Annotated in this window: 51 protein-coding genes (1 of these 51 cut by a window edge); 25 read left to right on the plus strand and 26 right to left on the minus strand. The window is 66.4% G+C overall.

What is annotated here, in order from left to right; translation table 11 throughout:
• The 4 genes from gyrB to dnaA all read right to left on the minus strand — a co-directional run.
• Positions 1–2,243, minus strand: partial view of a DNA topoisomerase (ATP-hydrolyzing) subunit B gene (gene gyrB, locus ACYVD7_RS11665; protein ID WP_460763276.1) — the 5' portion only. 214 nt of this gene lie to the left of the window's left edge; the window shows 2,243 of its 2,457 coding nt (coding positions 1–2,243); it begins with the start codon at positions 2,241–2,243; the stop codon falls past the left edge of the window.
• Positions 2,244–2,509: 266 nt separating this feature from the next.
• On the minus strand, positions 2,510–3,640 hold the full coding sequence (gene recF, locus ACYVD7_RS11670; protein ID WP_460763279.1) for a DNA replication/repair protein RecF: 1,131 nt from the start codon (positions 3,638–3,640) through the stop codon (positions 2,510–2,512).
• Positions 3,641–3,820: 180 nt separating this feature from the next.
• Entirely contained in the window at positions 3,821–4,921 is a 1,101-nt protein-coding gene (gene dnaN / locus ACYVD7_RS11675; RefSeq protein ID WP_460763282.1) for a DNA polymerase III subunit beta, read from the minus strand.
• A gap of 784 nt (positions 4,922–5,705) precedes the next feature.
• Positions 5,706–7,046 (minus strand): chromosomal replication initiator protein DnaA, encoded by a 1,341-nt coding sequence (gene dnaA, locus ACYVD7_RS11680; protein ID WP_460763285.1) that lies wholly within the window; start codon positions 7,044–7,046, stop codon positions 5,706–5,708.
• Between the two features lie 343 nt (positions 7,047–7,389).
• Between dnaA and rpmH the strand changes: the two genes are divergently transcribed.
• The 6 genes from rpmH to ACYVD7_RS11710 all read left to right on the plus strand — a co-directional run bounded on the left by rpmH (position 7,390) and on the right by ACYVD7_RS11710 (position 13,524).
• Complete coding sequence (rpmH, locus tag ACYVD7_RS11685) at positions 7,390–7,530, plus strand: 50S ribosomal protein L34 (RefSeq protein WP_031374044.1); 141 nt, start codon at positions 7,390–7,392, stop codon at positions 7,528–7,530.
• 110 nt (positions 7,531–7,640) lie between these two features.
• Positions 7,641–8,081: a ribonuclease P protein component gene (gene rnpA, locus ACYVD7_RS11690; RefSeq protein ID WP_460763288.1), complete on the plus strand. Its 441-nt coding sequence runs from the start codon at positions 7,641–7,643 to the stop codon at positions 8,079–8,081.
• 41 nt (positions 8,082–8,122) lie between these two features.
• Positions 8,123–9,835, plus strand: a complete 1,713-nt coding sequence (gene yidC, locus ACYVD7_RS11695; RefSeq protein ID WP_460763290.1) for a membrane protein insertase YidC — start codon at positions 8,123–8,125, stop codon at positions 9,833–9,835.
• Between the two features lie 160 nt (positions 9,836–9,995).
• Positions 9,996–11,336 carry a tRNA uridine-5-carboxymethylaminomethyl(34) synthesis GTPase MnmE gene (gene mnmE / locus ACYVD7_RS11700; RefSeq protein WP_460763293.1) on the plus strand — a complete coding sequence of 447 codons (1,341 nt, stop codon included), beginning with the start codon at positions 9,996–9,998 and terminating at the stop codon, positions 11,334–11,336.
• 252 nt (positions 11,337–11,588) lie between these two features.
• Positions 11,589–12,635, plus strand: a complete 1,047-nt coding sequence (locus ACYVD7_RS11705) for an energy transducer TonB (RefSeq protein ID WP_460763295.1) — start codon at positions 11,589–11,591, stop codon at positions 12,633–12,635.
• Positions 12,636–12,738: 103 nt separating this feature from the next.
• Positions 12,739–13,524, plus strand: coding sequence for an NYN domain-containing protein (locus ACYVD7_RS11710; RefSeq protein WP_460763298.1), 786 nt, complete (start codon positions 12,739–12,741; stop codon positions 13,522–13,524).
• A 52-nt stretch (positions 13,525–13,576) separates the two neighbouring features.
• Here the strand turns inward: ACYVD7_RS11710 and ACYVD7_RS11715 are convergent, their stop codons facing one another.
• The 4 genes from ACYVD7_RS11715 to ACYVD7_RS11730 all read right to left on the minus strand — a co-directional run bounded on the left by ACYVD7_RS11715 (position 13,577) and on the right by ACYVD7_RS11730 (position 18,440).
• Positions 13,577–14,806 (minus strand): ABC transporter permease, encoded by a 1,230-nt coding sequence (locus ACYVD7_RS11715; protein ID WP_460763300.1) that lies wholly within the window; start codon positions 14,804–14,806, stop codon positions 13,577–13,579.
• Entirely contained in the window at positions 14,803–15,549 is a 747-nt protein-coding gene (locus ACYVD7_RS11720; protein WP_460763303.1) for an ABC transporter ATP-binding protein, read from the minus strand. The genes ACYVD7_RS11715 and ACYVD7_RS11720 overlap by 4 nt, the downstream gene beginning before the upstream one ends.
• Positions 15,550–15,657: 108 nt before the next feature.
• Entirely contained in the window at positions 15,658–17,184 is a 1,527-nt protein-coding gene (locus ACYVD7_RS11725; protein ID WP_460763305.1) for an alpha/beta hydrolase, read from the minus strand.
• 491 nt (positions 17,185–17,675) lie between these two features.
• Positions 17,676–18,440, minus strand: coding sequence for a ferredoxin--NADP reductase (locus tag ACYVD7_RS11730; RefSeq protein WP_460763308.1), 765 nt, complete (start codon positions 18,438–18,440; stop codon positions 17,676–17,678).
• A 196-nt stretch (positions 18,441–18,636) separates the two neighbouring features.
• Between ACYVD7_RS11730 and ACYVD7_RS11735 the strand changes: the two genes are divergently transcribed.
• The 5 genes from ACYVD7_RS11735 to ACYVD7_RS11755 all read left to right on the plus strand — a co-directional run bounded on the left by ACYVD7_RS11735 (position 18,637) and on the right by ACYVD7_RS11755 (position 22,305).
• Positions 18,637–19,608 carry an ABC transporter ATP-binding protein gene (locus ACYVD7_RS11735; RefSeq protein WP_460763310.1) on the plus strand — a complete coding sequence of 324 codons (972 nt, stop codon included), beginning with the start codon at positions 18,637–18,639 and terminating at the stop codon, positions 19,606–19,608.
• Positions 19,605–20,417 (plus strand): ABC transporter permease, encoded by an 813-nt coding sequence (locus tag ACYVD7_RS11740; RefSeq protein WP_460763313.1) that lies wholly within the window; start codon positions 19,605–19,607, stop codon positions 20,415–20,417. Before ACYVD7_RS11735 ends, ACYVD7_RS11740 begins: the two co-directional genes overlap by 4 nt.
• 152 nt (positions 20,418–20,569) lie before the next feature.
• Positions 20,570–21,469 (plus strand): DUF2167 domain-containing protein, encoded by a 900-nt coding sequence (locus tag ACYVD7_RS11745; protein WP_460763315.1) that lies wholly within the window; start codon positions 20,570–20,572, stop codon positions 21,467–21,469.
• Positions 21,470–21,733: 264 nt separating this feature from the next.
• The gene (locus ACYVD7_RS11750) at positions 21,734–22,048 is read left to right on the plus strand and encodes a hypothetical protein (RefSeq protein WP_460763318.1); all 315 of its coding nucleotides are present in this window, start codon (positions 21,734–21,736) and stop codon (positions 22,046–22,048) included.
• 128 nt (positions 22,049–22,176) lie between these two features.
• A complete protein-coding gene (locus ACYVD7_RS11755; RefSeq protein WP_460763320.1) occupies positions 22,177–22,305 on the plus strand; it encodes a hypothetical protein in 129 nt (42 codons plus the stop codon).
• Between the two features lie 202 nt (positions 22,306–22,507).
• Here ACYVD7_RS11755 and ACYVD7_RS11760 read toward each other — a convergent pair whose 3' ends face one another.
• Positions 22,508–23,305, minus strand: coding sequence for a TatD family hydrolase (locus ACYVD7_RS11760; protein WP_460763322.1), 798 nt, complete (start codon positions 23,303–23,305; stop codon positions 22,508–22,510).
• A gap of 258 nt (positions 23,306–23,563) precedes the next feature.
• On the opposite strand from ACYVD7_RS11760, the gene hrpB reads away from it, so the two are divergent.
• Both hrpB and ACYVD7_RS11770 read left to right on the plus strand, forming a co-directional pair.
• Positions 23,564–26,110, plus strand: a complete 2,547-nt coding sequence (gene hrpB / locus ACYVD7_RS11765; protein ID WP_460763324.1) for an ATP-dependent helicase HrpB — start codon at positions 23,564–23,566, stop codon at positions 26,108–26,110.
• A gap of 302 nt (positions 26,111–26,412) precedes the next feature.
• Complete coding sequence (locus tag ACYVD7_RS11770) at positions 26,413–26,796, plus strand: hypothetical protein (protein WP_460763327.1); 384 nt, start codon at positions 26,413–26,415, stop codon at positions 26,794–26,796.
• Positions 26,797–27,056: 260 nt separating this feature from the next.
• On the opposite strand, the gene ACYVD7_RS11775 is transcribed toward ACYVD7_RS11770, so the two are convergent.
• The 4 genes from ACYVD7_RS11775 to ACYVD7_RS11790 all read right to left on the minus strand — a co-directional run bounded on the left by ACYVD7_RS11775 (position 27,057) and on the right by ACYVD7_RS11790 (position 31,057).
• Entirely contained in the window at positions 27,057–28,160 is a 1,104-nt protein-coding gene (locus tag ACYVD7_RS11775) for a hybrid sensor histidine kinase/response regulator (RefSeq protein WP_460763331.1), read from the minus strand.
• Positions 28,161–28,344: 184 nt separating this feature from the next.
• Entirely contained in the window at positions 28,345–28,884 is a 540-nt protein-coding gene (locus ACYVD7_RS11780) for a pseudouridine synthase (protein WP_460763334.1), read from the minus strand.
• Between the two features lie 190 nt (positions 28,885–29,074).
• On the minus strand, positions 29,075–29,941 hold the full coding sequence (locus tag ACYVD7_RS11785; protein ID WP_460763336.1) for a class I SAM-dependent methyltransferase: 867 nt from the start codon (positions 29,939–29,941) through the stop codon (positions 29,075–29,077).
• A gap of 177 nt (positions 29,942–30,118) precedes the next feature.
• Positions 30,119–31,057, minus strand: a complete 939-nt coding sequence (locus tag ACYVD7_RS11790) for a LysR substrate-binding domain-containing protein (protein ID WP_460763339.1) — start codon at positions 31,055–31,057, stop codon at positions 30,119–30,121.
• 109 nt (positions 31,058–31,166) lie between these two features.
• On the opposite strand from ACYVD7_RS11790, the gene ACYVD7_RS11795 reads away from it, so the two are divergent.
• From ACYVD7_RS11795 to ACYVD7_RS11830, 8 genes are all read left to right on the plus strand, one after another.
• Complete coding sequence (locus tag ACYVD7_RS11795; RefSeq protein ID WP_460763343.1) at positions 31,167–31,505, plus strand: hypothetical protein; 339 nt, start codon at positions 31,167–31,169, stop codon at positions 31,503–31,505.
• A 191-nt stretch (positions 31,506–31,696) separates the two neighbouring features.
• Positions 31,697–31,915, plus strand: a complete 219-nt coding sequence (locus ACYVD7_RS11800) for a hypothetical protein (RefSeq protein WP_460763345.1) — start codon at positions 31,697–31,699, stop codon at positions 31,913–31,915.
• Between the two features lie 189 nt (positions 31,916–32,104).
• On the plus strand, positions 32,105–32,968 hold the full coding sequence (locus tag ACYVD7_RS11805; RefSeq protein ID WP_460763348.1) for a DUF6662 family protein: 864 nt from the start codon (positions 32,105–32,107) through the stop codon (positions 32,966–32,968).
• Between the two features lie 117 nt (positions 32,969–33,085).
• Entirely contained in the window at positions 33,086–33,979 is an 894-nt protein-coding gene (locus ACYVD7_RS11810) for a DUF6662 family protein (protein WP_460763350.1), read from the plus strand.
• Between the two features lie 28 nt (positions 33,980–34,007).
• Entirely contained in the window at positions 34,008–34,547 is a 540-nt protein-coding gene (locus ACYVD7_RS11815; RefSeq protein ID WP_460763353.1) for an FMN-binding protein, read from the plus strand.
• A 99-nt stretch (positions 34,548–34,646) separates the two neighbouring features.
• Positions 34,647–35,501 (plus strand): FAD:protein FMN transferase, encoded by an 855-nt coding sequence (locus tag ACYVD7_RS11820; RefSeq protein ID WP_460763355.1) that lies wholly within the window; start codon positions 34,647–34,649, stop codon positions 35,499–35,501.
• A complete protein-coding gene (locus ACYVD7_RS11825; protein ID WP_460763358.1) occupies positions 35,498–35,956 on the plus strand; it encodes a hypothetical protein in 459 nt (152 codons plus the stop codon). The genes ACYVD7_RS11820 and ACYVD7_RS11825 overlap by 4 nt, the downstream gene beginning before the upstream one ends.
• Positions 35,957–36,069: 113 nt before the next feature.
• A complete protein-coding gene (locus tag ACYVD7_RS11830; protein ID WP_460763361.1) occupies positions 36,070–37,104 on the plus strand; it encodes a DUF4344 domain-containing metallopeptidase in 1,035 nt (344 codons plus the stop codon).
• A gap of 269 nt (positions 37,105–37,373) precedes the next feature.
• On the opposite strand, the gene ACYVD7_RS11835 is transcribed toward ACYVD7_RS11830, so the two are convergent.
• Entirely contained in the window at positions 37,374–39,614 is a 2,241-nt protein-coding gene (locus ACYVD7_RS11835) for an NADP-dependent isocitrate dehydrogenase (RefSeq protein WP_460763363.1), read from the minus strand.
• Between the two features lie 368 nt (positions 39,615–39,982).
• Here ACYVD7_RS11835 and ACYVD7_RS11840 point away from each other — a divergent pair, with 368 nt between their 5' ends.
• Entirely contained in the window at positions 39,983–41,104 is a 1,122-nt protein-coding gene (locus ACYVD7_RS11840; RefSeq protein ID WP_460763429.1) for a COG3904 family protein, read from the plus strand.
• Positions 41,105–41,276: 172 nt separating this feature from the next.
• Here ACYVD7_RS11840 and ACYVD7_RS11845 read toward each other — a convergent pair whose 3' ends face one another.
• Entirely contained in the window at positions 41,277–41,984 is a 708-nt protein-coding gene (locus ACYVD7_RS11845; RefSeq protein WP_460763366.1) for a UPF0149 family protein, read from the minus strand.
• A gap of 112 nt (positions 41,985–42,096) precedes the next feature.
• Here ACYVD7_RS11845 and ACYVD7_RS11850 point away from each other — a divergent pair, with 112 nt between their 5' ends.
• A complete protein-coding gene (locus tag ACYVD7_RS11850) occupies positions 42,097–42,516 on the plus strand; it encodes a YchJ family protein (protein ID WP_460763368.1) in 420 nt (139 codons plus the stop codon).
• Positions 42,517–42,610: 94 nt separating this feature from the next.
• Here the strand turns inward: ACYVD7_RS11850 and ACYVD7_RS11855 are convergent, their stop codons facing one another.
• The 4 genes from ACYVD7_RS11855 to queF all read right to left on the minus strand — a co-directional run bounded on the left by ACYVD7_RS11855 (position 42,611) and on the right by queF (position 47,725).
• Positions 42,611–45,649 carry a DUF7948 domain-containing protein gene (locus tag ACYVD7_RS11855; protein WP_460763371.1) on the minus strand — a complete coding sequence of 1,013 codons (3,039 nt, stop codon included), beginning with the start codon at positions 45,647–45,649 and terminating at the stop codon, positions 42,611–42,613.
• A gap of 227 nt (positions 45,650–45,876) precedes the next feature.
• The gene (locus ACYVD7_RS11860) at positions 45,877–46,374 is read right to left on the minus strand and encodes a hypothetical protein (RefSeq protein WP_460763374.1); all 498 of its coding nucleotides are present in this window, start codon (positions 46,372–46,374) and stop codon (positions 45,877–45,879) included.
• 75 nt (positions 46,375–46,449) lie between these two features.
• On the minus strand, positions 46,450–46,773 hold the full coding sequence (locus ACYVD7_RS11865; protein ID WP_460763377.1) for a LysM peptidoglycan-binding domain-containing protein: 324 nt from the start codon (positions 46,771–46,773) through the stop codon (positions 46,450–46,452).
• 133 nt (positions 46,774–46,906) lie between these two features.
• Entirely contained in the window at positions 46,907–47,725 is an 819-nt protein-coding gene (gene queF, locus ACYVD7_RS11870; protein ID WP_460763379.1) for an NADPH-dependent 7-cyano-7-deazaguanine reductase QueF, read from the minus strand.
• A gap of 160 nt (positions 47,726–47,885) precedes the next feature.
• On the opposite strand from queF, the gene ACYVD7_RS11875 reads away from it, so the two are divergent.
• Positions 47,886–48,524, plus strand: a complete 639-nt coding sequence (locus ACYVD7_RS11875; RefSeq protein WP_460763382.1) for a glutathione S-transferase family protein — start codon at positions 47,886–47,888, stop codon at positions 48,522–48,524.
• A 137-nt stretch (positions 48,525–48,661) separates the two neighbouring features.
• On the opposite strand, the gene ACYVD7_RS11880 is transcribed toward ACYVD7_RS11875, so the two are convergent.
• Entirely contained in the window at positions 48,662–49,966 is a 1,305-nt protein-coding gene (locus ACYVD7_RS11880; protein WP_460763384.1) for an amidohydrolase, read from the minus strand.
• Positions 49,967–50,263: 297 nt separating this feature from the next.
• On the opposite strand from ACYVD7_RS11880, the gene ACYVD7_RS11885 reads away from it, so the two are divergent.
• Entirely contained in the window at positions 50,264–51,619 is a 1,356-nt protein-coding gene (locus ACYVD7_RS11885) for an APC family permease (protein WP_460763387.1), read from the plus strand.
• 76 nt (positions 51,620–51,695) lie between these two features.
• On the opposite strand, the gene ACYVD7_RS11890 is transcribed toward ACYVD7_RS11885, so the two are convergent.
• The 6 genes from ACYVD7_RS11890 to ACYVD7_RS11915 form a co-directional block, all read right to left on the minus strand.
• Positions 51,696–52,688, minus strand: a complete 993-nt coding sequence (locus ACYVD7_RS11890) for an integron integrase (RefSeq protein ID WP_460763389.1) — start codon at positions 52,686–52,688, stop codon at positions 51,696–51,698.
• A 142-nt stretch (positions 52,689–52,830) separates the two neighbouring features.
• Positions 52,831–53,202 carry a VOC family protein gene (locus ACYVD7_RS11895; RefSeq protein WP_460763392.1) on the minus strand — a complete coding sequence of 124 codons (372 nt, stop codon included), beginning with the start codon at positions 53,200–53,202 and terminating at the stop codon, positions 52,831–52,833.
• A 94-nt stretch (positions 53,203–53,296) separates the two neighbouring features.
• A complete protein-coding gene (locus ACYVD7_RS11900) occupies positions 53,297–53,719 on the minus strand; it encodes an SseB family protein (protein ID WP_460763395.1) in 423 nt (140 codons plus the stop codon).
• A gap of 175 nt (positions 53,720–53,894) precedes the next feature.
• Positions 53,895–54,227 carry a hypothetical protein gene (locus tag ACYVD7_RS11905; protein ID WP_460763397.1) on the minus strand — a complete coding sequence of 111 codons (333 nt, stop codon included), beginning with the start codon at positions 54,225–54,227 and terminating at the stop codon, positions 53,895–53,897.
• 60 nt (positions 54,228–54,287) lie between these two features.
• Positions 54,288–55,109: a trypsin-like serine protease gene (locus tag ACYVD7_RS11910; protein ID WP_460763400.1), complete on the minus strand. Its 822-nt coding sequence runs from the start codon at positions 55,107–55,109 to the stop codon at positions 54,288–54,290.
• Between the two features lie 598 nt (positions 55,110–55,707).
• Positions 55,708–56,070, minus strand: coding sequence for a hypothetical protein (locus ACYVD7_RS11915; protein ID WP_460763402.1), 363 nt, complete (start codon positions 56,068–56,070; stop codon positions 55,708–55,710).
• Between the last annotated feature and the right edge of the window lie 100 nt (positions 56,071–56,170).

Consider the following 56,170-nt stretch of genomic DNA (forward strand, 5'->3'; position numbering starts at 1 on the left):
CGACCCTTCTTGGCTTCGTCGAGCAGCCATGCCTGCGCATCGGCGAAGCTGAGCACCGCCTGTTCGCGGTTGCCGCGCACGATCTTCGCGCCTTCGCGGATCAGGCCATGCAGCAGGGCCGCGGCTTCGCGCAGGGCACGCAGTTCGCCGCCTTCGAACGCGGCCAGTGGCAACACCTGGGTGTGGTCGACGCCCATGTGGGTGCGGTGCACGAGCAGCGCCGCCTGGCGCGCTTCGTTCGCGGGATGCAGTTCGATGCGGTAACGCGGCTTGCCCAATCCAGTGCGGTTGAGACGCGACTGCAACGCGTCGAGTTCGTGGCGTTCGTCGATGTTGCTGCTGAGCGTGGCGGCGTCGAGCGGCGTGAAGTCGATCAGCGCTTCCAGCACGCTGGGATCGTAGCGATGCGCGTTGCGTGCGATCGCTTCGCGTGCGCCGGCGTAGGCGAGCAGCAGCTTCTCCAGCGCGACGCCGGCAATCGGCGGTTCGCCGCTGGCGGGAACCAGCGCGGCACCTTCGACGGCATTGCCGGCGAGGTACGCATCGAGCGCGGCATCGTCCTTCAGGTACAGCTCGGTCTTGCCCTGCTTGATCTTGTAGAGCGGCGGCAGGCCGATGTAGATGTGGCCGCGTTCGATCAGCTCCGGCATCTGCCGGTAGAAGAACGTCAGCAGCAGCGTGCGGATGTGCGAGCCGTCGACGTCGGCGTCGGTCATCAGGATGATGCGGTGATAGCGCAGCTTGTCGGGGTTGTATTCATCCTTGCCGATGCCGGTGCCCAGCGCGGTGATCAGCGTGCCGACTTCGGCGGAGGCGAGCATGCGGTCGAAGCGGGCGCGTTCGACGTTGAGGATCTTGCCCTTGAGCGGCAGGATCGCCTGGGTCTTGCGGTTGCGGCCCTGCTTGGCGGAGCCGCCGGCCGAGTCACCCTCGACGATGAACAGTTCGGACTTGGCCGGATCCTTTTCCTGGCAGTCGGCGAGCTTGCCGGGCAGGCCGGCGATATCCAGCGCGCCCTTGCGGCGGGTGAGGTCGCGCGCCTTGCGCGCGGCTTCGCGCGCGCGGGCAGCGTCGACGATCTTGCCGGCGATGGCGCGGGCTTCGTTGGGGTGTTCCTGCAGGAACTCCTCCAGGCGCGCGCCGAACGTGTTTTCGACGACCGGCCTGACCTCGGAGCTGACCAGTTTTTCCTTGGTCTGCGAGGAGAAACTCGGGTCCGGCACCTTCACCGACAGCACCGCGATCATGCCTTCGCGCATGTCGTCGCCGGACAGGGTGATCTTGGCCTGCTTGGCGATGCCGTTCTGTTCGATGTAGTTCGACAGCGTGCGCGTGAGCGCGGCACGGAAGCCGATCAGGTGGGTGCCACCATCCTTCTGCGGGATGTTGTTGGTGAAGCAGAACATCGTTTCCTGGTAGGCGTCGGTCCACTGCAGGGCGACGTCCACGGTGATGCCATTCATCTCACCAGACACTGAGATTACATTCGGATGCAGCGGCGTCTTGAGTTGCGCCAGGTGCTCGACGAAGGAACGGATGCCGCCTTCGTACTGGAAGACGTCCTTCTTGCCTTCGCCGCGCTCGTCGATCAGCGTGATCTTCACGCCGGAATTCAGGAACGACAGCTCGCGCAGGCGCTTGGCCAGGATGTCGTAGTGGAATTCGACGTCGGTGAAGATCTCCACCGAGGGCTGGAAGCGGAGCAGGGTGCCGCGCTTACCGGAATCTTCCAGGTGCTTGAGCGGATAGAGCGGCTCGCCCAGCGCGTATTCCTGGCGGTAGTGGCCGCCGTCGCGCCAGATGTCCAGCCACAGGTGCGAGGACAGCGCGTTGACCACCGACACGCCCACACCGTGCAGGCCGCCGGAAACCTTGTAGCTGTTGTCGTCGAACTTGCCGCCCGCGTGCAGCACGGTGAGGATCACCTCGGCTGCGGAGACGCCTTCTTCCTTGTGGATGTCGACCGGGATACCGCGGCCGTTGTCGGACACCGAGCAGGAACCGTCGTCGTGCAGGGTGACGATGACCTCGTTGGCGTGGCCGGCGAGGGCCTCGTCGATCGAGTTGTCCACGACCTCGAAGACCATGTGGTGCAGGCCGGTGCCGTCATGCACGTCGCCGATGTACATGCCCGGACGCTTGCGAACGGCTTCCAGACCCCGCAGGACGGTGATCTTGCTGGAGTCGTAGGTCTGGGTGGGTTCAGCGGGAGAGGGGTCTTGCGAGGGGTCGTGCTGGGACATGCGGAAACGGGCTCCGGGATGCGGTTTTCGCCGCCCGGAGTGGGGGCGCGACGCGCATCGAGACTCTTTAATTGCAAGAGCCGGAGTATAGCCGTTCGGGCTTGGCGACGGGGTTTGGTTCCACGTGGAACACGGGCGGGAGCGAGAGTTGGCTGCGCTTTCAACTGGTTCCAGAACTTGCGGCGGAGGGTGATTTCTCTCCCTGGGTTCGGAAGGGGAACTAACTGGTGTTCCACGTGGAACAATTTATCAAGGCGGCCACACCCTCAGGCGGGAGTGACACTCCCGGCACCCACCTGGAATCGGCTCAGTTCGACGGCGAGCCCTTCCAGCCCAGGTGGGACGTCGGTACCCGTGACGAATACCTGGGCGCCACAGCCCACCAGCTGCTCGAGAACCCGGCGCTGGTGGTGGCGATCGAGTTCGGAGGCCAGATCATCCAGCGCCACCACCGGCCATTCACCACGGTTGTCGGCGTAATGGGCTGCCTGTGCCAGCAAGACCGCCAGCGCGACGAGCTTGGCTTGCCCCCGAGACAGCGCCTCACGGCCAGGGACAGCCCCCAGAGCGGGAGCCCAGTCGGCACGGTGCGGTCCCACTGAGGTATGCCCCGCCATCAGGTCCCGATCCCGGGCCAGAAGCAGGGCATCTGCCAGCGAGAGCTCTTCTCGCCGCCAGCCACTGGTGTAGATCAGCTCCCCGGAGCCCAGCGCTGGCGCCAGCTCAGCGATCAGTCCGGCGAAGCGGGGCTGCAACGCATCGAGGTAGGCCTGCCGATAGCGGGAGAGGGGTTCACCGGCGTCCGCCAGCTCGAAATCCCAGGCGTCGAGCTGGGCGTCACGGGCCCGGGCCTTGAGCAGGGCGTTGCGCTGCTTCAGCGCCCGGGCATAGCGCCGCCAGACGGGCAGGAAATCTGGTTCCACGTGGAACAGGCCCCAATCAAGGTACCGGCGGCGGGGCTCGCCGCCGCCGCTGACCAGTGCGTGGCTGCCCGGATCGAAGCTCACGACAGCCAGCGCCGCGCACAACTCCCCCAGATGTCCGACCGGTCCCCCGTCCAGACGCCCGGTCCAGTCCTGGCCGCTGTGGCGCAGGCCGGCCCGGCGCGGGCGCTGATAGATCGGGGCGACCTCCGCCACACCCGCTGCCGGGGCCGGCGACCGGCTGGACTCCAGCCATTCGACGAACACCTCAAGCGCAGGCGCACCGGTTCGGACCAAGCCGTCGCGGACGCGCCCGCGGAAGCTGCGCCCGTACGCCATCAGGTGCAGCGCCTCCAGGACGCTGGTCTTGCCGGCGCCGTTGTCGCCGGTCAGCAGGTTCAACCCGGGGCCCGGAGATAGGCTGGCATCAGTGAAGCAGCGCAGTTGGCGCAAATCCAGGCGGGTTACGTGCATGGGCTCATTGTGGCGGAGAGACGTAACGGCGCGAAGACCGAGCGGGTAGGGGCGATCGCCGCGGTGAGCGCACCCGGAGTTCCGCTGTCTAGGCGGCCCATTACCAACGCGACCCAAGCCTTCCCGAAAAAGAAAACGCCCGGCGAACCGGGCGTGTTTCACGTGGAACATCAACGACCGTCAGAGCCGCAGCGGCATCACCACATGGCGGCAGCGATCGTTGCTGGCCTCACGGACCAGCGCCGACGAATTGGCGTCGCGCAGGGCGACGACCACGTTCTCTTCCTTCAGCGAGCTGAGCGCGTCCAGCAGGTAGTTCACGTTGAAACCCACCGCGAGGTCGGACACGCGGGTATCGGCTTCGACCTCTTCCTGCGCTTCTTCCTGTTCGGGGTTGTGGGCGCTGATCTTCAGCTGGCCCGGCGAGACCTCGATGCGGACACCGCGGTACTTCTCGTTGGACAGGATCGCAGCGCGCTGCAGCGAGGCCCGCAGGACTTCGCGGTCGATCCGCACTTCCTTGTCGGCACCGATCGGGATCACCGCTTCGTAATCCGGGAAACGGCCGTCGATCAGCTTGCTGGTGAAGGTGACATCGTCGCGCTTCACGCGCAGGTGGCTGCGACCCATCTCCAGCTCGAGCTCGCGTTCCCCGCCTTCGAGCAGGCGCTGCAGTTCGGTCACGCCCTTGCGCGGCACGATGATCTGGCGCTTGGTACTGGCGCCGCCTTCCAGAGGGGCCTCGCACAAAGCAAGGCGGTGACCGTCGGTAGCCACGCAGCGCAGCGAGGACTCGCGCAGGTCGAACAGCAAGCCGTTGAGGTAGTAGCGCACGTCCTGCTGGGCCATCGCGAACGCGGTGCGTTCGATCAGCTCCTTGAGCGCGGCTTCCGGGACGCGAACGCGCTCGGTGGCTTCGACTTCATCGATCGACGGGAAGTCGTTGGCCGGCAGCGACGACAGGGTGAAGCGGGACCGCCCAGCCTGCACCGTGATCTTTTCGGCCGCCTGCGACACGGTCACCTTGCTGCCATCGGGCAGCGCACGAACGATCTCGAACAGCTTGCGCGCCGGAATGGTGGTTTCGCCGTCCTGCGCATCGTCGACGGCAATACGCGAGACCATCTCGACTTCCAGGTCCGTGCCGGTCAACGAGAGCTGTCCGCTCTTCACCTGAACCAGCAGGTTGGCGAGGACCGGCAAGGTCTGTCGACGCTCAACGACGTTGACGACCTGGGCCAGGGGCTTCAGAAAAACTTCGCGTTGCAGGCTGAAACGCATTCGATGGCCGCTCCCGGATACCAAAACAGAATTAGTGAATAAATCAAAAGACTGGTGATGATGGAGCCGCGAAAAACTGCGGAAAACCTATCCAAGTCTTTGATTTAAATAACAAAACGTCCGCTTGAAAGGTCTGTAGAACCCCGGCGGACTCACCGGCACAAGCTGTGGATAACTTTGACACCCTGGTTCGACGTGCGACTTGTCCACAGCTTGTGGGCCAGTGCTCCAGAGGTGGCTGTGGGCAACCTTGCTGTCCACCTGCTATCCACAGATTCCCCACAGGCCGGTTCGCCGAGCGTGTACCGGGCCGCGGGTGTCCGTTCAGATGCGAACGATACCGCGCCCGCGGCTGGCGCGCAGTGGCTTAACCGAAAATATTGCGTCCCGCATCCGTCCGGCCCCTAGGGGTGGCGGTTGGATCCATGCCTGGGCTGTCTCCGGCGCCAGCGAAAAGACGCTTGCCGCGTGCGTTCAGGGGATCTGGAAGGGCATCTCCCGGACAATCCATCCACAGGGTTCAGCCCGACGAGCGCTGGCAATCCGTCGCGAACTGGCTTCAATAGTGATTCGATGCGGAGCGGGGCACCCGGGCCCGGCCTTGGGCGAGCAGCAACACACACCAGGGCCTCAAGGCGCCGTGTGCGACCGGGCCGCTGGCGACCGCAACGCGCACTGGAGTGATGGTGAAGTGGGCACGCATCCGCAACGCGTGCGCGCAGCCCGTGTCCGCCCCAGAAGGCGAAGCCCGCTTTGGGCCGCGACGGCGCGGCCGCCACGCGTCTTACTCGCTGAGTTTGCGGATCAACTTGTCCCAGTCTTCGCGCAGCTTGCCGTCGGTGTCCATCAGGGTGCGGATCTGGCGGCAGGCGTGGAGGACGGTGGTGTGGTCGCGGCCGGCGAAGGCGTCGCCGATTTCCGGCAGGGAATGCTCGGTCAGTTCCTTGGCGAGCGCCATCGCGACCTGGCGCGGACGCGCCAGCGAACGCGTGCGTCGCTTGCTCAACAGGTCCTTGATCTGCAGGCCGTAATAGTCGGCCACGACCTTCTGGATGTTGGGAATGCCGATCGCCTGCTGCTGCGCGCGCAGCAGGTCGCGCAGGGTTTCCTGGGCGAACTCGACCGTGATCGCGCGGCCGGTGAAGTTGGCACGCGCGGCCAGGGTGTTGAGTGCACCTTCGAGGTCGCGCACGTTGCTGCGCATCTTCTTCGCGAGCAGGTAGGCGACGTCTTCGGGGATGTTCGCACCACGCTCGAGCGCCTTCGACAGCACGATCTGCGCGCGGGTTTCGAAATCCGGCGGATCGATCGCGACCGACAGGCCCCATCCCAAGCGCGATTTCAACCGCGGCTCGAGGCCTTCGACTTCGCGGGGGAAGCGGTCGCAGGTCAGGATGATCTGTTGCTTGCCGTCGATCAGCGCGTTGAAGGTGTGGAAGAACTCTTCCTGGGTACGGTCCTTGCCGGCGAAGAACTGGATGTCGTCGATCAGCAGCGCGTCGACCTGCTGGAACTGGCGCTTGAACGCCGCCATGCCGTTGGTCTTGTCCTGCAGCGCCCGCATCAGCTCGGCGAGGAACTGCTCGCTGCGCAGGTACTTCACCCGCATGTTCGGATTGGCGGCGCGCATCGCGTTGCCGGCCGCGAACATCAGGTGGGTCTTGCCCAGGCCGGTGCCGCCGTACAGCAGCAACGGATTGTGCGCGCGATCGCCGGGATGCGCGGCGGCCTGCATCGCCGCGGCGCGGCCGAGCTGGTTGCTGCGCCCTTCGACGAAGTTGTCGAAGGTGTAGTGCGGATCGAGCTTGCCGTCGAAGGGTTCGCTGCGGACGGGTTCGGCGCCGCCGCGGACGGGAATGGATTCGCTCTGCGTGGCCACCGGGGCCAGGCGCGGCAGTGCGCCGATCTCGAGCAGCACTTCGGCACTGCCGGCGAAATAGCTCAGCAGCTCGCGGATGCGGGCCAGGTAGCGCTCGCGCACGTGCTCGACGACGAAGGCATTGGGCGCGTAGAGCACCGTAACGTCGTCGCGACGGGTCGCCTGCAGGGGCTTGAGCCAGGTGTGGACGTCCTCGGCCGGGTATTCGGCTTCAAGGCGTTCCAGGCAGCGGGGCCAGGCTTCCATGCTGTCGGAGGCACGATTCACAGAGGCTGGACTCAGTTCGGACATGACCACGCGGGATCTATTGCGGAGGAGTCGCCCGCCAACGCCGGCGAAAGCCGGTGCGGCCACGATGGCTGGCATCGCGACGCAGGTGGGCAGGGGGTCGGTCAGACTATCACCGCGCCGGGTCGGTCGCACCGCTTGAAATTTACGCACCGGGCCGATCCGTGGTGGCGATCAATGGATGACAGGAGCGCCGCCGGCGCAGCCCGCCCGCTTGGCCGGGTTTGGGTCGGGTTGACCCTACCCCCGGGCTGCCGCTAGAATCGCCGGTCTTTTCCGCCGTACAAAGCCCGAGCCGACCATGGCCACCAAGCGCACCTACCAGCCCAGCAACCTCAAGCGTAAGCGCGACCACGGTTTCCGTGCCCGCATGGCGACCGCCGACGGCCGCAAGATCCTTGCCCGCCGCCGCGCCAAGGGCCGCAAGCGTCTTTGCGCCTAAGCGCGCGTCGCTGCGACTGATTCGCGCGGACTTCGCGCGTAGCGCACTGCGAAGTGCCGCGCCGCGAAGCGCTCCGCCCGGTCGCCTGCTCCCGCTGGCGACCTGATGAAATGCCTACCATGACCGCCCGCTTCCCGCGCAGTGCGCGGGTACGTGCGCGTGTGGACTTCGACCGGATCTTCGAGCACGGTCGCCGCCAGGCCACGCCGCGCCTGGCCCTGCATTGGCAGGCCACCCCGACGCCACCCCGCCTGGGCCTGGCCGTCTCGCGCAAGGTCGATCCCAACGCCGTTGGCCGCAACCGCATCAAGCGCGCCCTGCGTGACGTATTCCGCCACCATCGCGAACAGCTGGCCAGCGGTGACTATGTCGTCGTCGCCCGCGTCGCGGCGCGCGAAGCCACCCGCGAACAGCTGGAACGCCACTTCCTCGACCTGTTGCGCCGCGCCGGTGCGTTGCCGGTGTCACCGGCGCCCGGCACAATGCCGGCCCCTGCCGTGTCGACTGTTCCCGGGCTTGCATCGCCCGGCCACGACCCCACCTCCGCCTGACATTCGCGCCGACCCCTGCGTCGGCTGAGCCTGCCTGCCCCATGAACCAGACCCGCCTTTTCCTCGTCTTCGCCTGGCTGATGGTGGCCACCCTGCTGTGGATGGAGTGGGGCAAGCAGCACGCCGCCCCGACCACGCCGACCGCTACTGAATCGGCCACGGCCGCCCCCGCGGCGGGCAACATCCCCGGTGTGGTTGCCGCAGGTGTCCCGACGGCGGCGGTGCCGACCGCCACGATCCCGGGTGCGAGCGTGCCCGCGGCCGCCGGCGCCAGCGTTGCAGCGACTCCGGCGAGCGCTCAGGCAGTGACTGTCACCACCGACGTCCTGCGCGTCGTGCTCACCGGTGGCGAACTGCGCCAGGCCGACCTGCTGAAATATCCGGCGGCTGCCGCGAACGACAGCGCGCCGGTCCGCCTGCTGGCCGACGACAAGGCGAATTTCTTCGTCGCCCGCACCGGCTGGACCAGCGAGGCTGGCGTCGCGCCGGGCATCACCGGCTTCGCGCCCGAGGGCGCGCAGCACGACTTCACCTTGGCCAACGGCGGCAACGACATCGTCGTGCCCTTCACTTGGACCGGCGCGAACGGCGTCACCATCCACCGGACCTACACGTTCCAACGCGGCAGCTATGTCGTGCAGGTGCGTGACCAGGTCCGCAACGCCGGAAGCGCGCCGTGGCAGGGCTATGTCTATCGCGAACTTTCCCGCGTCCCGCGCGCGCTGACCCGCAAGGGTCCGATGAACGCCGAGGGCTACAGCTTCCAGGGCGCAGCGTGGTACGACACCGCGAATTACGAGAAGTGCAAGTACGACAAGTTCGCTGACGACTGCGACCTGAACCAGACCGTCACCGGCGGCTGGATCGGCATGCTGCAGCACCACTTCTTCGGCAGCTGGATTCCGCAGAAGGACCAGGCCGCGCTGTTCACGCTCGGTGTCGACCACGGCACGTACACGATCCTGGCGTCGGGCCCGGCGTTCAACCTGCCCGCCGGTGGCAGCGCCGATACCTCCGCGCGCCTGTGGATCGGCCCCAAGCTGGTCAACCAGATCCAGGCGCAGCACGTGAAGGGACTCGATCGCGCGGTCGACTTCTCGTCCTATGCGTGGGCTGCCACGCTGGCTGGTTGGCTGTTCTGGGTACTGGAAAAGCTGCACGGCCTGCTGCGCAACTGGGGCTGGGCGATCGTCGGCCTGGTGGTGCTGATCAAGGCCGCGATGTACCCGCTGTCGCGTGCGCAGTACCAGTCGATGGCGAAGATGCGCAAGTTCCAGCCGCGCATCAAGCAACTGCAGGAGCGCTACGGCGACGACAAGCAGAAGCTCAACATGGCGATGATGGAGCTGTACAAGAAGGAGAAGATCAACCCGGTCGGCGGTTGCCTTCCCATCCTGCTGCAGATGCCGGTATTCCTGTGCCTGTACTGGATGCTGTCGGAGTCGGTGGAACTGCGCCACGCACCGTGGATCGGCTGGATCACCGACCTCACCTCGCGCGACCCTTACTTCATCCTGCCGGTGATCAACATCGCAGTGATGTGGGCGACGCAGAAGCTGTCGCCGGCCGCGCCGGGCATGGACCCGATGCAGCAGAAGATGATGCAGTACATGCCGCTGGTCTTCGGCGTGCTGTTCGCCTTCATGCCGGCCGGCCTGGTGCTGTACTGGATCACCAACGGCGGCCTTGGCCTGCTGCAGCAATGGTGGATGACGCGGCGCTTTGCCGAAGAACCCGTGAAGACGCCGGCCTGACGCCAGCAGCCATGCTGACACCACGAAGCCCGCCGCATGGCGGGCTTCGTTTTTCTGCAGGTGCCGCGGCGCCAAACGAACCGCATCACGAGCGACGGTGCGGTCATGGCACCGGCTATCCTTGCGCTCACACCCAAGTCCATTCACCGCCCACGCACGCATGGTCCCGAACACCACCATCGTCGCTGTTGCCACCGGACCCGGTGCCGCGGGTATCGGCGTCGTGCGCCTGTCGGGTGGGCGCGCCCGCGCGATCGCGGAAGCCATCAGCGGAAAACGCCTGAAGCCGCGCATGGCCCGGCATGTCCGCTTTGCCGCCGCCGATGGCGACACCATCGACGACGGCATCGTCCTGTATTTCCAGAACCCGGCGAGCTACACCGGCGAAGACGTGGTGGAACTGCAGGCGCACGGCAGCCCGGCGATCCTCGAAGAACTGGTGAAGCGTTGCGTCGAGCTCGGCGCGCAGCGCGCACGCGCGGGCGAATTCAGCGAGCGCGCCTTCCTCAACGGCAAGCTCGACCTCGCGCAGGCCGAAGCCGTGGCGGACCTCATCGCCGCCGCGGATGTCCGCGCCGCCCGCGCGGCACGGCGTGCACTTGACGGCGAATTCTCCCGTCGCGTCGACGCGCTCGCTGCCGAACTGCTGGCCATCCGCGTCCACGTCGAAGCGGCCATCGACTTCGCCGACGAACCCATCGACACGCTCGGCGGTGCACAACTGCGCTCACGCCTGCACGTGGTGTCGCAGGCACTCGATGACCTGCTGCGCGCGGCGCAGCGTGGGCGTCGTCTTCGCGATGGCCTGCATGCGGTGATTGTCGGGCCGCCCAATGCCGGCAAGAGTTCGCTGCTCAATGCCCTCGCCGGCAGCGATCGCGCCATCGTCACCGACATCGCCGGCACCACCCGCGACCTGTTGCATGAAGTCGTGCGAATCGATGGCGTCGAACTGACACTGGTCGACACTGCCGGCCTGCGCAGCGGCGGCGACGTGATCGAACGCGAAGGCATGCGCCGTGCGCGCGACGAACTGGAACGCGCCGACCTGGCGATCATCGTGGTGGACGCGCGCGATCCGGACGGCGGCCGCGCCGCGGTGGCCGACGCCATCGACGGCGTTCCCTACCGCCTGTGGCTGCACAACAAGTCCGACCTGCTTGCCGATGCCGCCGCCGCCCTGGCACCCGACCACCTGGCAGTCTCGGCCCGTACCGGTGCCGGGTTGGAGACCCTGCACGCCCGCCTGCGCGCGCTGGCCCAGGGCGGCGCGGGTGACGCCGGGGAGGGCGCCTTCACAGCCCGTGCCCGCCATGTCGATGCACTGGATCGCGCCCGCGTGGAACTCGACGCCGCCGCGGCCCAACTGGCCCACGACGTTCTGGACCTGGCGGCGGAATCGCTGCGGATGGCGCACGACGCCCTCGGCGAAATCACCGGGCGCGTCCGCGCCGACGACCTGCTCGGCCATATCTTTTCCAGCTTCTGCATCGGCAAGTAGCACGGCGGGCGATAGCCGCGGCCGTCGTGGCTTGGCGGGCGAGGGAAGGGGCCGCGCCCGAATCACCCCCACGCAGGGACCCCCGGCTGCACCCTGGCCCGACGCCGGCAAATAGCGGACATTCGTGGCAGTTTCGCGGCATGGATCCTGAACAAGCACGCGTAAGTATCGATTGCGCTTGACAAACCCCGCACGCTGGCGCGTCACTTAGCGCTGTGCGCGCCGACAAGCGCACTTCAGGGGACCTAAACAATGACTGCTGCAGATACCAAGGCCGCGTCCGTACGCCGGCCGTTCGCTTTCCAGATCGTCGCCGTGCTGGCCGTGGGCCTCGCGCTGACGGCGTGCGGAGGCAAGGGTGACCAGGCCGCTGCGCCTGACGCCACCGCCACCGCACCCGAAGCCGCGCCTGCGCCCACGCCGGCCACCGCCGTCTCGGCCAAGGTCTCGGCGATGACCGAAGACCAGCTGCGCGAGGCCGCGGGCAAGGCTTACGCCGAAAACCGCCTGTATGCACCGGCCGAAAACAACGCAGTCGAGTACTACCTTGCCCTGCGCGACAAGGTGCCCGGCGACGCCGCCGCGTCCAGCGCGCTGACCGACCTGCTGCCGATGACGGTCATCGCCATCGAGCAGAGCGTCAACCGCGACGACTTCACCGAAGCCAATCGCCTGTCCGCCCTGCTTGAGAAGGCCGACCCGCAGCATCCGGCACTGGCCCGCCTCAAGGCGAGCATCACCGCGCAGCAGGCCACCGTGGCCCAACGCGCACAGCAGGAACAGCTGACCGCCGAGGAAGAAGCCAAGCGCCAGAAGGACCTGGAAGAAAAGCGCCTGGCCGACCAGAAGGCCCAGCAGGAAGAGGCCGCCAAGAAGCTCGCCACGCAGCAGGCTTCCGACAAGGTCGCTGCCGACAAGGCCGCTGCCGACAAGGCCGCCGCGGACAAGGTGGCTGCAGACCGTGCAGCGGCCGACAAGGCCGCCGCCGATCGCCGCGCCGCCACCGAGCGGGCCGCGACGGCAGCACCGGCCACCGCCAGCGCCGCCGACCTGCGTCCGGTGTCGATGCCGGCGCCGAAGTACCCGCCGGAAGCCCTGCGTTCGGGCACCTCGGGCACGGTGCTGGTGGAATACACGGTCGGCACCGACGGTACCGTCACGGCCGCCCGCGTCGTCCGCGCGCAGCCGGCACGCATCTTCGACCGCGAAGCCGTGAACGCGGTGCGCAAGTGGCGCTTCCAGCCGGTCGATGCACCGGTAACCACGCGCCGCGAGATCACCTTCAACCCGCGCGGTTGATGCGCGGGGCGGATCGCCGCCAGCTAACGGCACAAAGCCCGGCTTGCCCGGGCTTTGTGCTTTCTGGACGATAGGACACGCCATGCCGGCAAGCGGGGCCCCCATGAACAACAAACTCGCGGTGCTGATCGACGCCGACAATGCGCAGGCGGCCATCGCGCAGGAGTTGCTTGCCGAGATCGCGCGCTATGGAACGGCAACGGTCAAGCGCGCCTACGGCGACTGGACCAAGCAGGACCTGGTGGGATGGAAGGAAACGCTGCTCAGTTTGGCCATCCAGCCCATCCAGCAGTTTGCGTTTACCTCGGGTAAGAACGCGACCGACTCGGCGCTGATCATCGATGCGATGGACCTGCTCCATGCGGGCGGCGTCGATGGCTTCTGCCTAGTCTCGTCGGACAGCGACTTCACCCGGTTGGCGACGCGAATCCGCGAAGCGGGACTGTCGGTCTACGGTTTCGGCGAGCAGAAAACCCCCAAGCCATTCGTCGTCGCCTGCGACAAGTTCATCTTCACCGAAATCCTCCGCGCGCCCGCCGCGCAGGAAGCCCGGCCGGCCAGTCCGCTGGAGTCGACAACGGCGGCATCGCTGGAATCACTGCAGGCCGTGCTCATGCCGGCGATTGCCGCGGCAGCGAAAGAAGACGGCTGGGCGCCGTTGTCCGCGGTCGGGAACCTGGCCGGGAAAAGCAACTCCTCGTTCGACTCGCGCAACTACGGCTACGCGAAGCTCAGCGAACTCGTCAGGAACCAGGACTTCCTGGAAACCAAGACAGTACCCTCCACGGACGACTCGCCCAATGTCCATGTGTACGTGCGGCTGAAGCAAGCCAAGGGCCGCGACAACAGGCGAGCCGCGCCGTCCACCAAAACAAAAAGCCCGACCTGAGCCGGGCTTTTCGCCACCACGCCTGGACCAGGCCGGCGGATCCGATCCTGGATCAACCAGAAATAGCCAGCTGCTCCTGGTGGTAACGCCGCACCGCCGCAAACCACAACACCGCCGCGAGGCCGATTCCCGCGACCAGGTACACGCCCCACACCTGCGGTGAAATCCATTCGCCGCGAATCACCTTCAGCAGCAGCTGGTTCTGCGCCAGGAACGGCACCGTGTACTGCCACAGCTGCGATTTCAGCGGATTCACCAGCAGCGCGATGGTCGGGATCATCGGCAGCAGCATCAACCACATCATGTGGCTCTGCGCTTCCTTCATGCTCTTCGCGGTCGCCGACAGGTAGGTCAGCAGCGACGTGCCGATGAACAGCATCGGCAGCAGGATCAGCAGCATCTTGCCGATCGCCAGGAAGCTCACGTCGATGGTCTGCATCTTGCCGGCGAACTGCGCGCTCACCTTGAACGCCAGCAGGGTCAGCAGCAAGGAAGTGATGCCCATCAGGCACGCCGCCGAGATCTTGCCGCTGACAATCGCGCTGCGTGCCGACGGCGTGGCCAACAGCGGTTCCAGCGACTGGCGTTCACGCTCGCCCGCGGTGGCGTCCATGATCAGGTACGCACCACCGAGGAACGAGGTGAGGATCAGCAGGTACGGCAACAGCGCCGCGGCCATCGCGCCGCGCTTGGCGTCGACCGACGCCAGGTCACGCGAGCCGATGCTGAGCGGGCGCATCACGCCGGGCGAGACGCCGCGGGCGGCCAGCCGCAGTGCACCGACTTCGTCGCGATAGCCTTCCAGCGCGGAACGCAGGCGCAGCAGCGGGATGCGCGCGGCATCACGCGTGCTGTCGGCAATGATCGCGACCTTGGCCGAGTCGCCGTCGTGCCACTGCTTGCCGAATTCAGCGCCGATCTCCAGTGCCACGTCGACATCCTGGCGCGCGATCGCCGCTTCCAGGTCCTTGGGCGCCGCCACCGCCTTGATGCCCTGCGTCGCGAGGAAGGCGACCAGGTTGGGCGCGCGCTCCGCGCCGATCACCGGCACGTCCAGCACTTTGTCCAGCTGCGTCTTGGCCTTGTTCTCGCCGAGCTTGCCCATGCCGAGCATCAGCATCGGATACAGCAGCGGGCCGAGTAGCAGCGCGAGCATCATCGTGCGGCGGTCGCGCGAGATGTCGAGCAGTTCCTTGCGCGTGACCGCGATCAGCGAAGCGAAGAATCCCGTCTTGAGTCGCGCGGCCTTGGGTTGGGCAGCCTGGGGTCGGGAAGTATTCATGCGTGCAGGCCCTCCTCCGAGCCGATGGCCTTGACGAAGGCGTCTTCCAGGTTCGATTCACCGGTCTGCGCGCGCAGTTCGTCGGCGCTGCCGCTGGCCACGACGCGGCCCTTGGCGATGATCACGATGCGGTCACACAGCGCGGCGACCTCCTGCATGATGTGGCTGGAGAAGATCACGCAGCGACCTTCGGCTTTCAGTTGCTGCAGGAAGCCGCGCATGGCGCGCGTGGTCATCACGTCGAGGCCGTTGGTGGGCTCGTCGAGGATCACGTTCTTCGGGTCGTGCACCAGTGCGCGCGCGATCGCGGTCTTGGTGCGTTGGCCCTGCGAGAAACCCTCGGCCTGGCGGTCGAGGATGTCGCCCATGTCCAGGGCCTGCGCCAGCACCTGCGTGCGGCGGGCGACGTCGGCGGCGTCCATGCCGTGCAGCTGGCCGAAGTAGGCGATGTTCTCGCGTGCGGTCAGGCGCTTGTACACGCCGCGTGCGTCGGGCAGCACGCCCAGCGCGCGGCGCACGGTTTCGGGATCGCGCGCGGCATCGGTGCCGTCCACGCTCACGCTGCCGCGTTCGGGGCTCATCAGGGTGTAGAGCATGCGCAGCGTGGTGGTCTTGCCGGCGCCATTGGGTCCGAGCAGGCCGGTGATTTCACCGTCGCGTGCCTGGAAGCTGACGCCGTCGACGGCGTTCACCACGCCGGTGCGCGTCTTGAAGGATTTGTGTAGATCGTTGGCGATGATCATGTATGGGTTTCGCGGTTGTGGATTGGGAAGTCGTAGACGCGTGCAACGCGGGCGCGGCGCGGGAAGCGGTTGCTCGGGCTTCCCGGTCAGCCGATTCGCGATGCGCTGTTACGGTTCCCACCCGTTGAACGAGGTGAACGGCGGCACGTAGCCCAGGCTGTCCAGGCACTTCGTGTCGAGCGCCTTCGCATCGGCGGTTTCCAGGAACTGGCCGACCAGCTTGGGCATGCAACCCACGCCCATCGTCCCGTGGGCCTGGCCACGCAGCACGATGTGGCGGCCGTTGCGCAGGTTCTTCGCGACTTCCGCGCCGTACATGGGCGGCGTCACCGGGTCCAGTTCGCCCGACAACACCAGCGTCGGCAACGTTGATGTAAACGGTGCGGCGAAATCGGCGGGCAGGGTGCCGGAAGGCCACTGCTTGCAGGCGGCGAAGAACTGGCTGCCGGTGTCCGCGCCCAGCACGGTGGTGGCATCGAGCGGATCGGGCTTGTAGCGCGGCGCGTCCTCTGCGCAGATCACCGACCAGTACATGCCGCGGTTGATCGTGTCGCTCATGTTGCCGCGCAGGAGCCGTGCGACCGATGCCAACGCCTGCGGGCGTCCCGCTTCGGCTTCGCTCACCAGTAACGGCAGCAGCGCGCTGGCTTCGGGCTGGTAGGCGGTCGTGTGGGCGAGACCGACCAGTGTGTCGGCGGTGACGGTGTCTTCGACGAGCTGGTTGGTCCGCGGATCCGGGTAGCTAACCTTCACCGGCGCGGCGGCCAGGCGCTCCTTGAGCTGGCGCAGGCGCGTGACCAGGTCGACGCCGTAACGCGCGCGGCACGCGGGCACCTTGCCGCACTGCGTGTCCTGGTTGTGCAGTGCTTCCTCGAAGCGCTGCGCGAACTCGCCGCCGACGACCAGCCGGTTCGGCGCGACGCCATCGATCACCACGCTGCGCGTGTGCTGTGGATACTTCGCGGCGTACTTCTGCGCGACGCGGGTACCGTAGGACACGCCGACGACGTTGATCTTGTCGATGCCCATCGCCGCGCGCACTGCGTCGAAGTCACCGATCGCAATGGTCGTGGTGTACAGGCGCGTATCGGCGCGGTCGTGCAGCGACTTCAGGCATTGCGCGATGTAGGCATCCAGCGCGGCCTGGTCGGCTTCGGCGGCCTCGTCGATCTCGAGCGGCCCACCCTTGTCGTTGCGGCAGTCCAGCGGGTTGGACTGGCCGGTGCCGCGCTGGTCGACCAGCACGATGTCGCGCGACTTGTTCACCTCGCGCAGCTGCATCGACACGATCGGGGCCACCTGCGTCGCCGACTGGCCGGGACCACCGGCGAACAGGAACACCGGATCAGGCGCGCCGCCGGATTTTCCTTCGGCCGGCAGCAGGCCGATGTTGAGCGAGATGTGCCGGCCCTTGGGCTGCGCCGGATCTTCGGCGACATCGAAGCGGGCGCAGAACGCTTCGAGCGTCTGCTGGCCCTGTTCGCCACCGAGCACGCAGGGCTTGAAGTCGATGCGGCCGATGCGGCGCACGCTGGCGTCGGTGTCCTTGCCGGGGGCGGCGGGCGCCTGGCAACCCGCCAGCAGGGTGGCCGCGATGAGACTGGTGGCCAGGGAAATGGAATGGAGGCGTCGCATGGGTTCCTTGTCGGTCGCGGCGGGAAAACACCGTCAGGATGACAGACGAGGCGCGGGGAAAAAATGTGACATCGGCCATGGTGAAGGGCAGCGCGTTGTCAGTCGCGACCCGTCTCCGGGGCAAGCGATGTCTGCAGGGCTGAGCCTGTCCGGCTGACGTTCGGATCAATGGCACGCAATTGCGGAGCCGAACAGATGCAAGGTGCGCGCCCGGTAGTGCCGAGCGAGCTCGGCACCTACAAGCAGCGGTCGAGGACTCGTCGCCTACTTGCTGCTGACGTACTTCTCGTCGCGGGTGAGGGCGAACCTGCTTGCGAAGCACCGCCTCGCGGGCGACCGAGCGCCACGTGCGTGAGCACGTGGCCGGAGATCCGCCGCTTACTTGCTGCTGACGTACTTCTCGCGGCGGGCGAGGGCGCCCTGCTTGCGAGGCAGCGCCTCGCGGGCGACCGAGCGCCACGTGCGTGAGCACGTGGCCGGAGATCCGCCGCTTACTTGCTGCTGACGTACTTCTCGCGGCGGATCTGCGGCACCGCCAGCCCAAACCCCTTCAGCGACTCGAAGCAGGCGTCGACCATGTTCGGGTTGCCGCACAGGTAGGCGATGTCGCTTTCCGCGTTCGGCGCGAACTCTTCGAGGAACTGCTGCACGTAACCATGGCGCACATCCGCATGCGCCTGCGACGAACCTTCCGCCGGCAGCTCGCGCGAGAAGCACGGCACGAAGCGGAAGTTCGGATGCGCGTTGGCGAACGCGCGGAACTCGTCGCCGTACAGCAACTCGACCGGCGTGCGCGCGCCGAACAGCAACACCACTTCCACGCCGCGTTCGTTGATCAGCGTTTCCAGCTGCGGCAGCATCGCGCGATACGGCGTCACGCCGGTGCCGGTGCCGATCAGGATGTAGCGACGATTGGCGTCGGCTGGCATCAGGCAGAAGCGACCGAAGGGCCCACTGGCATCGATGGTGTCGCCTTCGCCCAGGCCTTCGAATAAAGCGGTCGCCGCGCCGCCGACCACGTAGCTCACCGCGATCTCCACCGATTCGCCCGGACCCATCGCATGGTCGTGGATGGTGGCGAGCGAATACGAACGCTTCGTGGCCGTGCCGTCGGCGTAGGTGAAGTGGACCTGGATGAACTGGCCGGGGATGTAGTCGAGCGGCTCGCCATCGCCACGGGTAAACGCGTAGTGGCCGACGGTAGGCGCCAGCATGCGGCGGGAGACGAGCTTGAGCGGGAAGTGCTGGATGGCCACGGTCGGTTCTTCAAGATGGGTTGGAACGCCACACTCGTCCTGAGCGAGGCGGACACCGTTCCGCGGAAGCTGGGAGCCCACGGACGGGCGAAACGGAATGCGACCGCGCCTGCAACACTGCGTTGGCCCGGGCGCGGCCACCGGGCCGCCTATACTACCGGGGTTCGCCGCGCGACTCGCGGCGCTGGCTGCAGAAATGACCCAAACCGCCGTCCCCGCGCTGTCCGTTCGCGACCTGCGCAAGACCTACGACAACAAGGTCGAAGCCCTCAAGGGCGTCTCCCTCGACGTGCAACCCGGCGATTTCTTCGCCCTGCTGGGCCCCAATGGCGCCGGCAAGTCCACGCTGATCGGCATCGTCAGCTCGCTGGTCAACCTGACGTCCGGGTCCGTATCGATCTTCGGCACCGACCTGTTGAAGCACCGCGACCAGGCCATGCAGATGATCGGGCTGGTGCCGCAGGAACTGAACTTCAACATGTTCGAGAAGCCGCTCGACATCCTCACCAACTACGCTGGCTTCTTCGGCGTGCCGCGTGCGGTCGCGTTGCAACGCGCGGAAGAGGAACTGCGACGTGCCCACCTGTGGGAGAAGGCGTCGATGATGAGCCGTACGCTCTCGGGCGGCATGAAGCGTCGGCTGATGATCGCCCGCGCGATGATGACCCGGCCGAGGTTGCTGATCCTCGACGAGCCCACTGCCGGCGTCGACATCGAGATTCGCCGCGGCATGTGGAAGACGCTCAAGGAGATCAACGCGGCCGGCACCACGATCATCCTCACCACGCACTATCTCGAGGAAGCCGAAAGCCTCTGCCGCAACCTCGCGATCATCGACAAGGGCCGCATCGTCGAACAGGGACCGATGAAGGCGTTGCTGGCCAAGCTCGACGTGGAAGGCTTCCTGTTCGACATCGACGGGCAGCTGCCTTCGACCCTGCCGGCCATCACGGGCACCACGATGGTGGCAAGCGATGACCACACGCTCGATGTCGAGATGCCGCGCGCGATGGACCTCAACCGCGTCTTCGCCACGTTGAACGAGGCCGGCATCCGCGTGCGTTCCATGCGCACCAAGAGCAACCGCCTGGAGGAACTGTTCGTGCGCCTGACCAGCGAGAGCGCCCCCGGCAATGGCGTACAGGTGCAACCGGAGCAGTCGGCATGAGCAACAGCAGCACCGACAAGGCCGTCACCGAACTCACCGCCACCCAGCGCAACCTCACCGCCTACGGCACGATCGTGCGGCGCGAAGTCACACGCATCCTGCGCATCTGGGGCCAGACGCTGGTGCCGCCGGCGATCACGATGACGTTGTACTTCATGATCTTCGGCGGACTGATCGGCAACCAGATCCGTGAGATGGACGGCCTGCGCTACATGGACTTCATCGTCCCCGGCCTGGTGATGATGAGCGTGATCCAGAACAGCTACGGCAACATCTCCTCGTCGTTCTTCGGCGCCAAGTTCGGCCGCCACGTCGAGGAACTGCTGGTCAGCCCGATGCCGAACTGGGTGATCCTCGGTGGCTACGTCACCGGCGCCGTGCTGCGCGGGATGATGGTCGGCGCGATCGTGCTGGCGATCTCGCTGCTGTTCACGCGAGTCAGCGTGCCGCACCCGGTCATCACCTTCACCACGGTGCTGCTGGGCGCGACGATCTTCTCGCTGGCCGGCTTCGTCAACGCGGTGTACGCGAAAAAGTTCGACGACATCGCGATCGTCCCGACCTTCATCCTCACCCCGCTCACCTACCTGGGTGGCGTGTTCTATTCGGTGAAGTTGCTGCCCGGCTGGGCCGAGGCCGCCACCCACCTCAACCCCGTGTTCTACATGGTCAACGCGTTCCGCTACGGCCTGCTGGGCGTCAGCGACGTGCCGATCTGGACGGCGTACGCGCTGATGCTGGGCTTCGTCGCCGCACTGGGCGCGGTGGGGCTGTGGCTGCTCAAGCGTGGCATCGGCTTGCGCAGCTGAGGCGGTAATAGCCGGCGTCGCATGACGTAACCGCAGGCGAGGGCGATCGCTGCCCGCGCTCGCCACGCGCAGCCACGCCTGCCTTGCGGCCAAGACCGCCGGTTGCGAGACTGGCGGCGAGGGCGTGGGGACGCCCAATTCCGAGGAAAGCAATGAAGTTCAAGTGGATGCTGGCCAGCCTGCTGGTCGTGGCAATGGGCGCGCGCGCGCAGGACCAGGGCGAAGGGGAAGAGGCCGCGCGGCAGATGGTCGCCGCATTGGCGTGGAAGGACGGCACCGTGACCGTTGACGGCGCGCACGCGACGCTCAAGCTCGACCCGAATTTCCGTTACCTGGGCGCCGCCGACGCGCGCAAGGTGCTGGAGAACCTGTGGGGCAACCCGCCCGATGACAGCGTGCTCGGCATGGTCGTGCCCAAGGGCGCGGGCGTGATGGCCGACAACGGCTGGGCGGTGGTCGTGACCTACTCCGACGACGGCCATATCTCCGACGAAGACGCGGCCAAGATGGACTACGCCGACCTGATGAAGGACATGCAGGCGGAGGACAAGGAGGTCAACGAGGCGCGCAAGGAAGCCGGCTATCCCGGGTTGCACGTGATGGGCTGGGCCGAACCGCCGCATTACGACGCCGCCAACAAGAAGCTGTACTGGGCGAAGGAACTCAAGAGCGATGATTCCGACACCAACACCCTCAACTACGACATCCGCGTGCTCGGTCGCCATGGCTACATGAGCATGAACGCGGTGGCGCGCATGTCCGAGATGGGCGAGGTGAAGACGGGCATGCAACGCCTGTTGCCGATGGTGGAGTTCGATGCAGGCTCGCGCTACGCCGACTTCAACGGCTCCACCGACAAGCTCGCGGCTTACGGCATTGCGGCGCTGATCGGTGGCGGCATCGCTGCCAAGTCGGGCCTGCTGGCCAAGCTCGGTCTGCTGCTGCTGGGCTTGAAGAAGCTGCTGATCCCGCTGTTCGTGGTGGTAGCTGCCTCGTTCAAGAAGGTCGTCGGATTCTTCCGCCGCGACAAAGACAAGGGCGTGGTCAGCTGATCACTCCATTGGGTGAAGGTGCCACGGTCGGCGTTCTGCACCGCTGGCGGCGTAACGCAAGCGATCACGGCGACCTGATCCACGCAGCCTGGCCCGATACGGGGCAGGAACAAAGCAACGGCTCGCCCACCGGCGGGCCGTTGTCGTTTTAAGCCGCCGCCGTGCCGACCGTTCGTCGGCGCGATGCAACCCTCGCACGCATTTCACCAATCCCAAAGGGTAGATGCCGGGAAACGGCCCGGCATCACCATGTGGAGTGAAGCGATGAACATGCAGATCCTGGTCGTGTTGCTGGCGGCAGTGCCGCTGGCGGCATCCGCCGCAGGCACCGTGACAACCTCGCCCATCCAGGTGCAGGCCCACGCGCCGCCGACAGTGAAGGTCAGTTGCGACCGCGCCGATTGGCCGACCCAGCGCCAGGTCGCGCGCTACATCGAGGCCCGCAGCGCGGACGAAACCGAGCAGACGCATCAATTCGTGCTGCGTGAAGGCCGGCGCGCCTGCTGGCAAGGCGCCACCCACGTGCGCGTCGAGTTCCGCGCTGCCAACCGCACGGTGGCGTTGGCCGGGATTCCGTAAGACGCAGGTCGTCGCACCTCGGCGATCGGGCGGGTCGTCGGAGTGCACCTGCCCGGGTGTCGGGCACGTGGGCGCGCCGTGCGGGTTTTACGGAAAAGCCCGGACACCGCCAACAACGAGATCGCGCCATGAATGCGCGCCTTCTCTCCCTGCTGCTCGCCGCCGCATTGCCGCTGGGTGCCGCTGCCGCGCCTGCCGCCAATGTCGTGCTCGAGTGCGAGAAGCTGCCTGCCGAGCCAGTGGACCATCGGCCGTAGCATCGACAGCAACAATTCCGCACAGATCTACGCCGTCCGCACCCACCTTATGATCAATGCCCAGCGCGCCTGCCGCCACGGCGCGAGCAACGTGCAGCTGGTGTTGGACGATCCGCAGCGCATCGAAACGCTGCGCGCGGTTGCGGTCGGCTAATAAGTCCTGCGCGAGTAAGCGCTGCGTCGACCGGCTACGGTTGCGCGGTTACGGCCGCGCCGGAAGGCGGAAGAACGCGCGTGCCGCCGCAGTGCTGTTGGTCGCGGCGAGATCCACGGATTCGCCGCGATCCCTAGCCAGTTCTTCGACGATGTGTGCGAGGTAGAAGGGTTCGTTGCGCCGGTGCGAAGGCGCCGGCTTGACCGTGCGCGGCAGCAGGTAGGGGGCGTCGGTCTCGATCAGCAGCCGGTTGGCGGGGATGTGCTTCACCAACTCGCGCAGGTGCTGGCCGCGACGCTCGTCGCATAGCCAACCGGTGACGCCGATGTACCAGTCCTGGTCGAGGTAATCGAACAGCTCCTCGCGCGTGCCGGTGAAGCAGTGCACGACCGCCGGGCCCAGGCGGCCATCGAAGTTGCGCATCGTTGCCATGAAATCCGCGTGGGCGTCGCGCTGGTGCAGGAACAGCGGCTTTTTCGTGTCGGCCGCGATCTGCAGCTGCATCTCGAACGCGCGCCGTTGCGCCGGACGCGGCGAGAAGTCGCGGAAATAGTCCAGCCCGCATTCGCCCACCGCGACGACTTCGGCATGCGTGTGCAGGGCGCGCATCTCGGCGTCGCACTCGGTGGTGTACTCGCTGGCGTGGTGCGGGTGCACGCCGGCGGTCGCGAACAGCTCGCCCGGATGCTGCTTGGCCAGCTTCAGCGCCAGCGGCGAATGCTCGCGGCTGGCGCCGGTGATGATCATCTGCACCACGCCGGCTTCGCGCGCGCGTTGCAGCACGGCGTCGCGGTCGTGGTCGAAGGAGTCATGGGTGAGGTTGGCGCCGATGTCGATCAGTTGCATGCGACAAGTCTAGCAATCGGCCTTCGATTTCGAACCCGCCCTTCGACTCCGGTGCGGGACTACGCGCCCGGGTCCTTCGACTTCGCTGCGCTACGCTCAGGATGCGCGGTTCAGCGTGCGCATCCAGATCGAGTCGGATCGCTCATGCCGCCAAACCACTTCCGCATCGCCAGCGTCACCACGCGACCGCCGCTCATCCTGAGCGTAGGCGCAGCGCCGAAGTCGAAGGACCCGCATGCCACCGCGTATCCTTGCCGCGTGAATCGCCCCGACCCCCCGCAATTTCCCATCGACGAACTCCTGCCGCGCATCCGCGAATCGCTGGCGGTGCATCCGCGTCTGGTGCTGGAAGCGCCACCGGGCGCCGGCAAGACCACGCAGGTGCCGCCGGCGCTGCTCGATGCACCGTGGCTGCAGGGCAGGAAGATCGTGGTGCTGGAGCCGCGCCGTGTCGCCGCGCGCGCGGCCGCTACCTTCATGGCGAAGCAGCGCGGCGAGGACGTCGGCGCCACCGTCGGTTACCGCATCCGCTTCGAGAACAGGGTGTCCGCGGCGACGCGGATCGAGGTTGTCACCGAAGGCATCCTGACCCGGATGATCCAGGACGATCCCGAACTGGGAGGCAGCGGCCCCGACGCGATCGGCGCGCTGCTGTTCGACGAATTCCACGAACGCCACCTGTCCGCCGATCTCGGATTGGCGCTCGCGCTCGACGTGCAGGCGTCGTTGCGCGAGGACCTGCGCATCGTAGTGATGTCGGCGACGCTGGACGGCGAGCGCCTGGCGACCTTTCTGGACGCGCCGCGCCTGAGCAGCGCCGGACGCAGCTTCCCGGTGGCGGTGTCGCACTTCCCCGCCAATCGCGACGAGAAACTCGAACACCACACCCGACGCGCGATCGACCACGCACTGGCGCAGCATCCCGGCGACGTGCTGGTGTTCCTGCCCGGCCAGCGCGAGATCGCCCGTGTCGATGCCACGCTCGCCGGCAGCGACACGAAGCGCGGCGTCGACGTACTGCAACTGCACGGAGAACTTCCGGTCGAGCAGCAATCGCGCGTGCTGCAGCCCGATCCCGATGGCCACCGCCGCGTCGTGCTCGCCACGAATGTCGCCGAATCCAGCGTCACCCTGCCGGGCGTGCGCGTGGTGGTCGATGCGGGCCTCGCGCGCGAGCCGCGCTACGACCCGAACAGCGGCTTCGCGCGACTGGACGTGGTCAACATCGCGCAGGCGTCCGCCGACCAGCGCGCTGGTCGCGCCGGTCGCGTCGCCGAAGGATTCGCCTACCGCCTGTGGCCGCAATCGCAGCGGCTGGAACCGCAGCGCCGCGCGGAAATCGCGCAGGTCGAGCTTGCCGGCCTCGCGCTGGAGCTTGCGGCGTGGGGCGATGCCAACCTGCGTTTCGTCGATGCGCCGCCGCCCGGCGCGCTCGCGGCGGCGCGCGAACTGCTGCAGCGCCTCGGCGCGCTCGACGGCCGCGCGCTTACGCCACTGGGCCGCCGCATGCTCGCGCTGGGCACGCACCCGCGGCTGGCGGCGATGCTGCTGGCACCGGACGCTCCCGGCGAACGCGCGCTGGCGTGCGACCTGGCGGCATTGATCGAAGCGCGCGATCCCATTCGCTCGCGTTCCGACGCGCTGGTTGAACGCTGGCAGGCACTGGTCGCCTTCCGCAATGGTCGCGTCGGCGCGGATGCGTCGCGTTCGTCGCTGGTCGCGCTCGACCAGGCGGCGAAGCAATGGCGCCGCCGCCTGCGCCTGGACGCGCCGCCGTCGTCCAATCTGCCCGCACACGCGATCGGCGACGTGCTGCTGCACGCCTATCCCGATCGCATCGCCCGCCAGCATCCGACCGATCCGTACCGCTACCAGCTCGCCAACGGCCGCAGCGCCAAACTGTTCGATGACAGCGCGCTGTACGGCGAGCCGTGGCTCGTCATCAGCGAACTGCGCGACGAGGCCCGCGACGCCCGCATCATGCGTGCCGCGCCGCTGGATGAGGCGCGGCTGCAACGCGATTTCCCGCAGCGTTTCACCCGCGAAGACCGCGTGGTGTGGGATACGAACACGCGCGGCATCGCGGCCGTGCGCGAGACCCGCTTCGACCGCATCGTGCTCGAAAGCAAGCCGCTGGCAAAGCCCGATCCGTCGCGTTACGCCGAGGCACTGATCGATGCGGTGCGGCAGCTGGGACTGGATGCATTGCCGTGGACGCAGTCGCTGCAGCAATGGCGCGCGCGCGTGCGCTGCCTGCGCACGTGGATGCCGGAGCTGGTCGACGTGTTGCCTGACCTGTCCGATGCCGCGTTACTGGCGTCGCTCGACGCGTGGCTCAAGCCCGCGCTCAGCGGCAAGACGCGCCTGGACGCGCTCGACGAGCAGGCGCTGGGCGAGGCGCTGAAATCCCGCGTCGACTGGCCGACGCGGCAGAAGGTCGATGCGTGGGCGCCGACGCGGATCGTCGTACCTTCCGGGATGGAACGACGCATCGAGTACGGCTTCGATGCCACCGCAGGCGATGGCGAAGGCGCGCCCGAAGCGCCGGTGCTGGCGGTGAAGCTGCAGGAGCTGTTCGGTTTGGCGGATACGCCGCGCATTGCCGACGGACGCGTGGCGCTGACCTTGCATCTGCTCTCGCCGGGCGGAAAACCGCTGCAGATCACCCGCGACCTGAAGGGCTTCTGGGATCGCACCTATCCGGAAGTGAAGAAGGAGATGAAGGGTCGGTATCCGCGGCATCCGTGGCCGGACGATCCGTGGAGTGCGACGGCGACGCATCGAGCGAAGCCGCGGGGGACGTGAGGGGCTGGGCTGCCTGTTCGCAAAGGCCGCTGCGGCGGCTCGCGAGGTAGTCGGGACGGAGATCCCGCGGTGGCTCTGGGCCTGTCGTTACTGACAGCTCATCGTGGCGCGGCTGTCATGCGGCACGGGCCGCTGCGGCGGCCTTGATGGATTCGAAACGGACGATTCACGGTGGCGCGGCGCGGCGCGCTTTTACAAACTCCAAACGCACCATCGCCTACGGTGTGATCCGCTGCGACGCGAATCACGCTCCGCGCACGCGCACGGGCGAAGACTGTGGCCACTTCCGCGAGGACGTTGCAATGAACCGATTCGAAGCTCTCTCTGAACGCGCGTTGGAACTGGCCCAGGACCTGCGCGGCAACGTGCAGCAGCACCTGCCCCGGGCCGGGAAGCTGCTCGAAGCCGGCGCGAAGCTCGGCGTGGTGAAATCCGGTGCACGCGTGGCGGGCAAGTTCGCCCGGCGCAATCCGGTGCTGGTCGCAGCCACGATCGCCGGAGCCGGATTGCTCTGGTACGCCGCGCATCGGCGCGCCAAGCGGCTGCGGGAAATGCAGGCAGCCGAACCGATCGAAAGCACCGCACACCGGCTGCCACCGAAGCGGGTTGATGCGCGTCGTGCCGGCACACGCAAGGCCAAGACTAATGGCCACCACGCGCAGGGCGCCCACGCCGGCAGCGAGTAGACTCGGTCCTTGGGACCTCTGGATCACCTTTGTCCTGTCATCCCGAGCGTAGCGAGGGAGCTGTTTTTGCGCGGCAAAACAGCAGATCCCTCGCTACGCTCGGGATGACATGTGAGCTGTTCAGAGGTTCCCCAGGGTGGTCGTTGTCGATGATGCTTCTGGCGTTTGGTGGTCTGGGTGCAAAGGCCGCTGCGGCGGCCTGAAGCAGCCGTTGCGGAGAACTCATGGTGGCGCGCCCTGAAGCCCTCGCCACGGAGAATTCATGACGGCGCGAGACGCGCTTCTGGCAGCTCGATCACGAAGCGCGCACCGCCGCCTTGGCGATCCTCGTACCACAGCTGGCCGCCGGCCTTGGTGACGATCTGCCGCGCGAGCGACAGGCCCAGTCCGCTGGAGAGGCCATCGTCGCCGTCGTGCAGGCGCGCGAACGGACGGAACAGCTCGCGCTGGCGCGCAGCGGGAATGCCCGGGCCACGATCAGCGACGATCAGTTGCCAGTAGCCGGGTGCACCGCTGCGGGCGGCCAGCAGCAGTTCGCCGCCGGGTGCGTACTTGATCGCGTTGGTGACCAGGTTTTCGGCCACCTGCCGCAGCACGCGCTCGTCGATTGCCACGCGGACGTCATCCGGCGGCGGCGACAGCGTCACCTGGATTCTGCTGGCTTCCAGCTGCATCTCGTAACGACGCAGCAGCCAGCCCAGCGTGTCGGCCAGCGGCGCCGACACCAGCGGCTGCGCATCGGATTCGGCTTCGGCCTCGCGTGCTTCCAGGTAGTGGCGGATGTAACCCAGTGCGTCGAACGCGCTTTCGTGGATCACGTCGAGGTAGTGCGGCACGCGCTCGGGCCGGCAGCCGTTGCTGCGCAGGATGTCGCTGGCGAACAGAACGCTGCTCAGCGGATTCTTCAGGTCGTGCGCGACCAGGTTCACCAGCTCCTCGCGCTCGCGGGCCATGCGTTCGAGGCGGTCGCGGGTGAGCTTCAGGCCGAGGTGCGCATTGACGCGCGCCAGCAGTTCTTCGGGCAGGAAGGGCTTGGTCACGTAGTCGACCACGCCGGCGTCGAACGCGCGCAGCAGCAGGTCGCGGTCCTGCGCGGCGGTGACGAACACGACGGGCACGATGGGCGTGGGCAGCGCCTTGATCGCATCGAGCAGCTCGAAGCCGTCCATGCCCGGCATGATCATGTCCAGCAGGACCAGGTCGGGCGTCGCCTGGATGTAGTGCTGCAGCGCTTCCTCGCCGCAGTTGGCCAGGATCACGTCATAGCCCTGTCGCGACAGCAGGCTGCTGACGACGCGCAGGTTCACGGTCTGGTCGTCGACGACCAGGATCCGGCCCGGCGTACTGGCGGCACTGCGAGTCATCGTGGTTTGCGTTCGCCGCCCCTGAATCCGCCGGAAAAAATAGCAGAAAGCCCGCGGCGCCAGCCGTTCACGGCAGGCGTCCGGGTGTCTTGTTGCTCGCGAGTGTGCGCCACATCGCATTCAGCGGCACGACTGCATCCAACAACTCGGCCGCATCCGGCCAAGCCGCCGCGAGCCCGCGCCATCAGCCGGACAAGTCGCGCCATTGCCCCGGCGCGAGCCCGTCCAGCGCATGCGGCCCGATCGCCACGCGCACCAGGCGCAGGGTGGGCAGGCCGACCGCGGCGGTCATGCGCCGCACCTGGCGGTTGCGGCCTTCGCCGATGGTCAGTTCAAGCCATGCATCCGGCACGGTCTTGCGGAAGCGCACCGGCGGATCGCGGGGCCACAGCGCCGGGGTGTCGATGCGGCGCGCGCGCGCGGGAAGGGTCCTGCCGTCGTTGAGGTCCACGCCGTCGCGCAGCCGCGCGAGCTGGGTGGCATCGGGGTCGCCTTCGACCTGCACCCAGTAGGTCTTGGACTGCTTGTGCCGGGGATCGGTCAGGCGATGCGCCAGCGCGCCGTCGTCGGTGAGCAGCAGCAGGCCTTCGCTGTCGTGGTCCAGCCGTCCCGCCGCGTACACGTTCGGTGGCAGCGCGAAGCCGGCCAGCGTCGGCCGCGGCGGCACGCTGCGATCGGTGAACTGGCAGAGCACGCCATAGGGTTTGTTGAAGGCGATGAGCATCGAGTGCGGGATGAGGGCCGGGCGGGCGACAGGAGCGGGGACAGCTTAAGGGCTGGCAATCCGGGCGAATGCTGTGCGATCCCAACGCGACGCCACGGGCAGCTGCAAAGACATGCCGGTCACCACCGGCACGGTCCCCAGAAACAACGAAGCCGGGCAGGCCCGGCTTCGCGATGTGCCAACGGCCGTGTCAGCCCTTCTTGCGGAAACGCAACGTCATCCGGTCGCTTTCGCCGATCGACTGGTACTTCCCATCGTCGGCCGCGTCATGGCGGTTGGTGGGTGGCAGCGTCCACACGCCGTTGGGATGGTCGGTGGTGTCCTTGGGATTGGCGTTGACCTCGCTCCTGGCATCGAGCACGAAGCCGGCCCGCGTCGCGTACTCGATCACCAGCGCCTCGGTGAGGTAGCCGGACTTCTTCATCGTTTCCAGGTCGGTGCCGGGCTTGGCGCGGTGGTCGACGACGCCGAGCGTGCCGCCCGGCTTGAGCACGTCGAAGAACGCCTTGAAGTACGCGTCCTGCGTGCCGTCGCTCACCCAGTTGTGGGCGTTGCGGAAGGTCAGCACGAGGTCGGCCGAGCCCGCTGCGCCGAAGTTGGGCAGCATCGGATCGAACACGCGCACGTCCGGCGCGCCGTACACGGCGGCGTTGCCAGCGAACTTCTCGCGCAGCTGGGTGTTGAGGCGGTAGCGGTAGCCCGGCTGGCCGGGGATCGCGTCGTCCCACACCGCGGCGACGTAATGGCCGTCGGCGCGCAGGAACGGGGCGAGGATCTCCGCGTACCAGCCGCCGCCAGGGGTGATCTCGATGACGGTCTGCTGGTGCGCGAGGCCGAAGAATTCCAGCGTCTGCTGCGGGTGGCGGTAGACGTCGCGGACGACGTTCTTCGGATCGCGCCATTCGCCCTTGAGCGTGTTGGCGAGCAGCGAGCCCTGCACGGCGCTCCCGACGCTTGCGTTGTCGCTGTCAGGGGCTTCGGCGCTGGCCGAGGGTTGCGGTGCATGCGCGCAGGCGACCAGGGCGGTGAGCAGGGCGAAGGGCAGCAGGCGTTTCATGGAGGCTCCAGGCATCGGGTCGTGGCGAAGACTAGCGCCAATGCGATGCCGGCGAGTGTGTCGAAAGCGGGATGCTGCGATGCCAGGCGTGCAATCCGGATGCGTGCGGAGAGCGTTGGCTGTTGTCGCCGAGTCGCCCGCGCGCCGTGTTGCTTTGTGCGTACCGCCCGTGACGCCTCAGCGTTTGCGCTTGGGTGGCGACGGCATCGCCGCCACGGTGTGCAACGAATAACTGTTGGCATATTCCTGCGACTGCAGCAGCAGCCAGTCGCGGAACGCCATCAGCCCGGCGTGGTCGCGCGAGCGTTCCGGGTAGACCAGGTAGTGGCCGTAGTCGGTCTGCAGCTGCTGCTCGGTGAGGCGGACCAGTTGCCCGGATTCCAGCAGCAGGCGGATGCGCGTCAGCTTGCCCAGCGCCACGCCGACACCGGCGGCGGCGCCGCGATGCGCGGCTTCGGAATCGTCGAAGTACGCCGCGTAGCGCGTGGGCGGCGTGCCACCGAAGCGTTCGAACCACTCGTGCCACAGCGTGTCGCGGTCGGGATCGCCCAGCAATGGCCAGCGGCCCAGTTCCTCCAGCTTGAACGGACCGTGCTGCGCGACCAGCGCCGGGTTGGCGACGGGCGTGATCCATTCGTCGAAGAGGTGTTCGCTGGCGACGCCTGGCCACTTGCCCTGGCCGATGCGCAGCGCCGCGTCGACGTGGGAGTCGCGCTCGAAGTCCACCAGCGACGAGTTCGACTGCAGGTTGAACTCGATCTGCGGATGCGCGGACAGGAATCCCGGCAGGCGCGGTACCAGCCACGCCGAAGCCATCGACGGCGTCAGCGACAGGGTCAGCACGTCGTGCCGGCGCGGGCAGTACGGGCGCAGCGCCTGCTCGAGGGCGTCGAAATGCGGCGCGGCACGTTCGAACAGCTGGCGGCCGTCGGAGGTGAGTTCCACCCCGCGCGCGGTGCGCACGAACAGGCGATGGCCCAGTCGCTCTTCCAGACCGCGGATCTGGTGGCTCAACGCACTGACGGTCAGGTGCAGCGTGTCGGCCGCGCGCGACAGGTTGCCGCTGCGCGCGGCGGCGACGAAGCCCTGCAGGGCATGCAATGGTGGACGGCTCATGTTGAATCCTGTTCAAGCCTGCCTTGCAGAATCGTCGCTTTTTGCGCGAACTGCAAGGGAATAGATTTGACCCCACTTCAAGAGATGGCCGCAAGGCCGGGAGTAGGACATGAACATCTGGACCGGGCTGTTGTTCCTCGAAGGCGCCATCGCCGACCCCGCGCTCGCGCAGGAGCTGGCCGGCGATGACGCCACGGCCACGGACCCCGCGCCGCGCCGCACCTACCCATCCACGCGCAATCCGGAGAAGACCATGAACCTGTTCAAGGGCCTGCTGTACCTGCTCGACAACGATCCGCCCGCCTCCCCGGTGCTGGTCGACAACCGTCGCTTCGGCGCCGCCACGGCCGCGGCCGAGTTCGCCGCGGAGCTGGGCAATCGCGTCGCGTCGGAGCGCTGGTTCGGCAAGGCGCGCGCCAGCGACGAGCAGCCCGCCGGCTGCACCTGATCGCAACGCCGTCTGCTGCACTGCAACAAAACTGCAAGCCGGGTGGCGCGGGGATGTCATCCGCGCCACCCAAGATGCCCGCGCCCAGCAACGGGCCCTGCGCCAGGACGGCCTGCGCCAGGAAAGTCCGCACCCAGTAAGTGTGTCCCCTGCGAAGCCGCCAGGACGGCGGACCCCCACGGAGTCGAGCCATGTACCTGTTCAAGAGTGAAATGCTGCATGAAGTCCCCGCCCAGGCGCCACGCAGCTACGGTGCGCCGGCGTTCGGCCGACGCTATGGCCGCCGCGGCGTCACCACCGCGCTGCCGGAGACGAAGCTGGAGCGCGTGCTGGCCTTCCGCGCGGCGCCCGCCTGCAACGTGGTGCGGGATGGAATTGCCGGCACGATCGATTTCGATCGCGCGGCCTGAGCGCAACGCGCACGGAAGCCGGAGCGGGAGTCCGCCGCCGCAGCGCGCGGCGGCTTCCCCAGATGGAATGAAGGCCTGGCCAAGCGTCGGGCCTTCATCGTTTTCGCGGCAAGGAGGGGTGCCCGAGTTGACAGGGTCCACACAAATGCGAATCATTCGCATCCCAAAAGTCAGCCGATCATCCCCTTCATGTCCTCCCGCCTGCTTACCGTCGCGCTGCTGTGCGGCCTCGCGACCTGCCCGCTGCTCGCCCACGCCGACGAAAACTATTTCGGCTACACCTACGGCTCCGAAACCCTGCCCGTCGGCGCCAACGAGGGCTACCTCTGGCTGACCCAGCGCAACGGCAAGGGCGAAGGCCACTACCGCGCCACCGACGTCCAGCTGGAATACGAACGCGGCATCACCGACCGCTTCCAGATGTCGTTCTATCTGACCGGCCGCGCCTACAACTACGGCGGCGGCGCGATCGAGGACGAGGAAACCGGCGAATCGATCGAACTGAACCGCAAGCTCGACTTCGACGGCGCCAAGGTCGAGATGAAGTGGAACCTCAAGAGCCCGGAGCGCGACGGCTACGGTCTGGCGCTGTACCTGGAGCCCGAATACGCCACGCTGCACCGCCCCGACGGCGAGCGCTTCAAGGAAGTCGGCCTGGAAACCAAGCTGATCCTGCAGAAGAACTTCCGCGACGGTCAGATCGTCACCGCCTACAACCTGACCCTGGAACCGGAGTGGGAACGCGAAGACGGCGAGTGGGAGCCGGAGCTGGTGGTGGAGAACAGCGCGGGCGTGTCGTACCGCTTCGCCCCGAACTGGTTCGCCGGCATCGAAACCCGCGTCGACATGGCGTATCCGGAATACGGCTCGCGTGAATTCTGGGCCTGGTTTGCCGGCCCGACCCTGCACTACGGCGGCCAGAAGTACTGGGGCACGTTGAGCTGGATGCCGCAGCTTCGCGGCGGTCCGAACGACGCCGGGCGTTCCGACCACCTGCACCTGGAAGAGCGCGAGCGCAGCGAAATGCGGCTGAAGCTCGGCGTCAATTTCTGACTCATCCGACCAGCGCTGTCGTCGTCCCGAGCGGGGACCTGCCTTTCGTGCCAGTTGCGAAAGCAACAGGTTCCCTGCCGTGCACGCCGCGGTCCCCGGCCCCACGCGGAATCCCCCATGTCCCTGCGTCCATTGACCCTTGCCGCGCTCTGCGCCGCGTCCACCATCGCCCTGCCGGCGCACGCCGATGAAAACCTGTTCGGCTACGTGCGCGGTAGCGAGCTGATTCCCAGCGGCGGCTGGGAGCTGTACCAGAAGATCACCCAGCGCGCCGACAAGGGCGCCGGCGACTACACCGCCTACGACTACGAAACCGAACTCGAATACGGCGTCAGCGACAGGTTCAATGTCGGTGGCGCGCTGCAGGCGCTGTCGCTGGACACCAGCGGCCTGAGCATCAACGGCTACCTGCCCGGCGATCGCGACATCACCCGGTTGTCCGGCGTCGAGATCTACGGGAAGTACAACTTCCTGCGCCCGGCCGCGGACGGCATCGGCCTGACCACGCGCTACGCGCTGGACTACTCGTGGATCGACAAACATTCCGGTCGCGACAAGAAGACCGTCAGCGGCGAATTCGACCTGCTGCTGCAGAAGTACTTTCTCGACGCGCAGCTGGTGTGGGTTGGCAACCTGGGCATGGAAGCGACGTGGGCCGACCGCGAGCCGATCGCCAACCTGCCGGCCGACTTCGAATGGCCGACCGAGCCGGAAATCGAGCTGGAACTGAAGGCCGGCACCGGCGTGAGCTACCGCTTCGCGCCGAAGTGGTACGTGGGCGTGGAAGCGCTGTATGAAACCGAATTCGAAACCGAAGTCGGCCAGGAGCGCTGGAGCGTGTTCGCCGGCCCGAGCCTGCACTATGGCGACCAGAAGTGGTGGGCGACGCTGACCTATCTGCCGCAGATCCGCGGTGGCGGCGAGCAGTACGATGGCCAGCGCGACACCAGCCTGCATCTGATCGAGAAGACCGAGCACGAAGCGCGACTGAAGGTCGGCTTCAACTTCTGATCTTTCTTTTCAATACGCCATCGAGGACATGACCATGCGTCGCGACTTCCACGTGCACTGGCTGCTGCCTGCCGCAACCGTGCTCGCCGCGGCGCCGGCGATGGCGACGACCTACTTCACCGTCGAGCAGGCGCAGAAACAGATGCTGCCCGGCCAGGCGCTGACGCCTGTCGCCATCACCCTCACGCCGGAACAGGCCAAGGCCGTGCAGAAGGCCAGCGGCCTGCGCGTGCGCGAGCCGGTGCTGAAGGTCTGGCGTGCGGCCAATGGCGCCTGGTTCTATGTCGACCAGGTGCTGGGCAAGCACGAGATGATCACCTACGCGTTGGCGCTGGACGCCAGCGGTGCGGTGACCGGACTGGAGATCCTCGATTACCGCGAAACCTACGGTGGTGAGGTGCGCAACCCGAAGTGGCGCGCGCAGTTCACCGGCAAGAAGGCCGGTGCGCCGCTGAAGCTGGATGTCGACATCGTCAATCTTTCCGGCGCGACGCTGTCGAGCGCGCACGTGACCGAAGGTGTGCGCCGGCTGCTGGCGACGCACCAGCTGGTGGTCGCGAAGAAGTAGGGCGTGGAACCGAACGAAGCCGCTGCTTCCGGTCGTCATTCCCGCTTTCGCGGGGATGACGCGCACCGACAGGCATGGCCGCACGGCGACGCCATCGCCATGCCCCCCAACGCCATGCACCGCGCGCGCCCGCTGCTGGGCACCGTCGTCGCCATTCGCGCTGAAGGCGACGCGGAGCTGGATGCCGCCATCGATGCCGCCTTCGCCGAAATCGAAGCCGTGCATCGCGCGATGAGCTTCCACGACGCCGACGCCGAACTTTCGCGCGTGAACCGTGAGGCCGCGCGCGCGCCGCAGGCCGTCGGTGCACTCACCTGGCGCGTGCTGTGCGCCAGTGTCGCTCTGGCGCGGGCCAGCGACGGCCGCTTCGATCCGACCATCGCCCCGGCGCTGGTGCGTTCGGGCCACCTGCCTACGCCCGTTGATGCGCCGCCACCGGCCGCCGACGCCAGCTGGCGCGACATAGAATTGCTGCCCAACCGTCGCGTGCACCTGCGCAAGTCGTCGTGGCTGGACCTGGGCGGCATCGCCAAGGGCTTCGCGGTCGATCGCGCGGTTGCCGCGTTGCGCGCCCGTGGCGTGGCATCGGGCGTGGTCAACGCTGGCGGCGACCTGCGCGTGTTCGGCCATCGAAGCGAGACCATCACCGTGCGCGACCCGAACGACCCCACCCAATCCCGACCGCTGCTGCAGCTGCACGATGGGGCCGTCGCCACCAGCGCCGCCTATTTCAGCGTGGACACTGCCGGGCGTAGCGCGTTGATCGACACCCGAGCCACCACCACGCTGGGCCATCGCGCCAGCGTAAGCGTGTGCGCGCCGCGCGCGATCTGGGCCGACGCGCTGACCAAGCCGGTGCTGGCCGATGGCGAAGCCGTGCTGCCGCTGCTGCGCCGCCTGCGCGCGCAAGCCGTGGTACTGCACGACGACGGTCGGACCCAGGTGCTGCAATGACCCGCCATCACGGCCACGACCGCCTGCGCCTGCCGGGCTGGGTGCGCTGGACGGTGTACCTCGGCGGCGCCGCGTGCGCGCTCAGCGGCAGCGCGTGGCTGCTGCTGCATCACTTCGTGCGGCACGAGGGCGAGTTCGGCCCGGAGCCGTCGGTGTTCGAACACCCCAGCCTGGTCGTGCACGGCGTGTGTGGCCTGCTGCTGCTGTGGGTGCTGGGCCTGGTGTGGTTGCCGCACGTGCGACGCGGTTGGGGGCGGCGCCAGCACCGCGCAGTCGGCGGCACGATGGCGGGACTGATGCTGTGGCTCGCGTTGAGCGCGGCCGGCCTGTACTACCTCGGTGACGAGCAGTGGCGTGGCTGGATCAGCATCGGTCACTGGACGCTGGGGTTGTTCGCTGCGGCGTGGTTGCCGACGCACATCTGGATTGGCCGGCGACGCCTGCGCCGACGCTGAATGCGATCGGGCGTCGGCGCGTTTTCGACAGCGCCTGTATTCCGTCCGCCCGGACGACTGGGTAGGATCGTCGCCGGGCGCCACGCGTCCGCCATGTCCGCCCGGGGAGCGACGTGAAGCTCAGACTCATCATCGTGTTGTCGCTGGCGCTCGGCTTGGTGAGCGGCGCCTTCCTGCAGTCGCTGCTATCGCTCAAGCCGCACGGGAAGGCCGTCGCCGCTGCGCGCGCGGCCGGTCGTGCCGATGCCGAGAAAGCCATGGCCGCCGAGCTGGCCGCGCTCAAGCCGGTGGTGCTGAAGAAAGTGCCGGACGCCGCGAGCAAGGCGGATGGCCGGCACTTCAGCTACGAGTACGTGAAGCCGAGGACCGCCGCACTGCAGCCGTTCTACCAGCGTGCCCTCGACGGCGACCTGTGGCACCACCTGCCCGAAATCCAGTCCATCGACGGTCTGTTGATGCTGCCGCGGCCGATCAAGTTCATCACTGCCGAGTGTCGCGAGCCCAACGCCTTCTACACGCCCGAGCGCAGCGAAGTGGTGATGTGCTACGAGACGATGAAGGTACTGCTCGAGCGCGGCGAGCAGCTCGCCAAGGACCAGAACCTGGGCGACGACTACGCGCAGAAGTACCTCGACGCGAACCTGCGCTTCATCCTGCTGCACGAAACCGGCCACGCCCTGATCGACATGCTGGAGATTCCGATCACCGGTCGCGAAGAGGACGCCGTCGACCAGCTCGCCGCGACCCTCATGCAGCGTTTCGCCGGCGACCACGAATCCTCTCGCCAGGTCAGCGAGAACCTGCGCATGGCCTCCAACTGGTTCCTGGTGCGCAGCACCGGGGCCTACAACCTGGACGCCTACGCGGACGAACACGCGCTGGGCGAGCAGCGCTACTTCAACCTGCAGTGCCTGGTGTACGGCAGCAATCCCGCGCGCTACCTCGACATCGTCACCTCGGGTGACCTGACGGCGGCACGCGCGCGCACCTGTCCCGCCGAAGCGCGCCGGGTCAACAAGGCCTGGTTGCGCCTGCTGCTGCCGCACGTGGCGCCGAAGTACGAGATGACCGAAGAAAAGGCGAACCGGTTGTTCGAGCAGCGCGAGCGGGAACGCAACCGGAATGCGGAGCCGGCGTACGTGCGCTGATGCCACGTCGTTGTTTGCAGGCGCGCCAACGAGCGACCCGTCCGGAACGACATCGGCGCGGCCCGAGCTTGGCGCGAACCTCAGGAACTACTGAACAAATCTCACCCCGTCATCCCGAGCGCAGCGAGGGACCTGTTTTTCGCGGCCAAACAGCAGATCCCTCGCTGCGCTCGGGACGACATCCGGCTGATTCAGGCATTCCTCAAGCGCGCTGGCATGAAAAAGCCCGGCTCGCACCGGGCTTTTCCACGCGCCAGCGATTGCGGGGATTACAGCGCCGCCAACGCCGCGTTGAGCGTCGCACTCGGGCGCATCGCGGTCGAGAGCTTGGCCATGTCGGCGTGGTGGTAGCCGCCGATGTCGACCGGCTTGCCCTGGACGCCATTCAATTCGGCGACGATCTTCGCCTCGTTGGTGGTGAGCGTCGTGGCGAGCGGAGCGAACTTCGCCTTCAGCGCGTCGTCGTCGTTCTGCGCGGCCAGGGCCTGCGCCCAGTACATCGCCAGGTAGAAGTGGCTGCCGCGGTTGTCGATGCCGCCGACCTTGCGCGACGGCGACTTGTCGTTGTCGAGGAACGCGGCGTTGGCGACGTCGAGCGTGTCGGCCAGCACCTTCGCGCGCTTGTCGCCGTAGCGGTTGGCCAGGTGTTCCAGCGAAGCCGCCAGCGCGAGGAATTCGCCAAGCGAATCCCAGCGCAGGTAGTCCTCCTGCACGAACTGCTGCACGTGCTTGGGCGCCGAACCGCCGGCACCGGTTTCGAACAGGCCGCCGCCGGCCATCAGCGGCACGATCGACAGCATCTTCGCGCTGGTGCCCAGCTCCATGATCGGGAACAGGTCGGTGAGGTAATCGCGCAGCACGTTGCCGGTGCAGGAAATCGTGTCCTGGCCCTTGCGGATGCGCTCCAGCGAAAACTTCATCGCCTCAACCGGCGACAGGATGCGGATGTCGAGGTCGGTGGTGTCGTGGTCCTTGAGGTACTTCTCGACCTTGGCGATCACGTTGCGGTCGTGCGCACGGGCCGAGTCCAGCCAGAACACGGCCGGCACGCTCTTGGTGGGCGTGCTCGACAGGCGCGCGCGGTTGACGGCGAGCTTGACCCAATCCTGGATCGGCGCGTCCTTGGTCTGGCACATGCGCCAGATGTCGCCGGCTTCGACCGCGTGCTCCATCAGCACGGTGCCGGCGGAATCGACCACGCGCACGCGGCCGGCGGCGGTGATCTGGAAGGTCTTGTCGTGGGAGCCGTATTCCTCGGCCTTCTGCGCCATCAGGCCGACGTTGGGCACCGAACCCATCGTCGCCGGATCAAACGCGCCGTGGGTCCGGCAGTCGTCGATCACCACCTGGTAGATACCGGCGTAGCAGCGGTCCGGGATCACCGCCTTGGTGTCCTGCAGTTCGCCCTTCGCATTCCACATGCAGCCGCTGTCGCGCAGCATCGCCGGCATGGAAGCGTCGACGATCACGTCGCTGGGCACGTGCAGGTTGGTGATGCCCTTGTCGGAATTCACCATCGCCAGGCCCGGGCGCTGCGCGTACAGCGCGGCGATGTCGGCGGTGATCGCCGCACGGGTGTCGGCCGGCAGCGCGGACAGGCGCGAATACAGGTCGCCGATGCCGTTGTTGGCATCGAAGCCGATGCGCTCCAGTTCCGCCGCGTACTTGCCCAGCACCGGCGCGTAGTAACGGTTGACCACGACACCGAACAGGATCGGGTCGGAGACCTTCATCATCGTGGCCTTCAGGTGCAGCGAGAACAGCACGCCGCGGGCCTTGGCGTCGTTGATCTGCGCGTCGACGAACGTCGCCAGCGCGCCCGTGCTCAACACCGAAGCGTCGATCAGCTCGCCCGCCTTCACCTTGAGGCCGGTCTTGAGCATGCTGCTGCGGCCGTCGGCACCAATGAGCTCGATGTTGACGCTGCCGTCCTGCGCAATCAACGCGGACTGTTCGCTGCCGTAGAAGTCGCCGCTCTCCATGTGCGCGACGTGCGACTTCGAATCGGCGGACCACTTGCCCATCTTGTGCGGATGCTTGCGTGCATAGCTCTTCACCGACGCCGGCGCGCGGCGGTCGGAATTGCCTTCGCGCAGCACCGGGTTCACCGCGCTGCCCTTGGTGCGGTCGTAACGCGCCTTGATCTCGTTGTCGCGCTCGCCGCGCGGCTCTTCCGGGTAGTCCGGCAGCGCGTAACCCTGGCTCTGCAGTTCCTTGATCGCGGCCAGCAGCTGCGGCACCGAGGCGCTGACGTTGGGCAGCTTGATGATGTTGGCGTCGGGCGTGGTGGCGAGCTGGCCGAGTTCGGCGAGGTCGTCGGCGATGCGCTGGTCTTCGCGCAGGAACTCGGGGAACTGCGACAGGATGCGGCCGGCCAGCGAAATGTCGCGGGTTTCCACGGCAATGCCGGCGGTGGCGGTGAACGCCTCGACGATCGGCAGCAGCGACGCGGTCGCCAGGAACGGCGCTTCGTCGGTCAGGGTGTAGATGATCTTCGGGGTGTTGGACATGGGGGGGCTCGCTGGCTCGTCGGTCGGAATGAATGGGCGGTGCGTGGGCCGCAGCCCGGGGCGCGGCGCGCCGGCGGGCAATAAGACCGGCCATTGTCGCGGTTCGGCCCGGTGCCGGCAAAGCCGCCCGCGTTCCGCACCGTTACGTACGGAAGGGTGATCGCGGTCCAAGCCCGGTTCATCCGCGGTTGGCGAGAATCACCCGGAGCGTTTCGATCACCCGATGCCCGCACGCGACTCAACAGTGTTCCGCGCTGGCACGTTTTGCCCGTCCTGGGCGACCAATACCGTTTGCCAGGAATAACGGAGCGCGCTGTACTGACCCTGCGTCGCTGTCTGCGACGCGCTGCAATCCGATGGTGTCCGCGATGACCAACCGCCTGCTGCCGATCGTCCTGTGCCTGGCCCTGCTGGGTTGCCAGCAGCCGCCCGGTGCGAACGACGGCGGGCTGCCGGTGACACTGGCCGAAGCCGGCGACGCCACGGCCCAGCCCCGGTCATCGGCGCCGCACGCGGCCGGCCGCGACGACTACCTCAGGACCACCTACTGGCCGACTGTCGATCTCGACGCGGGCCAAGCCTGGATCAGCTGCGATTTCGACTACAAGGCGCTGGGCGACGGCACACCGCTGGAATCGCTCGCGTTCTTCAACGTGGTCGACGCGCTGACACCGTGCCAGCCCAAGGGCGTGGTGCGCGTGCGCTACCAGGGCAAGATCGGCGCCGGATTCACCGCGCTGATGGAGCGGGTCGCGGCGATCGCCGATCGCATGGAAATCCCGACCCGCATCCTCGACATCGATTCCAGCGGTGGCCACGTCGAGGAAGCCATCCGCGCCGGCGATTCGATGGCCGAATCGCGCTGGGCGATCTGGGTGCGCGAAGGCTCGCAGTGCCACAGCTCGTGCGTGCTGATCCTAGCGGCGGGCGATACCCGTTCGATCGTCGGCAAGGTCGGCGTGCACCGGTTGTTCCGCGACCAGTCGACCGCAACTTCGCGCGCGGAGCTGAGTGCGGAATTGCGCGACGTCAGCACGCAGGTGCGCGATTACCTGGCCCGCAACGGCGCCGACGCGCGCATCACCGACCTGATGATGACCGTCGCCAACCGGCGGCTGCGCCTGCTTACCGAGGACGAGCTGAGCGAGTACGGACTGGACGGCAGCAATGCAGTGCAGGACGACCTCGACCGCATCCGCCTGACCCGTCGCTGCGGCGATGATTTCGCGCGTCGTCGCGATGCGTGGCTGCGCGCGTTCGAGGCGCAATGCCTGGAACCGGGTAAGGCATTCGAGGCGCTGGACGAGTGCGGGCGCGCGCTGGAACCGATGTTCGGCTTCCCCGACGCGCGCTGCCCCGGCGACAACCCGACCGCCGATCGCCGACGCCTGCCAACACAGACCGACAAGGGGCTGCGGCCGCCGCTGAAAGTGGTGCAGTCGCCGTCGCAGGAAGGCGCTGATGCGCCGTTGGCGGCGGGGACGCCGTAGCGCTCGCCCGCGGGTTGGCGTTCAAGCGCCGCGTTCGTTGAGGCAGTGACCGGCCGGCGACGCGGAACGCGCGACGGCAACGCCCTGTCGCGGACGACGAGGATCGACGCCCGGGCGCATGCCGCGCGCCAGGCGTCCCCGGATTACGACTTCATGGCCTGCGCGCCGCGGCTCAGGCGCCGTGGCACTTCTTGTACTTCTTGCCGCTGCCGCACGGGCACAGTGCATTGCGATCGGGCGTGGCTTCGCGGCGGATCGGTTCGCGCGGGGTCAGCGCATCGATGCGGTGGTGGTGCAGATCGCTGAGCATGCCCGGCAGGCTGGCGATGATTTCCAGGCGTTCGCGATAGCCGATCGGGGTGCCCGGTGCTTCCGGGTCCTCGCCGAGCACTTCGCCGCTGGCGAGCTGGTCCAGGCGAACGAAGATGTCGTCGATCCACTCGTGTTCGTCCAGCCACTTTTCCCAGGCGTCCTCGCGCAGCTCGACTGCGCGGAAGAAGCCGAAGGCCCAGTCGCGGCCGACGTCGAGTTCGTCCGGCTGCTCGGCTTCGGCCTCCTCGGGCAGCCACAGCAGCGGCGCGAGGTGGTCGGGCAGGTCGTCGTCGCCATGGCGTACACGTTGGCTGGCCATGTTCCAGTGGCCTAGCAGCAGGGCGTCGACTTCGGTGCGTTCGGTTTCGTCCGCCCAGCGTGGCGGCTTGCCCCATACGGCCGGCTGCCATTCCGCGGCGGGGACGTCGGTCGGGGAGACCACCAGCGCGGAGAGGTAGCCGTCCAGCGCCTCCAGGTTGAAGCCCTTGAACGGCACCGCGCGCTGGTCGAGCAGCTCGGAGAGGCGTTCGATCTGGTCGTCGTCGAGGTAGTTGGGGGCGGCTTTCATGGTGGCCTGGTACGGGGGAAAGGCCGCATGGTAGTGCGAACGGGCCCGGTCCGCCGCCGCGAACCCTCCAGGCGCGATGACGACAGCGCGCGGGCCGCCGACAATGACGACGATGACCAGGATCGCCGCCAAAACCGCCACCAGCGCCCCCGCCTGTCCCTGCGACTCCGGGAAGGCCTACGCCAGCTGCTGTGGCCCGCTGCACGCCGGCGACGCCATCGCGGCCGATGCGCAGGTGCTTATGCGCTCGCGCTACACCGCCTACGTACGCGCCGATGCGGACTACCTGCGCGCGACCTGGCATCCCAGTACACGCCCGGCGACGCTGGATTTCAGCGATGCCACGGCGACGCGCTGGCTGGGGCTGGAGGTGAAGCGGCACGAAAGCAGCGATGCGGACCATGCCGTCGTCGAGTTCGTCGCCCGCTACAAGGTCGCCGGTGCAGCGGCGGTGCGGTTGCACGAGGTGAGCCGCTTCGTGCGTGAAGGCGGCTGCTGGTACTACGTCGACGGGGTGTTTCCGCAGCGATGAGCCTGCGGTGATCGCCGGTTCGCGGCCCGCCCAGCGGGCAAAGAAAAAGCGCGGCCTGGGCCGCGCTTTTCAGGGATGGTTCGGCTGACAGGATTCAGCGCGCAGGCTGCCAGGCCTGGTCGAGAATGCCGTTGAGTCGTGTCTGCGTAGTCGACGTGCCCGAATTCCAGATCACATTGGCACCAGTGCTGATGTTGCGCCACAGGATGTCGGCCTTGCCGTCGCCGCCGTAGTCGCCCACGCCGGCGACCTTCCAGTTCTGGTCCGTGACGCTGACCAGCTTCTGGTGGGTGGGGGCGTTGGCCGAGAACCACAGGTCATTGGCGCCGGTGCTGCTGTTGCGCCAAAGCAGGTCGTCCTTGCCGTCGGCGTTGAAGTCGCCGGCACCGGCGATCGAGTACGCCAGGTTGGTCACCGCGGTCATCGTCACGCGCTGGGTCGACTGCGCCGAACGCCACATGTCGTTGCCGCCCGTGGCAGTGTTGCGCCACACGACATCGTCCTTGCCGTCGGCATTGAAGTCGCCGATCACGGCGAACTTCCAGTCCGGGTTGGAGACGGTGGCCAACTGCACGCGCTGCGCGGAGTCGCCGGCCAGCCACAGCACGTTGGCGCCGGTGCTGTGCCTGCGCCAGAAGATGTCGGACTTGCCATCGCCATTGAAGTCGCCCAGGCCGGCCACGTACCAGTCGGCTCCCGCGACGGTGGTGAGCAACTGCATGTGGGTGTCGAAGGTCGACAGCCACACCTCGTTTTCGCCCGTGCTGGTGTTGCGCCAGAGCACGTCACCGCGATGGTCGCCGTTGAAGTCGCCGATGCCGGCAACGACCCACGCCGCCGAAGTCTGCGTCGACACCGGACGCACGAATGCGGCGATGCCGTTGTTCCAGACTGCATTCGCGCCGGTGGTGGCGTTGTGCCAGAAGATGTCCGCGCGACCGTCGTCGTTGACGTCGTAGCGGCGGAACTTCAGCGACGTCGGCGTGGCGCCACCGATGCGCACGACGAAGCCCTCCTTGCCGCCGCCCGCCGTGGCCTGCAGTGGCGTTGCGGTCGGGAACTGCCCCAACGTGCGGCCGGCCAGGTAGACCTGGCCCGCGGAATCCTGCGTCGCGCCCAACACGACATCCGACAGCAGCCCACCGATCATCGAGCTCCAGGTGAAGTCGGTGCCCTGCGGATTGAGTCGGCTGATGAATCCGTCGTCGCCACCGCTAAATCCGGGCTGCCACGGCGACGCGGTCGGGAAGCTCGTGGAGCTGGTCATGCCGACCGCGGTCGCGCTGCCATCGGCGCCGACCACCAGGTCGGTGACTTCGTCATAGTCGCCGCCGCCCAGGTAGGTGCTGTAGACCAGTGACTGGCCGTTGGCGCTGATCTTGGTGACGAAGCCGTCCCAATCGCCGGTCTGCGGCTGGATCGAGTTGAGCAGCGGCAACGTGTTGCCGTAGGCCTGGCCGGCGATGTAGGCGTTGCCTGCGCTGTCGACGCCAACGGCGGCGGCGCCTTCGGAGCTGCTGCCGCCGAAGTAGGTGCTGTACACGGCTGCGCCAGCGCTGGTGAACTTGGTCAGGAAGGCGTCGGCGTTGCCGCCGTGCGTGCCCTGCAAAGCATTGCGAGTGGGGAAGTTGGGCGAAGACGTGAAACCGGCCACGTAGACGTTGCCGGATGCGTCGAGGACGACGTCCTCGACGAAGTCATTCGCACTGCCGCCCAGGTAGGTGCCCCAGCCGCGGACGCCAGCCGCGTCGAACTTCACCAGGTAGCCGTCGGTGCTGGCAACGGTGGCGGTACCACCGAAGGTGCCCTGGAACGGCGTGCCGGAGAACGTCAGCCCGCCCTGCGTGTAGCCGCTGGCATACGCATTGCCCGAAGCGTCCACGGCGATGCGCGTGCCAAAGTCCGACTTCGCGCCGAAGTAGGTGCTGTAGACAAGCTCGCTGCCGGCGGCGTTGATCTTGGCGACAAAGGCGTTGGAGGTGCCCACCAGCGTTGCCTGCGCCGCGGACTTGACCGGGAAGCCGGTCGAAGCCGTGGTGCCCGTGATGTAGGCGTTGCCCGCGCCGTCCACGGCGATGCCGTAGGCCGCGTCGAACTTGTCGCCGCCCAGGTAGGTGCTGTACACCCGCGCCGTGCCGGCGGCGTTGATCTTGGTGACGAACACGTCGGCCACGCCGCCGTTGGCGGCCTGGATCGGCGTGGTGGTCGGGAATGTCGTGGAAGCGGTGTAGCCGGTGACATACATGTTGCCGGCGCCGTCCACGGCGATGTCGGTGGCGAAGTCGTCCGCCGTGCCGCCCAGGTAGGTGCTGTAGCTGAGCACCGGATCGATCACCAGTGCGTGGTCGCGGTCGTAGGCGCCCAGGGCGATGGCGACCTGCTTGCCAGCGGTGATGCGGTAGGCGGCTTCGACCGCCACGCGGCGGCCGTCGATGTCCTGGTAAGCGACGGGGCGGTGCTGCAGCAGGTCGCCGTGCGCGGTGGCCAGGACCAGGTTGCCCTTGCCATCCAGTCGCAGCGCGTCCGGACCATTGAACGTCAGGCCGATGCGGCCCGGGTCGGCGCCGGGCGCGACGACGAAGTCGTACTCCAGTTCGCGCTGCTTGCCGTAATAGACGACGTCGATGCCGGGATACACGCCACGGGCGCGCACCTTGCCGAACTGGGCGACATCGCGCTGCCACTGCGCCTGGTCGGCGCCGGTGAAGTAGTTGCTGTTCGCGGCCTGCGGCTGGAGGCCTTCGAACTGCGGGTTGGCGTTGGCGCCGGACAGCGCCATGCGCACCACCGTTGCCGGCGCGGCGTTCGTCGCCTGTGCACCGCGCGGGGCCAGGCCGTGCGGCGAAGCGTCATTGCCGGCGGCCTGGAGGCTGAAAACGGCTTCCGTCGGCGTCAGGAACAGGCTGTAACCCGGGCCGCGCGCCAGGAACTTCACCGCGGCATCGGTCTGGCCCTGGTTGCGCTCGAACGCCAGCGGGAGCTGGGCGAAACGCTGCTGCAGGCCGGCTTCGTCGGTCTTCACCGGTGCGGTGACGGCCAGCGAGGCGGGCGGGCTCAGGCTCAGGGTCGGGGCAAGCAGGGAGACGAGCGCGGCGAAGGGCGTCGCCAGCCAGAAGGATTGCGGGAATTGCATCGAGGATTCCTTGGGCGCGCCGACGCAGACCGCGTCAGTGGGGGGACATTTTTTAGCACAGGGGCCCCCGCGCCGCCATCGAAACGCCGCGCGGCGGGGCGGAAAACCCGCGGAAAACCCGGCATCGCACAGTCCTTGCTGAACACAAGGCGGCGCGCGGGCAAAAAAAGGGCGCGACCTGAACGGCCGCGCCCGTGCTTGCCCACCATGGGGTGGAGAGAGATGGCTTACTTGACCTCGAAATCGCGCGACTGCACCACCGCGCCATTGAGCGAGACCTCGACCTTGTACTTGCCGGTCGGCCAGCCGTCGGGCTTGGCGATGTGGAACTCGGTCGAGCCGACGCCGGTGAAGGTCACGTCGCGGGATTCTTCGTTGACGGTCTGGTTGCTGTCGACGTGGGTCCACTTGACCGACAGCTTGCCCGGCACGGAGGCCGCGGCGTCGCTGGTCGTGGTGGCGATCGACGCGTAGATGGTGTCCTTCGGCGCGAAGGTGGCGGCGGGCATGCCGACCTTCATGTCAGCGCCGATGGTGTTGCCCAGGTCGACGCCGGTGACCGAAGCGGTCGCGGCGACCGCCGGTGCCGGTGCGGGCATCGGAGCCGGTTCGGTGGCAGCCGGCGGCGCCACCGGGGCGGCTTCTTCCTTCTTCTTGCAGCCGACGATGGCCACGGTGCCGAGCATGGCGACCAGCAGGGCGTGCGAAAGGCGGTTGTGGTTCATGCGTTTTTCCTTGTGCAGGGTTCTAAGGGTGCGAACTAAGGGGAAAGGCGAGCGGCGCCGAAAGTGGCGATGCGTTTACTCGGCGTCGAGGGCCGGAATCTTCAGCACCTGGCCCGGGAAGATCTTGTCGGGGTCGTCGAGCTGGTCGCGGTTGGCTTCGAAGATCGCATGCCACTTGCTGGCCTTGCCGTATTGCTCCTTGGCGATGTGCGAGAGCGTGTCGCCCTTGACGACCGTGTAGGTGCGCTCGCCTGCGCCGCCGGTTCCGCCGCCACCGGTGATGGTCTCGGTGGAGGAAGCGCCGGACTGCACGTTGGAGAAATCGGGCTTGCCGGCCGGTTCCGTGCTCGAGGAACCACTGGTCACGTTGGAAAAGTCAGGCTTCTTTTCGTTGCTCATTGAGGGGTCTCCTCCCCGGAATTGGGTCGACCGTCGGCACAGTGGCACGCCGGTTGTTAAGGAAATATGGCGTTGTCGTCGCCGCGGAGTTACCTGCCGGAGCGGCAGGCATCCCCCATTCAGTCTTTCACGATCACTGGCGTTCGTCGCGCCCGCTGGCGGGTCGCCGATAGCCTGCGGTGGCCCGCCACGGGTTGATGTCCAGTCCACCGCGCCGCGTGTAACGCGCCTCCACCGACAACGCGGTCGGGCGGGCCACCGCGAGCAGGTCGCTGAAGATCCGCTCCACGCATTGTTCGTGGAACTCGGCGTGATCACGGAACGACACCAGGTAGCGCAGCAGGGCTTCGCGATCCAGGCGCGGGCCGAGGTAGGCGATCGACACCCGTGCCCAGTCCGGCTGGCCCGTCACCGGGCAGTTGGACTTGAGCACGGCGCTGGCGAGGGTCTCGGCCACGACGACAGCGGTGTCGGCGCGGAGCAGGGTGGCATCGGGTGGGCCGTAGCAAGCGATGTCGGCGTGCAGGTCGATGTCATCGATCGACTCGCCGTCGTTGTCGCCCGCGTCGATCGGCGGCAAGCCGAACACCACGCCCACCGGCGCACCGGCTGCGCGCGACAGGTCCGCGACCATGCGCGCGCGCACCGCTTCATCGTCATCGAAGCGGGTGGCATTGAAGGAGTTCAGGTAGAGCTTGAGCGACTTGGATTCGACCAGGTTGGGCGAGTCGGCCGGCACTTCGAGCGTTGCCGTCGCCACGCGCGGCGTGCCACGCGCGTCCAGCCAGCTCAGTTCATAGGCATGCCAGCGATCGACGCCAATGAACGGCAGTTCCGCGCCGATGCCGATGTGATTACGGCCGATCGCGCGCGCAATCGGGAACAGCAGCGTGGCGTCGTATTCGCGCGGGTAATCGACGTGGCGGCCGAGGGGCAGGTCGTTGGAGGTCATGCCGTCATTCTAGCGGTGATGGTGCGAGGGCCAGTACGCAGGCGTCGGCCGGCAGAACCGAGTACGAAGACGTTTCGCACGCGCCCGCGGTGGCGCAGGAATCGGATATTCCCGCAGGCGATCCGCGCAGACACTGGCGCACCGCCGAAGGAATCACGCCATGCTCACCCTGTACGACTACCTGCCCTCGCAGAACGCCTGGAAGGTGCGGCAGCTGTTGCAACACCTGCAACTGCCGCACCGGACGCGGCACGTCAGCATCTTCGAAGGCGAAGGCCGCAGCGATGCGTTCCGGGCGATCAGTCCGACCGGCACCGTGCCGGCGATCATGCTCGACGACGGTCGCGCGCTGGCCGAATCCAACGCGATCCTGCTGTACCTCGCGCAGGGCACGCCGTACCTGCCCGACGATGCGTTCGGCCGCGGCAAGGTCGCGCAGTGGCTTTCGTTCGAGCAGGAACGCGTGGAAAGCCAGCTGGGCGCACTGCGTCACTGGACGCTCACCGGCAAGCTGGCGCGGCGACCGACGGCGCTGGTCGACATCAAGCGCAATGCCGCGCTCAAGGCGCTTGCGATCCTCGATGCCGAACTGGCGACGCGCGGCTTCATTGCTGGCGATTACGGCATCGCCGACATCGCGCTGTTCGCTTACGTCAGTCGCGCCGAGGAAGCGCAGTTGTCGCTACAGCCGTATCCGCACCTGCGTGCGTGGATCGCGCGGGTGGAGGCGCGACCGGGGTTCGGCGCGCCGATGCATCCGTATTCGATCGATCCGCATTCCTGCAACGAATTACCGTGACTGCGGTAGGGCGGGTCTTGACCCGCCATTGCGCGGCATCGCGCGCCATCCGACGCCATCGCGCAAAGCGGCGGGTCAAGACCCGCCTTACGCCACGACGTTTGCCTCCAGGCCGCGCCGGGGAGACCGGCGTCACGTCACTGCTGCGCGCCGTGCAGGTAATCCAGCGTCGCCTGCAGCATCGCGCGCAGGCCCAGGTCGAGCGCGGATTCGTCCAGGGTGAATTGCGGCGAGTGGTTGCTCGGCGCGGTCACCGGGTCGATGCCCTTCGCGGTCGCGCCGACGAAGAAATACATCGATGGCACTTCCCTCGCGAAGTACGAGAAGTCTTCCGCGCCCATCTGCAACGAGGGTTCCACGACGTTGTCGGCACCGGCGACCGCCCGCAGGCTCGGCAGCATGCGCGCGGTGAGCGCGGGATCGTTGACGGTGACCGGATTGCCGTCGGCGTCGGGCACCTTCGCTTCCGCGTGTGCGCCATGCGCAGCGGCGACGTGTTCGGCGACATTCTTCAGGTCGGCGAAGATGCGGTCGCGCATGCCGGTGTCGAAGGTGCGGATGGTGCCGGTCATCGTCACTTCGTCGGGAATGATGTTGAAGCGGATGCCGCCGTGGATGGTGCCGAAGGTGACGACGGCGGGCAGCTTGGCGATGTCGGTGCGACGGCTGACGATGGTCTGCGCGGTGCCGATCACGTCGGCGGCGGCGACGATCGGATCGATGCCGCCCCACGGCCGCGACCCATGCGTCTGCCGGCCCTTGATGGTGATGGTGAAGCGATCGGATGCCGCCATCAGCGGCCCCTGGCGCACGCCGATCTGGCCGGCCTGTAGCGTCGAGAACACATGCAGCCCGAACGCGGCATCCGGCTTGAAATCCCTGAACACGCCTTCCTCCAGCATCAGCGGCGCGCCGCCCTTTTCGCCGGGCGGCACGCCTTCTTCCGCCGGCTGGAACACGAGCATCACCTGACCCGGCAGCTCCTTCTGCATCGCCACCAGCGCGTCGGCGACGCCGAGCAGGATGCCGGTGTGCGCGTCGTGGCCGCAGGCATGCATCACGCCGGTGGTCTGGCCGTTGAAGCTGGCAGTGACCTTGGAGGCGAAGGGCAGGTTGGTCTGCTCGGTGACCGGCAGCGCATCCATGTCGGCCCGCAGGGCGAGGCGAGGCCCCGGCTTGCCACCGGTGATCACCACCACGACGCCATGGTGGGCAATGCCGGTCTGCGGCTTCAGGCCCAACGCGCGCAGGTGCTCGGCGACCTTCGCGGCGGTGCGCTCCTCGCGATTGGACAACTCCGGGTTGGCGTGGAAATCGCGACGCCACGCGATGACCTGGTCGTGCAGCTTGCGCGCGGCGGCGGTCACTTCCGGACGTTCGGCAGTCTGGGCCTGCGCGCCGAGTGCGCACAGTGCGAGGGACAGGATCGCGAGACGACGCATCGGGCCAGCTCCAACGGGAAAGCGCCGATGCTAGGCCCGATCCCGGCAAAAGTCTGCGCGGCATTTGGCGGTAGCCGTGCCTGCCAGCCGTCCGGGGGCACTACGGGCAGGTCACGTTGAAAGGCAAGCCACCTCCGATCTGTTCGGAAGGTAGTTTGTTCAAGGCGAAGCGTTCAAAGGCGAGCGACTGCCGGGCGTGGTGATGGCGGTGTTCCCAGACCGCATGAGCGCTAGCTTGGAACCGGGCGGGCGACGTGCGAACCTGCGGCGTCGCATCCGCTGCCAGAGTGTCCGTCGATGAACGAAGCTTCGCGCTCCGCATCCGTGTCGCCCGCCACCGGCAGTGCACTGCGCGGCGATGCCGCGCTGTTGCGCGCGGTCGGGACCTTCGCACTGACCGCCGCCGTGATCAACGTGATCGTAGGTGGCGGCATCTTCCGGATGCCGTCCGCACTCGCGGCGCAGATGGGACCCGCCGCGCCGCTGGCGCTGGTGGCAGGTGCGCTGGCGATCATCCCGATCGCATTGTGCTTCGCCGCGATCGGCAGCCGGGTCCAGGTGACGGGCGGACCCTACAGTTACCTGAGCGCGACGTTCGGTCCGTTCGCCGGCTTCATCGGCGGCGCGCTGATGTGGATCAGCAACTTCACGTCCAGCGCGGGCGTGGCGGCTGGACTTTCCGACCAGGTCGCGCGTCTGCTGCCTGCCTTCGCCCCGGCATTGCCGCGCGCGCTGCTGCTCACCGTGGTGTATGGCGTGCTGTTTGCGCTCAACGCGTTCGGTGTGAAGCTCGGTGCGCGCGCGATCACGACGCTGGCCGCGCTGAAACTGACGCCGCTGTTCCTGCTGTGTGTGTTCGGCCTGTTCGTCGTCGACTGGAGCCAGGTGAGCTTCGCGATCGGCGAGGTGCCTTCGTGGGGCGCGCTGGGCGCATCGATGGTGCTGGTGATGTTCGCGTACTCGGGCATGGAGACCGCGCTGGTGCCGTCGGGCGAGATCAACGACCCGGCACGCGACGTTCCGCGCGCCACGATGATCGCCATCCTGCTGGTCGTGCTGCTGTACCTGGCCTTGCAGATCGTGGGGCAGGGGGTACTCGGTCCTTCGCTGGCGCAGAGCCGCGTGCCCGTCGCCGACACCGCCGGCGCAGTGTGGGCGCCGGCGCACGTGTTGCTGTTGATCACCGCGTGCATCTCGATGACGGGTTTCCTGATGGGCAACCTGTTCGGCACGTCGCGCCTGGTGTACGCGTTGGCGCGCGATGGCTACCTGCCGCGCGTGTTCGGCACCGTGAGCGAAAAGCATCGCGTGCCGATCTGGGCACTCGTCGTGCATGCCGGGTTGGCGTGGGTGCTGGCGATCATGGGCAACTTCGATGCACTCGCGCTGATTTCCGGCGGCGCGATCTGCCTGGTCTACGGCCTGGTCAGCATCGCCGCGTGGCGCGCGCAATCCCGAGACATCCGCGAACGCGGCGACGCGCCCTTCGTGCTGCCGGGCGGTCCACTGATCCCGCTGGTATCGCTGGCGGCAATGCTGGCCATCGTCACCACGCTCAATGCCAACGAACGACTTGCGATCATCGTCGCCCTGGCCGCATTGGTGGGCGTCTATGGCGTGCTGGAGTTGCGACGCAGGCAACGATCGCGGTGACTGTCATGGGTCAAGGCGGAAGTACCGCCCTGACCCACTGAATCAATCCGAGGCTGCTCGGGTCCAAATGATCGAATCAGACGGCTTCACGGAATGAAAATGCGTCCAGGGGGCTGACGACCGACAGTTGGTGAGCGTCAAGGATATGCGCGTAGATCATGGTGGTGTTGATGCGCGAGTGTCCGAGCAACGCCTGGATCCGTCGGACATCGCATCCGCCTTGCAACACGTGGGTTGCGAAGCTATGCCGGAGGGTATGGACGGAAACGCGTTTGTTGATGCCTGCAAGCCGCGCGGCAACCTGGACCGCCTTCTGCAACGTGCCTGGATTCAGGTGCCAACGACCGCTGATCCCTGTTTCCGCATCATGGAACAGATTGCTCGAAGGAAACACGAATTGCCAAAGGAAATCCTTGCTCGCGTTCGGCCTGCGCCTGGCGTAAGCCCATGGCACGACACTCGCTCCATAGCCACGTACCAGGTCGCTGGCATGTAGTTCTTTCACCTTGAGAAGGTGCGCCTGCAGTGGCGCGACGAGTCCCGCGGGAAGGAGGGTGAATCGATCCTTTCGACCTTTGCCGTCGCGGACAATGATGCGGAGGCTGCCAAAGTCCAGATCCTGCACCCGGAGGGAGTGGGTCTCGGAAATCCGCAATCCGGCGCCGTAGGTCAGCTCCGCCATCAGCTTTGTCACCCCGGACATGGCGGACAGGAGACGTCGGGTTTCCTCCACCGACAGGACCGAGGGAATGCACGCGTATTTCTTGGCTCTCAGCGCCTTGATTGGCGTTTCAATCGGCTGGCCAAGGACGGATTTGTATAGAAACAGCAGCGCCGATAGCGCCTGATTCTGCGTAGACGGCGATGCGTGCCTGCGGGCTGCCAGGTGGGACAGGAACTGTTCCACCTCCTTGTCGCCCATTCCATCAGGGTGCCGTTTCTCGTGGAACAACACGTACTGGCGTACCCAATGACAGTACGCGTCCTCAGTAGCGCGCGAATAACCCTTGAGGCGGATCTTGTTCCGAACCCGGTCAAGCAGACGAGGTTCTGGGGTGGCTATGCTCATGGCGTTGCTCCGAAAAAAGGAGCAAGACTTTAGACAGCACTGGAACCATGACCGCACCGTGCGCGACTACGAACGCAAGGGAACATCCGCGGGTTAACGAACATCCGGTCGACGGATGGCTTTGGCTTCGCCACCGAGGAAATCAGACGTGCTGGTCGACCAGAATCTGATTGCCATCCGGATCCGCCACCATGAAGCTGGCTGGTCCAAAGGTGGCTTCGTCAGCTTCGCTGATCAATTGAACGCCTTGAGCCTTGAGGGAGCGCTGCAGGTCGCGAATGTCGGTGAACTCGGGCAGTTTCCTGGCGTCGCCGTCCCAGCCGGGATTGAAGGTCAGGATGTTGTGCTCAAACAACCCTTGGAACAGGCCGATGACTGTGCTGCCGTTCTTCAGGATCAGCCAGTTCTGCTCCTGGTTTCCACCCCACACGGTGAAACCGAGCTTTTCGTAGAAGGCGCGAGATAGCCCGATGTCCTTTACCGCAAGACTGACGGAGAAGTTGCCAAGGTGCATGATCATTCTCCACCGCATGGTTGACAGCGGGTTGCAGTAATGCGTGCTTGTGGTGCCAGTCGAGCCGCGAAGCGCCTACGTCCTGGATGGACAGTCAGGACGCAACCGGAGGTGGTTGCAATCGGGATTTTAGAACTGCTATGGCATCGGGTGACATCTCAAGCCCGACGGTATAGCCGGGGTTGATAACAATGCCTACGTTGTTGGCAATACCCTGAAGTAGCCACTGGAACGGCACGGCCATCCCGAACGCAAACTGGGGAACCCGTTTATGCCAGGGAGTAGAGCGCTCTGGAGCCGTAAACATGGCAAGAACCAGCGAGCCGTCTGCATTTGACAGGATCAACGGCGAAACAGAGTTGTCCCACACGCCACCAGGCCCAGGGTCCTTGTCCAGAAGTACGACAACTTTGGCGGGCAACAATGTGTCCCAGAAGTCTGATTCAGGGATATGACCCAGCTGCGCATTCAGTAAATGGGTTTCAAGATCATTGCTCGGTACGAATTGGGATTCCATGACATTCTCTTTGTATCGTAACAGTCGAATTTAACCGAACAGCGAAGCGGTTTTTCTGAATGAATTTAGCGGCGCGGCCAAGGAGGCACTGCTTGCCAGGATGAATGTCAGGGTGCGACAAGACATCTCATGACATCTAAGCCGAGCCGCGAGCGGCCTCGGCCTGAATGAATTGTTAGGGCGCACCCGCGAACAGCATGGCGAACGCCAGCAGGTATGCGGGTACCCCTACGAAAAGACTCAACCGTATGCGGCGAGCGTACCGCAAGGCATCTGGGTCCTTGAGCTCTTTGACCATAGGGCCGAAAGCGGTGCTAATCACAGCAACGCCAACGTTCGGATCTGCCAATCGCGGCATGCCGGTGTAGAAAAAGCTCAGAGACCCACGTCGATCGACCATCTCCGGGCGCTCGGCCAGGAGGATGCGCCGGAATCGGACGAGCGCATGGAAGTAGAAGGGCGTGACTAGAGCCCCGATTGCTATCAAAACAGCTGCGATGATCTGCATGTGCGCCCTAACGCCTGAATTAAGCCGAGCCGCGAAGCGGCTTCGGCTTGAATGAATTTGTTAGCCCCCTGCTGCGCGATGAGCAGTGTCCGAAGACATTACATTCTCAATCCATCTAGCGTAGCTGGATATGCGAACGTTATAAGTGCTCTGATCATAGACACCCATACGAAACGTTGCAGCGTTGCCATCCACGTACTTCCAGGCAGCTAACCCAGCCAGCTGCCACTGACCTTTGACTTTGATTAGTACCGGGCCACCACTGTCGCCACTGCCCGACATGCCCTCCAGTGCATGCGCGGTAAGGCCCGCATTAAACTGAGAGACGAGCCAATGGCCGTCAGTGCGGATGATTTTGCTGTACGCGCGACGCAGAACAGTACGGTTTGGACCGGCTTGGCCAGTGGCGCCGTCTCCGGTCGCTCCTTTGCCGATAAGCTTCACGGTCTTTCCTAACTCATTGTTTCGACGATATAGAGTTGCAGGTGTGACATCAGCGATCGGCGCCGACAGCTTCACTAGCGCGATGTCATCATTCGAGGCCTGAAATGCCATTGCGCGGGATGCGTCGCCTGACTTAATTGCTTGTGCAATTAACTCGTCCGGGAGCTTTTCGTAGCCGGGATGAACAATCAGGCGCTCTACTTTGCGAGGCAGCCCGTTAAGTATGATTTCTTCAGGATGTCCGAGTGTGGTGTGAGCAGCAGTTACAACCCATTGCGGCGCAATAAGCACGCCATGGGCCTCGCCTGGCATATCGGCAAGTGCGGGAAATTCTGATGCCGGAACTCGATACTTAGAGTCATCTACATCATGCCTGATGATGATGGCACTCGCTGTGGATGAAACAGTCAGCAGTAAGAAGAGAAGTGGTCTGTTCATTCGGATGGTTGGTAGGGGGCTAACACCTGAATTAAGCCGAGCCGCGAAGCGGCTTCGCCTTGGATGAATTGTTAGGCGTCACGATCTGCCGACCTTGCAGGATGATTTGCCGGAATTATTGATGTAGGGGTATCAGAAATTGGACGGTGTGGCATACCTAATGCCCTGTCTATCAGTTCGCTGTCTGAGAGAGGATCAAGGCACTCCACAACAAGCCAACGCGCGCCAACTGGATCTGGGCAGCCTGCGCAGAACTCGATCAAAGTTTGATCAAGCTCTTCTTGCGAAAGTCCATGTGCTTTGGGTTGCCCCATAAATTGCAGCATCCTAAGCAGATCTTCTCTTTGGCTTGCCTTCACGTGTCACCTACGAGAGTGCTGGTGTGACGTCTAACACCTGAGTTAAGGGGCCGCTGAGCCGATCAGAAAACTCGACGTCTCGCCCCACTTGGCGAGTGAGTGGGCCAGCCGCTGCACAGGCCGTTGCCAGTAAGGCTATTGCTGCAAGTCTTAGGAGAGTCTGCATAGCGCCCTAACACCTGAATTAAGCCGAGCCGCGAAGCGGCTTCGGCTTGAATGAATTGTTAGATCACACCCGACTATTTCCGCAGGTCCCGAACGAGGCCATCACAGCGTTCAGCCTGCTCTGAAAGGCTCTTGCGCTTGAGAGCTTCAGTACCGCGCAACACAGCGGATTGAGCCATTTCAAAGGCCACAGAGTCAGCGGTAAATCCCTTGTCGTGCGCGACTTTTGAGCCGGCCTCGATCTCAAGTCTATGCCTCTCCTGCCATGAGCGCAGTTCTGTCTCATACAACTCTGTCAAATTCGGATGCTTGGAGAATATGCTCGAACAGGCAGCTACGTACGGAGGATGAGCGATGGAGTCTACGAACACCTTAAATGACTCATCTTGGCCTTGGGGCTCAGCGGCAAGAGCAAGCGCAATAAATGGCAAGAACATTGACACTCCGAGTGGGATCTAACGCCTGAGTTAAGCCGGCCCGCCCAAGGCGAGGCGGGTGGCGCCGAGGCCGCGAAGCGGGCTCGGCTTGAACGAATTG

Source organism: Lysobacter fragariae, from assembly GCF_054779775.1.

Bases quoted from the DNA above. Each gene is read 5' to 3' on its own strand.
- ACYVD7_RS11720 (WP_460763303.1), bottom strand. From the start codon at position 15,549: ATGATCATCGCCAACGATCTACACAAATCCTTCAAGACGCGCACCGGC.
- recF (WP_460763279.1), bottom strand. From the start codon at position 3,640: ATGCACGTAACCCGCCTGGATTTGCGCCAACTGCGCTGCTTCACTGAT.
- ACYVD7_RS11880 (WP_460763384.1), bottom strand. From the start codon at position 49,966: ATGCGTCGTCTCGCGATCCTGTCCCTCGCACTGTGCGCACTCGGCGCG.
- ACYVD7_RS11775 (WP_460763331.1), bottom strand. From the start codon at position 28,160: ATGACTCGCAGTGCCGCCAGTACGCCGGGCCGGATCCTGGTCGTCGAC.
- ACYVD7_RS11735 (WP_460763310.1), top strand. From the start codon at position 18,637: ATGACCCAAACCGCCGTCCCCGCGCTGTCCGTTCGCGACCTGCGCAAG.
- ACYVD7_RS11710 (WP_460763298.1), top strand. From the start codon at position 12,739: ATGAACAACAAACTCGCGGTGCTGATCGACGCCGACAATGCGCAGGCG.
- mnmE (WP_460763293.1), top strand. From the start codon at position 9,996: ATGGTCCCGAACACCACCATCGTCGCTGTTGCCACCGGACCCGGTGCC.
- ACYVD7_RS11855 (WP_460763371.1), bottom strand. From the start codon at position 45,649: ATGCAATTCCCGCAATCCTTCTGGCTGGCGACGCCCTTCGCCGCGCTC.
- ACYVD7_RS11885 (WP_460763387.1), top strand. From the start codon at position 50,264: ATGAACGAAGCTTCGCGCTCCGCATCCGTGTCGCCCGCCACCGGCAGT.
- queF (WP_460763379.1), bottom strand. From the start codon at position 47,725: ATGACCTCCAACGACCTGCCCCTCGGCCGCCACGTCGATTACCCGCGC.
- ACYVD7_RS11740 (WP_460763313.1), top strand. From the start codon at position 19,605: ATGAGCAACAGCAGCACCGACAAGGCCGTCACCGAACTCACCGCCACC.
- ACYVD7_RS11715 (WP_460763300.1), bottom strand. From the start codon at position 14,806: ATGAATACTTCCCGACCCCAGGCTGCCCAACCCAAGGCCGCGCGACTC.
- rpmH (WP_031374044.1), top strand. From the start codon at position 7,390: ATGGCCACCAAGCGCACCTACCAGCCCAGCAACCTCAAGCGTAAGCGC.
- ACYVD7_RS11845 (WP_460763366.1), bottom strand. From the start codon at position 41,984: ATGAAAGCCGCCCCCAACTACCTCGACGACGACCAGATCGAACGCCTC.
- ACYVD7_RS11780 (WP_460763334.1), bottom strand. From the start codon at position 28,884: ATGCTCATCGCCTTCAACAAACCCTATGGCGTGCTCTGCCAGTTCACC.
- ACYVD7_RS11725 (WP_460763305.1), bottom strand. From the start codon at position 17,184: ATGCGACGCCTCCATTCCATTTCCCTGGCCACCAGTCTCATCGCGGCC.
- ACYVD7_RS11805 (WP_460763348.1), top strand. From the start codon at position 32,105: ATGTCCTCCCGCCTGCTTACCGTCGCGCTGCTGTGCGGCCTCGCGACC.
- ACYVD7_RS11895 (WP_460763392.1), bottom strand. From the start codon at position 53,202: ATGCACCTTGGCAACTTCTCCGTCAGTCTTGCGGTAAAGGACATCGGG.
- ACYVD7_RS11790 (WP_460763339.1), bottom strand. From the start codon at position 31,057: ATGAGCCGTCCACCATTGCATGCCCTGCAGGGCTTCGTCGCCGCCGCG.
- ACYVD7_RS11745 (WP_460763315.1), top strand. From the start codon at position 20,570: ATGAAGTTCAAGTGGATGCTGGCCAGCCTGCTGGTCGTGGCAATGGGC.
- rnpA (WP_460763288.1), top strand. From the start codon at position 7,641: ATGCCTACCATGACCGCCCGCTTCCCGCGCAGTGCGCGGGTACGTGCG.
- ACYVD7_RS11910 (WP_460763400.1), bottom strand. From the start codon at position 55,109: ATGAACAGACCACTTCTCTTCTTACTGCTGACTGTTTCATCCACAGCG.
- ACYVD7_RS11755 (WP_460763320.1), top strand. From the start codon at position 22,177: ATGAATGCGCGCCTTCTCTCCCTGCTGCTCGCCGCCGCATTGCCGCTG.
- ACYVD7_RS11705 (WP_460763295.1), top strand. From the start codon at position 11,589: ATGACTGCTGCAGATACCAAGGCCGCGTCCGTACGCCGGCCGTTCGCT.
- ACYVD7_RS11890 (WP_460763389.1), bottom strand. From the start codon at position 52,688: ATGAGCATAGCCACCCCAGAACCTCGTCTGCTTGACCGGGTTCGGAAC.
- dnaN (WP_460763282.1), bottom strand. From the start codon at position 4,921: ATGCGTTTCAGCCTGCAACGCGAAGTTTTTCTGAAGCCCCTGGCCCAG.
- ACYVD7_RS11795 (WP_460763343.1), top strand. From the start codon at position 31,167: ATGAACATCTGGACCGGGCTGTTGTTCCTCGAAGGCGCCATCGCCGAC.
- ACYVD7_RS11825 (WP_460763358.1), top strand. From the start codon at position 35,498: ATGACCCGCCATCACGGCCACGACCGCCTGCGCCTGCCGGGCTGGGTG.
- ACYVD7_RS11785 (WP_460763336.1), bottom strand. From the start codon at position 29,941: ATGAAACGCCTGCTGCCCTTCGCCCTGCTCACCGCCCTGGTCGCCTGC.
- ACYVD7_RS11840 (WP_460763429.1), top strand. From the start codon at position 39,983: ATGACCAACCGCCTGCTGCCGATCGTCCTGTGCCTGGCCCTGCTGGGT.
- ACYVD7_RS11850 (WP_460763368.1), top strand. From the start codon at position 42,097: ATGACCAGGATCGCCGCCAAAACCGCCACCAGCGCCCCCGCCTGTCCC.
- ACYVD7_RS11760 (WP_460763322.1), bottom strand. From the start codon at position 23,305: ATGCAACTGATCGACATCGGCGCCAACCTCACCCATGACTCCTTCGAC.
- ACYVD7_RS11860 (WP_460763374.1), bottom strand. From the start codon at position 46,374: ATGAACCACAACCGCCTTTCGCACGCCCTGCTGGTCGCCATGCTCGGC.
- ACYVD7_RS11820 (WP_460763355.1), top strand. From the start codon at position 34,647: ATGCCCCCCAACGCCATGCACCGCGCGCGCCCGCTGCTGGGCACCGTC.
- ACYVD7_RS11815 (WP_460763353.1), top strand. From the start codon at position 34,008: ATGACCATGCGTCGCGACTTCCACGTGCACTGGCTGCTGCCTGCCGCA.
- yidC (WP_460763290.1), top strand. From the start codon at position 8,123: ATGAACCAGACCCGCCTTTTCCTCGTCTTCGCCTGGCTGATGGTGGCC.
- ACYVD7_RS11750 (WP_460763318.1), top strand. From the start codon at position 21,734: ATGAACATGCAGATCCTGGTCGTGTTGCTGGCGGCAGTGCCGCTGGCG.
- ACYVD7_RS11915 (WP_460763402.1), bottom strand. From the start codon at position 56,070: ATGTTCTTGCCATTTATTGCGCTTGCTCTTGCCGCTGAGCCCCAAGGC.
- ACYVD7_RS11875 (WP_460763382.1), top strand. From the start codon at position 47,886: ATGCTCACCCTGTACGACTACCTGCCCTCGCAGAACGCCTGGAAGGTG.
- ACYVD7_RS11865 (WP_460763377.1), bottom strand. From the start codon at position 46,773: ATGAGCAACGAAAAGAAGCCTGACTTTTCCAACGTGACCAGTGGTTCC.
- ACYVD7_RS11770 (WP_460763327.1), top strand. From the start codon at position 26,413: ATGAACCGATTCGAAGCTCTCTCTGAACGCGCGTTGGAACTGGCCCAG.
- ACYVD7_RS11900 (WP_460763395.1), bottom strand. From the start codon at position 53,719: ATGGAATCCCAATTCGTACCGAGCAATGATCTTGAAACCCATTTACTG.
- ACYVD7_RS11810 (WP_460763350.1), top strand. From the start codon at position 33,086: ATGTCCCTGCGTCCATTGACCCTTGCCGCGCTCTGCGCCGCGTCCACC.
- ACYVD7_RS11835 (WP_460763363.1), bottom strand. From the start codon at position 39,614: ATGTCCAACACCCCGAAGATCATCTACACCCTGACCGACGAAGCGCCG.
- ACYVD7_RS11905 (WP_460763397.1), bottom strand. From the start codon at position 54,227: ATGCAGATCATCGCAGCTGTTTTGATAGCAATCGGGGCTCTAGTCACG.
- ACYVD7_RS11800 (WP_460763345.1), top strand. From the start codon at position 31,697: ATGTACCTGTTCAAGAGTGAAATGCTGCATGAAGTCCCCGCCCAGGCG.
- dnaA (WP_460763285.1), bottom strand. From the start codon at position 7,046: ATGGAAGCCTGGCCCCGCTGCCTGGAACGCCTTGAAGCCGAATACCCG.